This is a genomic window from Streptomyces sp. NPDC102462 (assembly GCF_044765425.1).
Classification (GTDB): Bacteria; Actinomycetota; Actinomycetes; order Streptomycetales; family Streptomycetaceae; genus Streptomyces.
On record NZ_JBIWKB010000055.1, the window covers coordinates 14,445 to 60,092 of the forward strand.

General features: G+C 71.7%; 35 protein-coding genes, 1 tRNA gene and 1 pseudogene. 22 read left to right on the forward strand and 15 right to left on the reverse strand.

The window, feature by feature from the left end:
- Positions 1–521 (reverse strand): hypothetical protein (locus ACIRFL_RS34090; RefSeq protein ID WP_404036387.1); only part of this gene is annotated, 521 nt, incomplete at its 3' end.
- A 477-nt stretch (positions 522–998) separates the two neighbouring features.
- Here ACIRFL_RS34090 and ACIRFL_RS34095 point away from each other — a divergent pair.
- From ACIRFL_RS34095 to ACIRFL_RS34145, 11 genes are all read left to right on the forward strand, one after another.
- The gene (locus ACIRFL_RS34095; RefSeq protein ID WP_404036390.1) at positions 999–1,511 is read left to right on the forward strand and encodes a hypothetical protein; all 513 of its coding nucleotides are present in this window, start codon (positions 999–1,001) and stop codon (positions 1,509–1,511) included.
- A 131-nt stretch (positions 1,512–1,642) separates the two neighbouring features.
- Positions 1,643–2,077: a roadblock/LC7 domain-containing protein gene (locus ACIRFL_RS34100; RefSeq protein ID WP_404036393.1), complete on the forward strand. Its 435-nt coding sequence runs from the start codon at positions 1,643–1,645 to the stop codon at positions 2,075–2,077.
- A gap of 2 nt (positions 2,078–2,079) precedes the next feature.
- A complete protein-coding gene (locus ACIRFL_RS34105; protein WP_404036478.1) occupies positions 2,080–2,451 on the forward strand; it encodes a DUF742 domain-containing protein in 372 nt (123 codons plus the stop codon).
- The gene (locus ACIRFL_RS34110) at positions 2,429–3,028 is read left to right on the forward strand and encodes a GTP-binding protein (protein WP_404036396.1); all 600 of its coding nucleotides are present in this window, start codon (positions 2,429–2,431) and stop codon (positions 3,026–3,028) included. The genes ACIRFL_RS34105 and ACIRFL_RS34110 overlap by 23 nt, the downstream gene beginning before the upstream one ends.
- Positions 3,029–3,209: 181 nt before the next feature.
- On the forward strand, positions 3,210–4,238 hold the full coding sequence (tdh, locus tag ACIRFL_RS34115) for an L-threonine 3-dehydrogenase (protein WP_404036399.1): 1,029 nt from the start codon (positions 3,210–3,212) through the stop codon (positions 4,236–4,238).
- A gap of 61 nt (positions 4,239–4,299) precedes the next feature.
- Complete coding sequence (locus ACIRFL_RS34120) at positions 4,300–5,493, forward strand: glycine C-acetyltransferase (RefSeq protein WP_404036402.1); 1,194 nt, start codon at positions 4,300–4,302, stop codon at positions 5,491–5,493.
- A gap of 31 nt (positions 5,494–5,524) precedes the next feature.
- Positions 5,525–6,427: a LysR family transcriptional regulator gene (locus tag ACIRFL_RS34125; RefSeq protein ID WP_404036405.1), complete on the forward strand. Its 903-nt coding sequence runs from the start codon at positions 5,525–5,527 to the stop codon at positions 6,425–6,427.
- 46 nt (positions 6,428–6,473) lie between these two features.
- On the forward strand, positions 6,474–7,067 hold the full coding sequence (locus tag ACIRFL_RS34130; protein WP_404036408.1) for a helix-turn-helix domain-containing protein: 594 nt from the start codon (positions 6,474–6,476) through the stop codon (positions 7,065–7,067).
- On the forward strand, positions 7,064–7,600 hold the full coding sequence (locus ACIRFL_RS34135; protein ID WP_404036411.1) for a GNAT family N-acetyltransferase: 537 nt from the start codon (positions 7,064–7,066) through the stop codon (positions 7,598–7,600). The genes ACIRFL_RS34130 and ACIRFL_RS34135 overlap by 4 nt, the downstream gene beginning before the upstream one ends.
- Before the next feature lie 38 nt (positions 7,601–7,638).
- A complete protein-coding gene (locus ACIRFL_RS34140) occupies positions 7,639–7,998 on the forward strand; it encodes an MmcQ/YjbR family DNA-binding protein (RefSeq protein WP_404036413.1) in 360 nt (119 codons plus the stop codon).
- 77 nt (positions 7,999–8,075) lie between these two features.
- A complete protein-coding gene (locus ACIRFL_RS34145) occupies positions 8,076–9,371 on the forward strand; it encodes an MFS transporter (RefSeq protein ID WP_404036416.1) in 1,296 nt (431 codons plus the stop codon).
- Positions 9,372–9,451: 80 nt separating this feature from the next.
- On the opposite strand, the gene ACIRFL_RS34150 is transcribed toward ACIRFL_RS34145, so the two are convergent.
- Both ACIRFL_RS34150 and ACIRFL_RS34155 read right to left on the reverse strand, forming a co-directional pair.
- Positions 9,452–10,363, reverse strand: a complete 912-nt coding sequence (locus ACIRFL_RS34150) for a transketolase family protein (protein WP_404036418.1) — start codon at positions 10,361–10,363, stop codon at positions 9,452–9,454.
- Between the two features lie 34 nt (positions 10,364–10,397).
- On the reverse strand, positions 10,398–11,105 hold the full coding sequence (locus tag ACIRFL_RS34155) for a transketolase (protein ID WP_404036420.1): 708 nt from the start codon (positions 11,103–11,105) through the stop codon (positions 10,398–10,400).
- A 146-nt stretch (positions 11,106–11,251) separates the two neighbouring features.
- Here ACIRFL_RS34155 and ACIRFL_RS34160 point away from each other — a divergent pair.
- Positions 11,252–11,325: transfer RNA gene (locus ACIRFL_RS34160), tRNA-Pro, on the forward strand.
- A gap of 192 nt (positions 11,326–11,517) precedes the next feature.
- Here ACIRFL_RS34160 and ACIRFL_RS34165 read toward each other — a convergent pair.
- The gene (locus ACIRFL_RS34165; protein WP_404036423.1) at positions 11,518–15,039 is read right to left on the reverse strand and encodes an FG-GAP-like repeat-containing protein; all 3,522 of its coding nucleotides are present in this window, start codon (positions 15,037–15,039) and stop codon (positions 11,518–11,520) included.
- Between the two features lie 388 nt (positions 15,040–15,427).
- On the opposite strand from ACIRFL_RS34165, the gene ACIRFL_RS34170 reads away from it, so the two are divergent.
- Positions 15,428–23,653 (forward strand): ricin-type beta-trefoil lectin domain protein, encoded by an 8,226-nt coding sequence (locus tag ACIRFL_RS34170; protein WP_404036425.1) that lies wholly within the window; start codon positions 15,428–15,430, stop codon positions 23,651–23,653.
- A 2-nt stretch (positions 23,654–23,655) separates the two neighbouring features.
- Positions 23,656–23,955, forward strand: coding sequence for a hypothetical protein (locus ACIRFL_RS34175; protein ID WP_404036427.1), 300 nt, complete (start codon positions 23,656–23,658; stop codon positions 23,953–23,955).
- Positions 23,956–24,262: 307 nt separating this feature from the next.
- Here the strand turns inward: ACIRFL_RS34175 and pabB are convergent, their stop codons facing one another.
- Positions 24,263–26,359 (reverse strand): aminodeoxychorismate synthase component I, encoded by a 2,097-nt coding sequence (gene pabB / locus ACIRFL_RS34180; RefSeq protein ID WP_404036429.1) that lies wholly within the window; start codon positions 26,357–26,359, stop codon positions 24,263–24,265.
- A 32-nt stretch (positions 26,360–26,391) separates the two neighbouring features.
- Complete coding sequence (locus ACIRFL_RS34185) at positions 26,392–27,102, reverse strand: methyltransferase domain-containing protein (protein ID WP_404036431.1); 711 nt, start codon at positions 27,100–27,102, stop codon at positions 26,392–26,394.
- Between the two features lie 186 nt (positions 27,103–27,288).
- Here ACIRFL_RS34185 and ACIRFL_RS34190 point away from each other — a divergent pair, with 186 nt between their 5' ends.
- Complete coding sequence (locus tag ACIRFL_RS34190; protein WP_404036433.1) at positions 27,289–29,256, forward strand: helix-turn-helix domain-containing protein; 1,968 nt, start codon at positions 27,289–27,291, stop codon at positions 29,254–29,256.
- Here ACIRFL_RS34190 and ACIRFL_RS34195 read toward each other — a convergent pair.
- Positions 29,232–30,371, reverse strand: a complete 1,140-nt coding sequence (locus tag ACIRFL_RS34195; protein ID WP_404036435.1) for an IS701 family transposase — start codon at positions 30,369–30,371, stop codon at positions 29,232–29,234. The genes ACIRFL_RS34190 and ACIRFL_RS34195 overlap by 25 nt on opposite strands.
- Before the next feature lie 235 nt (positions 30,372–30,606).
- Here ACIRFL_RS34195 and soxR point away from each other — a divergent pair, with 235 nt between their 5' ends.
- Complete coding sequence (gene soxR / locus ACIRFL_RS34200) at positions 30,607–31,062, forward strand: redox-sensitive transcriptional activator SoxR (protein WP_404036438.1); 456 nt, start codon at positions 30,607–30,609, stop codon at positions 31,060–31,062.
- On the opposite strand, the gene ACIRFL_RS34205 is transcribed toward soxR, so the two are convergent.
- Entirely contained in the window at positions 31,025–32,041 is a 1,017-nt protein-coding gene (locus ACIRFL_RS34205; protein WP_404036441.1) for a Gfo/Idh/MocA family protein, read from the reverse strand. The two genes, soxR and ACIRFL_RS34205, sit on opposite strands and share 38 nt — an antisense overlap.
- The gene (locus ACIRFL_RS34210; protein WP_404036444.1) at positions 32,038–33,345 is read right to left on the reverse strand and encodes an NDP-hexose 2,3-dehydratase family protein; all 1,308 of its coding nucleotides are present in this window, start codon (positions 33,343–33,345) and stop codon (positions 32,038–32,040) included. The genes ACIRFL_RS34205 and ACIRFL_RS34210 overlap by 4 nt, the downstream gene beginning before the upstream one ends.
- Positions 33,346–33,602: 257 nt before the next feature.
- On the opposite strand from ACIRFL_RS34210, the gene ACIRFL_RS34215 reads away from it, so the two are divergent.
- From ACIRFL_RS34215 to ACIRFL_RS34230, 4 genes are all read left to right on the forward strand, one after another.
- Complete coding sequence (locus ACIRFL_RS34215) at positions 33,603–35,075, forward strand: MFS transporter (protein WP_404036447.1); 1,473 nt, start codon at positions 33,603–33,605, stop codon at positions 35,073–35,075.
- 103 nt (positions 35,076–35,178) lie between these two features.
- Positions 35,179–35,484: an antibiotic biosynthesis monooxygenase family protein gene (locus ACIRFL_RS34220; RefSeq protein ID WP_404036450.1), complete on the forward strand. Its 306-nt coding sequence runs from the start codon at positions 35,179–35,181 to the stop codon at positions 35,482–35,484.
- A gap of 32 nt (positions 35,485–35,516) precedes the next feature.
- Entirely contained in the window at positions 35,517–36,416 is a 900-nt protein-coding gene (locus ACIRFL_RS34225) for an LLM class flavin-dependent oxidoreductase (protein ID WP_404036453.1), read from the forward strand.
- 153 nt (positions 36,417–36,569) lie between these two features.
- The gene (locus tag ACIRFL_RS34230; RefSeq protein ID WP_404036456.1) at positions 36,570–37,415 is read left to right on the forward strand and encodes a BTAD domain-containing putative transcriptional regulator; all 846 of its coding nucleotides are present in this window, start codon (positions 36,570–36,572) and stop codon (positions 37,413–37,415) included.
- Between the two features lie 91 nt (positions 37,416–37,506).
- On the opposite strand, the gene ACIRFL_RS34235 is transcribed toward ACIRFL_RS34230, so the two are convergent.
- On the reverse strand, positions 37,507–38,637 hold the full coding sequence (locus ACIRFL_RS34235) for a nucleotide disphospho-sugar-binding domain-containing protein (protein ID WP_404036460.1): 1,131 nt from the start codon (positions 38,635–38,637) through the stop codon (positions 37,507–37,509).
- A gap of 162 nt (positions 38,638–38,799) precedes the next feature.
- Between ACIRFL_RS34235 and ACIRFL_RS34240 the strand changes: the two genes are divergently transcribed.
- A complete protein-coding gene (locus ACIRFL_RS34240) occupies positions 38,800–39,861 on the forward strand; it encodes a glucose-1-phosphate thymidylyltransferase (protein ID WP_404036463.1) in 1,062 nt (353 codons plus the stop codon).
- Entirely contained in the window at positions 39,858–40,847 is a 990-nt protein-coding gene (gene rfbB, locus ACIRFL_RS34245) for a dTDP-glucose 4,6-dehydratase (RefSeq protein ID WP_404036466.1), read from the forward strand. Before ACIRFL_RS34240 ends, rfbB begins: the two co-directional genes overlap by 4 nt.
- Before the next feature lie 65 nt (positions 40,848–40,912).
- Here rfbB and ACIRFL_RS34250 read toward each other — a convergent pair whose 3' ends face one another.
- From ACIRFL_RS34250 to ACIRFL_RS34270, 5 genes and pseudogenes are all read right to left on the reverse strand, one after another.
- A complete protein-coding gene (locus ACIRFL_RS34250; protein WP_404036481.1) occupies positions 40,913–42,100 on the reverse strand; it encodes a 3-hydroxybenzoate 6-monooxygenase in 1,188 nt (395 codons plus the stop codon).
- Positions 42,100–42,447, reverse strand: coding sequence for a hypothetical protein (locus tag ACIRFL_RS34255; RefSeq protein WP_404036469.1), 348 nt, complete (start codon positions 42,445–42,447; stop codon positions 42,100–42,102). The genes ACIRFL_RS34250 and ACIRFL_RS34255 overlap by 1 nt, the downstream gene beginning before the upstream one ends.
- Positions 42,444–44,318: an anthranilate synthase family protein gene (locus ACIRFL_RS34260; protein WP_404036472.1), complete on the reverse strand. Its 1,875-nt coding sequence runs from the start codon at positions 44,316–44,318 to the stop codon at positions 42,444–42,446. The genes ACIRFL_RS34255 and ACIRFL_RS34260 overlap by 4 nt, the downstream gene beginning before the upstream one ends.
- Positions 44,315–44,992 (reverse strand): isochorismatase family protein, encoded by a 678-nt coding sequence (locus tag ACIRFL_RS34265; protein ID WP_404036475.1) that lies wholly within the window; start codon positions 44,990–44,992, stop codon positions 44,315–44,317. Before ACIRFL_RS34265 ends, ACIRFL_RS34260 begins: the two co-directional genes overlap by 4 nt.
- A pseudogene (locus ACIRFL_RS34270) lies at positions 44,989–45,537 on the reverse strand (SDR family oxidoreductase); the annotation flags it as partial. The pseudogene ACIRFL_RS34270 and the gene ACIRFL_RS34265, both read right to left, overlap by 4 nt.
- Positions 45,538–45,648 lie beyond the last annotated feature (111 nt).

Consider the following 45,648-nt stretch of genomic DNA (forward strand, 5'->3'; position numbering starts at 1 on the left):
TCGGGGCCGGGGGAGTCGCTGAGGGCGTTGGAGTTGCGGAGGTTGCGGGAGTTCCGGGAGCCGTCGGAGCCCCGGGGGCCGCTGGGGTTGCGGGAGTCACGGGAGGCGCCGGGGCTGGGGGAGTTGCGGAGGCCGCGGGGGTCGCGAGCGCCGTGGGAGTGCCGGAGGTTGCGGGAGCGTTCGGGGCCGGGGGAGTCGCTGAGGGCGTTGGAGTTGCGGAGGTTGCGGGAGTTCCGGGAGCCGTCGGAGCCCCGGGGGCCGCTGGGGTTGCGGGAGTTGCGGAGGCCATGGGGGTCGTCGGGGCAGCGGGAGTTGGGGAGGCCGCGGGGATCGGCGGGGCAGGAGGAGTCGCTGGAGCCGTCGGGGTCGGGGGAGCTGCGGAGGTTGCGGGAGCCGCCGAGGCCGCAGAGGACGTGGGAAGCGCCGGGAGTGTGGGGTTTGCGGAGGTCAGGGGAGTCGCCGGGGTCATGAGGGCGGCTGTAGGTGACGGGCCCGCGCCGTTGCCGGTACGTGGGGTTCATGAGGAGCGGCCCAATCCCGCGGAGGCCGTCCCCGGCATCCGGTCCGGCGACCGATGGGCCGTCGAGCGGCAGGCGGGCCTGACACCCACCCCTCGCGTGGGCATCGTGCGCGGCACCATGGACCGGCCCCGGCTGCCACGCCGCCGAGCCCAGGAACACATCGCGCCCCAATTGCGCGGCGGCCCCGCGCCCCGCCCGGAGCGGGAGACTCCCGCCGGACACGACCCCGGCCTCATGGCGGCCTTCCAACGGGGCATCGGACTCGCCGAGGCACAGCAGTACACGGAGTCGACACAGCCCCAGCCACAGCCGCCGACCCCCACACATACGGAGCCACGACACACAGAGCCGCCCCACATGGACGGGGCCCATATGGAGGGGCCGCCCGTAGAGGCGAGGCACATGGAGGCGACGCACACGGCGGCAGCGCCCGTCGCGGCTCCCCACACGGACGTGCCGCACACAGACGCATGGCACATGGCTGCGCCCCGCGACGTCACGGCCGACGCCCACATGACGCACACCTATGTGACGCACACCCACACCCTCCCCATGGATACGGCCCACATGGAGAGAACCCACAGAGACGGAGGGCACACAAACACGCCCTACGCAGACGAGCCCCACACGGACGAACTCCACGCGTACGAGTCCCCTGCGGGCGACCCCCACGCGAACGAGCCCTACGCGGGCAACCCCCATGCGGGCAACCCCCACGCGGAGCCGGCCCCCAGGAGCGCGGCCCCCAGGAGCGCGGCCCACACGGAGGCGGCCCACACGGAGGCGGCCCACACGGAGCCGGCCCCCAGGAGCGCGGCCCACATGGAGTCGGCCCACATGGAGACGGCGGCCCACGCGGAGCCGGACCATATGGAGGCGGCCCACACGGAGGCGTACCACACCGACGCCACCCCCACGGCCGAGCCGCACCCCCACGCGCTCGTCTCCGATCCGGCCGTCCGCCCCGACGGGAGCGCACCCACCGGATGACGCCACCCACCCCGACGTCCCCCACAACACCCGCGCTCACGACGGCCGGTGTGTCCGCCAGGACCCCCACGCCACCCACCGTCCCCACGCCCACCCCCACACCCAGCGTGAACCCAAGGAGTCGATCCACCATGGCGAGCGATGCGCCGACCGCCCGGGTATCCGACCTCGACTGGCTGATGAGCGGCCTGGTACAGCGCGTACCGCACACCACCAGCGCCGTGCTGCTGTCCTGCGACGGGCTGGTGAAGTCCGTCCACGGCCTCGAACCCGACAGCGCCGACCACATGGCGGCCCTCGCCTCCGGCCTGTACTCCCTCGGCCGCAGCGCGGGCGCCCGGTTCGGCGACGGCGGGGACGTCCGCCAGGTGGTCGTCGAACTCGACTCGACCCTGCTGTTCGTGACCACCGCCGGCTCCGGCACCTGCCTCGCCGTGCTGGCCGGCCGCGAGGCCGACGCCGCGGTGCTCGGCTACGAGATGGCGATGCTGGTCAAGAGCGTCCGCCCCTACCTGGTGACCGCGGCACGGCAGCACGCCGGTGAGCCCCCGGCGATGACGCCTTGAGCGTGACGGCGGCCGGTGACGGGCCGTGGCTCGACGACGCGGCCGGACGGCTCGTACGCCCGTTCACCGTCAGCAACGGCCGCACCCGGCCCACCATCGCACTCGATCTGATGTCCCAGGTGATGGCCACCGGCGCCGGCCCCCTCGGCTATCTCGGCCCCGAGCACGCCCAGGCGCTCGACCTGTGCCGCGCACCCGTCTCGGTCGCCGAGATCGCCGCGTATCTGCGGCTGCCGGCCGCGGTCGCCAAGGTGCTCCTCGCGGACCTCGTCGACTGCGGGGCGCTGACCGCCAAGCCCCCCGCCTTCCACCACAACCCCACTGACCGGTCTCTGCTGGAGGCAGTGCTCGATGGACTACGACGACAGCTCTGACCCGTTTCCCACCGCGCTGAAGATCCTGGTGGCGGGCGGGTTCGGCGTGGGCAAGACCACCTTCGTGGGCGCGGTGAGCGAGATCGCGCCGCTCAGCACGGAGGAACTGCTCACCACGGTCAGCGCCGGGACCGACGACCTCGACGGCATCGAGAACAAGGTCGTCACGACCGTCGCGATGGACTTCGGCCGCATCACGCTCGGCCCGGAGCATGTGCTGTACCTGTTCGGCACGCCCGGCCAGGAACGTTTCTGGTTCATGTGGGACGAGCTGTCCGAGGGCGCGCTCGGCGCGGTGGTCCTCGCCGACACCCGCCGCCTGGAGGACTGCTTCGCGGCCGTCGACTTCTTCGAGGAGCGCGGCCTCGGCTTCGTCGTCGCCGTCAACGAGTTCGACGGCGCCCACCGTTACGAGCCCGAGGAGGTGCGCGCCGCCATCGACCTCGATCCGGCGATCCCCGTGGTCCGCTGCGACGCGCGCATCTCCAGCTCCGGCATCCAGACGCTGCTCACCCTCGTACGCCATCTGATCGCGCACGCACCGGCCCGCGCGCCGAGCCATGGCGCCCACATGTGAGACCCGCACACCGCCCACGGAACCGGCGGCGTGTGAAGGAAAGCTGTGGCGGCGGTTAAGAAATCCTCGATGGACCGCGCCTCACGCATGCGGCACATTGCTACGGGAATCCACCCTCGTCCCCCGCTGCGGGCTCTTTCGGCCTGCGCGCGGCCGGGATCTCACCACGGGAGCCGTAGCGTTGAAGGCGCTGGTCAAGGAGAAGGCGGAGCCGGGTCTGTGGCTCGCGGACGTTCCGGAGCCGGAGATCGGCCCTGGTGACGTGCTGATCGAGGTGCAGCGGACCGGGATCTGCGGTACCGATCTGCACATCCGGTCCTGGGACGGCTGGGCACGCCAGGCGATCCGTACGCCGCTGGTCATCGGGCACGAGTTCGTCGGGCGGGTCGTGGAGACCGGCCGGGACGTCACCGACATCCACCGGGGGGACCTGGTGAGCGGCGAGGGCCACCTGGTGTGCGGCAGATGCCGCAACTGCCTGGCCGGCCGCCGTCATCTGTGCCGGGCCACGGTGGGTCTCGGGGTGGGCCGTGACGGGGCGTTCGCCGAGTATGTGGCCCTGCCCGCGTCCAATGTGTGGGTGCACCGGGTGCCCGTCGACCTCGATGTGGCGGCGATCTTCGACCCGTTCGGCAACGCGGTGCACACCGCGTTGTCGTTCCCGCTGGTCGGCGAGGACGTGCTGATCACCGGTGCCGGGCCGATCGGTCTGATGGCCGCCGCGGTGGCCCGGCACGCGGGCGCGCGCCATGTGGTCGTCACCGATGTGAGCGAGGAGCGTCTGGAGCTGGCCCGCAAGATCGGGGTGAGCCTGGCGCTGAATGTCTCTGGTGCGTCGATCGCCGACGGCCAGCGGGAGTTGGGGCTGCGTGAGGGCTTCGACATCGGTCTGGAGATGTCCGGGCGGCCGGAGGCCGTGCGGGACATGATCGCCAACATGACGCACGGCGGCCGGATCGCGATGCTCGGGCTGCCCGCCCAGGAGTTCCCGGTGGACTGGGCCCGGATCGTCACCTCGATGATCACGATCAAGGGGATCTACGGCCGGGAGATGTTCGAGACCTGGTACGCGATGTCGGTGCTGCTGGAGGGCGGCCTGGACCTCGCCCCGGTGATCACCGGCCGGTACGGCTACCGCGACTTCGAGGCCGCGTTCGCGGACGCGGCCGGCGGCAAGGGCGGCAAGGTCATCCTCGACTGGACCGCCTGATGCCCCGCCCGGTCCGCGCACCCCTTCGCCCCACTCACCCCCGCACGTGATGGAGACCCCCGTGTTCGACTCTGTACGCGACGACCTGCGCGCCACCCTCGACGAGATCCGCGCCGCCGGCCTGCACAAGCCCGAGCGGGTCATCGGCACCCCGCAGTCCGCGACCGTCACCGTCACCGCGGGCGGCCGCCCCGGCGAAGTCCTCAACTTCTGCGCGAACAACTACCTCGGCCTCGCCGACCACCCGGAGGTCGTCGCCGCGGCCCACGCCGCCCTGGACCGCTGGGGCTACGGCATGGCGTCGGTGCGCTTCATCTGCGGGACGCAGGAGGTCCACAAGGAGTTGGAGGCGCGGCTGTCCGCGTTCGTCGGCCAGGAGGACACCATCTTGTACTCCTCCTGCTTCGACGCCAACGGCGGCGTCTTCGAGACGCTGCTCGGCCCCGAGGACGCCGTCATCTCCGACGCGCTCAACCACGCCTCGATCATCGACGGCATCCGGCTGTCCAAGGCCCGCCGGCTGCGCTACGCCAACCGCGACCTCGCCGACCTGGAGGCCCGCCTCAAGGAGGCCGCCGACGCGCGCAGGCGACTGATCGTCACCGACGGCGTCTTCTCCATGGACGGATACGTCGCCCCGCTCCGCGAGATCTGCGACCTCGCCGACCGCTACGACGCCATGGTCATGGTCGACGACTCGCACGCCGTGGGCTTCGTCGGCCCGACCGGGCGCGGCACCCCCGAACTGCACGGCGTCAGGGACCGCGTCGACATCGTCACCGGCACCCTCGGCAAGGCACTCGGCGGCGCCTCCGGCGGCTATGTCGCCGCCCGCGCCGAGATCGTCGCCCTGCTGCGCCAGCGTTCCCGGCCGTACCTGTTCTCGAACACCCTCGCCCCGGTGATCGCCGCGGCCTCCCTGAAGGTCCTCGACCTGCTGGAGTCGGCGGACGACCTGCGGGTGCGGCTCGCCGAGAACACCGCGCTGTTCCGGCGCCGGATGACCGAGGAGGGCTTCGACATCCTGCCCGGCGACCACGCCATCGCGCCGGTGATGATCGGCGACGCCGCGCAGGCGGCCCGGATGGCCGACCTGCTGCTGGAGCGGGGCGTGTACGTGATCGGCTTCTCCTACCCGGTGGTGCCGCAGGGCCAGGCCCGCATCCGGGTGCAGCTGTCCGCCGCGCACTCCGCCGACGACGTCGACCGCGCGGTCGACGCCTTCGTCGCGGCGCGGGCCGAACTGGCGGCATGACCAGCCCGGACATATTGCGATAATCATCGGCATGATCGAAGCGCGGCGGCTCCACATCCTGAGAGCGGTGGCAGACCACCGTACGGTGACGGCGGCGGCCGCCGCGCTGTACCTCACCCCGTCCGCGGTCTCCCAGCAGCTCGCGGCCCTGGAGCAGGAGACCGGTCACCGCCTGGTCGAGCGGAGCGCGAAGGGAGTACGGCTCACCGCGGCCGGGGAGATCCTGCTCAGCCACACCAACGCCGTCCTCGCCCAGCTGGAACGGGCCGAGGCGGAGCTGGCCGCGTATGGCTCCGGCGAGGCCGGCACGGTCACGGTGGCCGCCTTCGCGACGGGGATCGCCCAGGTCGTGGCCCCCGCGGTGGCCCGACTCGCCCGGTCGGCGCCCGGCATCCGCATCCGGGTCCGGGACGCCGAGGGTGACGCCAGCCTGCCGATGGTCCTGGACCGGCAGGTGGATGTGGCGGTCGCCGTCGAGTACCGCGGCGCCCCGCCCGCCGACGACCCGCGCCTGACCCATGTCCCGCTGTACGCCGAGCCGTTCGACGCGGTCGTGCCGCCCGGCCACCGGCTGGCCGGCGCCGCCGTCGTCCCGCTCGCCGAACTGGCCAAGGACCCGTGGATCGGCCCGTACCCGGGCAACCCCTGCCACGACGTGGTCGTCCTCGCCTGTGAGAGCGCCGGTTTCCAGCCGCGCCTGGAGCACTCCTCGGACGACTTCCGCGCGGTCGTGTCGCTGGCCTCGGCCGACGCCGGTGTGGCGCTCGTTCCCCGCTCGGCGCTGCGCGGCATGGACCTGTCGGGTGTGGTCGTACGGCCCGTGGACGGGGTGGCCCCGACCCGCCGGGTCTTCGCGGCGGTGCGGCGCGGGGCCGAGGGGCACCCCCTGATCAGGCCGGTGCTGGACGCACTGGACGAGGCCGCCCGGGCGTGAGCGCTCCGTAACCCGCCCGTCTCATATACGGGATAGCGTCCCGGATATGAGAAACGAACAGCAGGCGCAGGCCACGCCCGCCCCGGACCCGGTGGACGCCCGCATCGGCGCCAGGCTGGCCGAACTGAGGGCCGAACACGGCTGGTCGCTGGGCGAGTTGGCGCAGCGCAGCGCAGTGAGCAGATCGACCCTGTCCCGGGTGGAGCGGGGGGAGGTCAGCCCGACGGCCGCCCTCCTGAACCGACTCTGCCATGTCTACGGACGGACCATGTCCCGGCTGCTCAGCGAGGTGGAGTCGGGGCCCGCCCCGCTGGTGCGCGCCGCCGAGCAGACGGTGTGGCAGGACCGGGCCGGCGGGTTCGTACGGCGCTCGGTGTCGCCCCCGCACGCCTCGCTGCGCGGTGAACTCGTCGAGGGACGGCTCGCCGCCGGCGCCGACATCGCCTACGACCGCCCGCCGGTGCCGGGCCTGGAACAGCACATCTGGGTCCTCGACGGGACGCTTGAGGTGACCGCGGGCGACGTCGTGCACCGCGTCGGCACCGGGGACTGCCTGCGGCTGCGGGTGTGGGGGCCGACCCGGTTCCGCTGCCCCGGAGCCGAGGACGCGCGCTACGTCCTGGCGGTGGTGCTGCCATGACCGTGACCCGTCTGACCGCGGCCCGCCTGGACGCGGCGGCGCCGGAGCTTGCCGATCTGCTGACCGAGGTGGTGGCCGACGGGGCGTCCGTCGGCTTCCTCGCACCGCTCGACCGCGTCACGGCGCTGGCCTGGTGGCGGGAGCGGGAGCGGGAGCGGGCGCGGGCCGTGGCCGCCGGACGGCTCGCCGTCTGGCTGGCGCGGGACGCCGCGGGCCGGCCGGCCGGCACCGTCTCGCTGGTCTTCGCCGACAAGCCCAACAGCCGGCACCGCGCCGAGGTCGTCAAGCTGATGGTCCACCCCGACCGCCGCGGCCGTGGCCTCGGCCGCCGCCTGCTCGGCACCGCGGAGGAGGCCGCCGCCGCTGCCGGGATCACCCTGCTCCACCTGGACACCGAGAGCGGCAGCGGCGCCGAACTGCTCTACCGCTCGGCCGGCTGGGTGCGGGCCGGGGCCATCCCGGACTACGCGGCGAGCCCGGACGGGGTGCTGCGGGCGACGACGCTCTACTACAAGCGGGTGGGCACCGGGTGACGGGGGCGTTGTCAGTGGCAGCGGCTAGCGTGCCTGTCATGCCGGACGCCGAAGACGTACGCCGTATCGCCCTGTCCCTGCCCGAGACGACCGAGAAGACCGCCTGGAGCATGCCCACGTTCCGGGTGGCCGGGAAGATGTTCGCCACGCTGCCCGAGGACGAGACGTCCATCGCCGTGCGCTGCCCCAAGGAGGAGCGCGACGAACTGGTGCGGGCCGAGCCGGGGAAGTTCTGGATCGCCACGCACGAGGCCCAGTTCGCCTGGGTCCGGGCCCGGCTCGCCGCGCTGGAGGACGAGGCCGAACTGCGCGACATCCTCGCCGACTCCTGGCGTCAGGCGGCCCCGCCCCGGCTGCTGGAGGCCCACCCGGGAGTCGGTGTGCCGGGCGGCCGGTAAACCCCTGGGCCGGTGTCCGCGCACCGTGGCATGATCCGACGGCGACAGCGGCGGACGGCGGGGGGAGCGGGCAGCGGATGACCGGGGCGTCGGCACGGCAGGACACCGTTTCCCGGGCCGGACCAGGCGGAGCGCGCGGCCCCCGGGAGCGGGCCGTGTGGTCCCGGGACTTCGCCCTGTTCTTCGTGGCCCGGGCCGTCGCGCGGCTGGGCGACACCATGCTGCCGGTGGCGCTCGCCGCGGGCCTGCTGCAACACGGCTACGGCGCGGGCGCGGTCGGCCTCGCCATGGCCTCGACGGCCGCCGCCTTCGCCGGCCTCGTCGTCTTCGGCGGGGTCATCGCCGACCGGTTCAGCACCCGCCGGCTGATGATCGGTGCCGACCTGGTCCGGCTCGGTACACAGGCCCTGGCCGCCGCGCTGTTCTTCGCGGGCCATGTGGTCCTGTGGGAGATCTGCGCGATCGGGGTCGTGGGCGGTGTGGCGAGCGCGGTCTTCCAGCCCGGCGTGGCGAGCACCGTCCCCCGGCTGGCCTCCGACATCCAGGGTGCGAACGGCGCCATCCGGATCGCCGAGTCCGCTGCCCAGCTGGCGGGCCCCGCCCTCGCCGGTCTGCTGGTCGGTCTCGCCTCGCCCGGCGGCGTGTTCGCGGCCCACGCCGCCACCTACGCGGTCAGCGCCCTGTGCCTGCTGCTGCTCCGTCTGCCCCCGCTGCCCGAGACCCCGCACGGCACCGGCGGGGGCATGCGCGCCTTCCGGGCCGATCTGGTCGTGGGCTGGCGCGAGTTCAGGTCACGGACCTGGCTGTGGGGCGTGATCGCCGTCTGGTGCCTCTACATGATCGCGGTATGGGGTCCGACGGTCCCGCTGGTCGCGGCGGAAGTGGTGCAGCGGCACGGCCCGCGCGCCTACGGCCTGATCAACTCCGCGCTCGGGGCGGGCACCGTCGTCGGCGGGCTGCTCGCGCTGCGGCTGCGCCCCCGCCGCATGCTGCGGGCCGGTGCCGTCGCCCTGTTCGCCTTCGCCGGCTTCCCCGCGACCGTCGGCGCGGGCCTCGGCGTGCCGGCGATGGCGGCCGGGGCGGCCGTCGCCGGCGCCGGGATGTCCTTCTGGGGCGTGATGTGGGCGACCACCGTGCAGACGCAGGTACCCGCCGACGTGCTCAACCGCATCCACGCGTACGACGTCGCGGGTTCCCTCGCGATGATGCCCGTCGGCCAGGCCCTCGCCGGTCCGGCGGCCGGTGCCCTCGGCGCCGGCCAGGTGCTGCTGGTCGCCGGGGCGATGAGCCTGGTGGTCGCCGCCACCCTGCTCGCGGTCCCCGCGATCCGCGGCCTGGTCCGTGCCGACGCGGTGACCGGGCCGGCCGGCTGACCCCCCTCGGGCCACCGGAAGACGGCCGGCCGCACACCGCTCAACCCGGCCGCACGCCGGTCATCCCGGCCGCACACCGCTCATCCCCGGGCCGGTACGGCGGCGAACGCCTCGATCCGCCCGCGCAGGCCCGCCGCGTCAAGACCGTGCGCGGCGGCGTGCTCCTCGGCGGTCCCGTACCGCCGCAGCTCGCGCCGCCCCACCCCGAGGCCGAGCACCCGGTGCGGCAGGTCGGACAGCGCCTCGTTCACCGCCGCCGTCGAGGTCCCGGCCAGATACGGCTCGACGAGGACCACGTCCGTGCCCGCCGTCTCGGTGGCACGGCGCAGCCCCGCCGCGTCGAAGGGCCGCACGGTCGTCGCGTACAGGACGGTGACGTCCAGCCCCTCGGTGGCGGCGAGCACAGCGTCCAGCAACGGGCCGACGGCGACGACCACCGCGGCACGCCCCTCACGGACGGTGCGCAGACCCCGACCGTCGACCTCGTACGCCCGCCGGTTGGCGAGCATGGACAGCCGGACGTACACCTTGTCGTCGCCGGCCGCGACCGCGTGCCGCAGCAGGGTCTCGGCCTCGTCCGGATGCCCCGGCACATGTACGGTCCACCCGTCCAGGGTGTCGAGCAGCGCCACGTCGCCGGGCGCCATGTGGGTGTGGCCGGCCGGGGGCCAGTCGTACGAGGCGTGGGCGCTGACCAGCACCGCCCCGGCGTTCTGGTGCCCGAGGTCCAGTTTGACCTGCTCGAAGGGGCGCTCCACGAGGAAGCTGGCGAAGGTGTGCACCACCGGCCGCATCCCGGTCAGCGCAAGACCGGCCCCCGCCCCGATGAGCAGCTGCTCGCGAATGCCGACGTTGATCACCCGGTCCGGATGCCGGCGCCGGGCATCGGCGAAGGCGTCCTTGCCGACCTCCGCGAGGACGACGGCGACCCGCGGATCCTCGTCGAGCAGCCGGGTGACGACGGGGGCGAACCGGTCACGCATGGTGTCCATGGGGCAAGTTCCTTCTTGCTGAAGTGGGGGGAGTTCAGGCGGACTTGGGCTCGACGCGGGCCACCGTCACCTGCGGGCGGCCCGGGTGCGCGGCGGTGAAGGCGGCGTACAGCGCCTCGTGGTCCCGGCCGTCGACGGTGACGGCCGACCAGCCGGCCGCCTCGAAGCGGGCCGCGATCCCGCCGGGCCGGGCGTGGCTGGCGGAGGCGTTGTCCACGACGACGGTGTGCAGCCGGTCAAGGCCGGCCGGCCCGGCGAAGGCGATCGCCTCGTGGTTGCTGCCCTCGTCCAGTTCGGCGTCCCCGGTCAGCACCCACACCCCTGGGCCGGTCCGCCCCTGGGCCCGCAGCCCGAGCGCCGTGCCGACGGCGATGGGCAGCCCGTGGCCGAGCGACCCGCTGCTGATCTCGACGCCCGGCACCAGCACGCGGTCCGGGTGGTGCCCGAGCGGCGAGGCGTACGTCCCGAACGCGGGCAGCCACTCCACCGGGACAAAGCCCTTCGCGGCGAGCACCGCGTAGTAGGCCATCGGACCGTGCCCCTTGCTCAGCAGGAACCGGTCCCGGTCCGGGTCGTCCGTCCGGTCGGGTCCGACCCGCAGCACCCGGTCGTAGAGCACCCACAGCACGTCCAGCGTGGACGTGGCCGCCGGTCCGTGCTTCTCGTCGCCCGTCATCAGCCCCATCAGCCGGGGCAGCTCGGCATAGGCGTATGCGGTGCGCCGTTCCTCGATCGTCGTCATGGCGACGAGCCTGCAACCTCAATCGAGGTTCAGGTCAAGCGAAGCCACCCTGTGTCGTCCCGGGAAACGGATGCGTGACCACCGGCCCGAGTGCGGTATGGTTTCCCTGCGCGTTCGGACGGGGGAAACCCCAGGTCAAACGGCACCGGGACGTGGCGCAGCTTGGTAGCGCACTTGACTGGGGGTCAAGGGGTCGCAGGTTCAAATCCTGTCGTCCCGACTTTTTGAAGTCGTGGATCAGGGGCGGTTTCGGAGGAATCCGAAACCGCCCCTGATCGTTTTTCGGGGACCGGTGGAGCCGGAGTGACCGGCGCAGGGGAGCGGGCGGGAAACCCGTGGTGCGACCCGACGGTGCACGGAGGGCCGGACGCTGCCGTCCGGCCCTCCGCCACGTCGTCAACGACCCTGTGGATCAGCCAAGTTGCTGCACCACCGTCGCTCCCCAGCCGCTGCTGCGCACCGTGATCGACGAACCCAGGCCCGCCGCACCGCCCTTGTAGAGGAGCAGGGCGCCGGCCGTGTTGGTGGTCCACAGGTCGGGGATGCCGTCGCCGGTGACGTCGGGGGTGCCGTAGACCAGCGGGAAGGCGGCCCGGGTGAAGGAGGACGCGGCGTAGACCTTGTCCCCGTCCAGGCTCCAGCCGGACTGCCCGAGGCTCTTGAGGACCGTGCCCTTGCCACCGCTGTCGAGGATGCCCTTGCGCAGGATGATGTTGCCGGCCGCGGTGCGGAAGGTCAGATCGGCCGCGCCGTCGCCGTTGTAGTCGCCGACGGCGACGAAGTCCCGTTCGGCGTCACCCCACGCGCTCGTCGTCATCTGGACCGCCTCGGCGAACGTACCGCCGCTGTATCCGCTGAACACCCACAGCTCGGCCCCGCCCGCGCCACCGGCCACGAACAGCTCCGGCTGACCGTCGCCGGTGATGTCGCCCGCCGCCTTGATCTCCGAGAACGTCGACGGGGCGGGGGCGTTGGCGGGCAGCCGCACCTCGATGCGCTTGCTCACGTCGATCGAGCCGTAGCCGTCGCCGGGGTAGACGAACAGGCGGCCCTCGGGGGTGCGGACCACCCAGTCCGTGACGCCGTCTCCCGGCGCGAAGTCGCCGTTGTGGGTGACGAGGGAATAGGTGCCGTCGCCGTCCCAGCTGTGCGGGGCGGTGGCGCCGCCCTTGAGCGAGGTGCCCTTTTCGTGCATGCCGTAGGTGTTGACCTGGTAGGCGCCGTTCTGCGAGACCGCGCCGATCCAGAGGTTGCCCGCGAGGGTGACATGGCCGAGGTCGGCGGTCCCGTCGCCGTTCAGGTCGCCCGGACCGTCCGGCTTGGAGCGGGGTTTGACGTTGAAGACGTGCTTGGTGGGGCTGGGCGAGATGTTGCCGGCCGCGTCGACGGCCTTGACGTACAGGGTGTTCGGTCCGGCGGCCGGTGGCTGGACGCCGGTGACGGTGGCCGTCTTGATGGGGGTCGTGCAGGACTTGGTGAGGCCGCCCGTGGTGCCCTGGGCGCCGTTCGCGCAGGCCCACCCGGCGTAGGTGGTGTTGTTGATGGAATAGACGAACTTGACGATGTCCTTGTTCGGGTCCTTCGCCGGGTCGATCGGCTTCGGGACCTCGAAGGTGAAACTTCCGGGTTTGCCGAAGGGCTCCTTCGACCAGACGTCGGGAACGTCGTCATCGTCGTTCGTGTCGATCCCGTCGTCCTTGTCGCTCGGGAAGTCCGTCGAGATCACCGGCGCGGGGGAGTCGGGCAGGGTGGTGTCGTACGTGAACCGGCAGACGCCGGCGCCTCCGGTGGGCGCCCAACTGCCGCTCACCTTGGCGTCCCAGCCGCGTACCCGCCACGAGTAGTCCTTACCGTTGGTCAGGTACGACTTGATCGCAACGGCGCCGGTCTCCCCGTCGTCCACGCTCTTGGTGAGCTTGCGCGTGGTGGTGTCCTGCTTGCCCGTCTCCCAGAGTTCGTACTCCAGCTTGGCGAGGTCGCCGTCCGGGTCGGTCGCCTTGGCGCTGATCGCGAGGGTCTCGGACTTGCCGACCTTGACGTACGGGGAGGTGCTGGTGTCGCAGGTGCCAGGGCTCATCGTCACCGACGTCGGGGTGTTGGGTTTGCGGTTGTAGTTGATGGTCACGGAGGGCGAGCCGCTGCCCTCCGCCTGGAACTTCTTCCAGGAGTACGTGTCCGTCTCCAAGCTGCTCGCCGAACCCGTCGGCGCGGACGAGGAGGTCGACGCCACCATGCCCACGTTGAAGTCCGTCCAGCCGTTGTCGGCGGCTTCCTGGGCCAGCGTCGTGACGGTGAAGTTGACGTTCGTGTCCGGGCAGGCGCTCTTGGACTTCCAGCCGTAGGCGAACGACTTCGAGGTGATCTTCCGTTTCCAGGCGGGCTGGCGGTTCCACGTGGTCTTGGTGTTGAAGGCGTCGGTGCGCCACAGCTGGACGGTGCGTTTGCTGCACGACCAGGAGTGCGTCTCCAGGACCTTCAAGGTGGCGCTGGAGACGTCCGCGCCCTTGATGGATTTCTTCAGCTTCAGCTTGAAGAACGACCGGGCCGTGCCCCAGGTCTGCCGCTCGAACCCGACCCGGGCCTCCTTGGTGTCCTCGTTGTAGTTCGCCCCGTCGTAGAAGCTGGAGCCGGGGTATTTCTTGTACACCGTCGTCCAGTTGGAGCGGGTACCGATGGTGGAGGGGTCGAGGAACAGCGGGTAGGTCAGCCCCTCGGTCTCGGAGAGGTAATCCTTCGGCGGAGTGATCGTCAGGACGTCACCGTCGAAGGCCGCGCCTGCCGTGGAGGCGTGGGCGCCCTCACCGGGACCGCCCGCCGCGGGCAGGGCGAGCGCGTTGCCCGCGGTGAACGCGACAGGGTCGGCCTGCGCGTCCGGGTCGTTCTCCACGGCGTGCTCGTCGGGGTCCTCGTCCCGGCTCCCTTCGGTCTCGGGAGCCTCAGGCGTACGGGAAGGACCTTCCTCCACCCGCTCGGGGTTCTCGTTGGTGCCGGTCGCGGCGTCCGGGTCGGCGGCGGGCTCGTCCGCGTCGTGAGCGCCCGCCGAGTCCCACAGGAACGGCGTTGGGGAGACCACGATCTCCTGGCCTGCTTCGTTCTTCGCCGTGAGCACGTCGGTGGCCGGATCGAGTGTGAAGGCGAGAGTCGGCGAGGTGACCCGGTAGCGCGGCGGTTCGGCGGCCAACGCGGCGGCGGCCTCGGCCGAGTGGACCACCAGGACGTGGGTGAACCCGGTGTCGCGCGCCGACAGCATCAGGTCCACGCCCGGCAACACGCCTTCGTACAGTGCCCTGTTGTCCTCGACGACCGGCTCGGGCAGTGGGCCCGGCCACGCGAACGCGACCTCGTGGCCCTCGGCGGCCATCGTCAGCAGCGGAGACCAGGTGTCCCCGTCGGCCGCCTCGACGGCGTCGGCGCGGAACACGGCGGACCGGACCGACGTACCGGACGTGCGCGCGCCCGCCCGGTTCGCCCCGGTGCCGTCACCGGACGAAAAAGTCACCGGGTACGGGGAGTTGACGGCGCGCCAGCCGCCCTTTCCGTCCTGCTCCAGCCTGGTGTCGACCGGGGCCCATGCGCCCTCTTCGGTGCGCGCGCGGAGCGGAGCGACCGACGCCCGGTACGTGAACGTCCCGTCCGGGTTGGCGTAGGTCGTGGAGAACTCATCGGTCAGTGCCGTGACTTCGACCTTCCGGTCGATCTCGCGCGCCCGGCGTTGCGCCTCGTCCTCGGCCACCAGCCGTACGGCGCGCGGTGACTTCGTGGGTGAGCCGGTCTCGTCCTGGCCCCGAAGGGCCAGCAAGACGCCGCCACCGGCCAGTACGGCGAGCGCGACAGTGGCCGCCAGGGCACGCCGAACGCGCCGTCGGCCAGGGGGAGTCGGCTCGGTCGACGGCGCCGGGGCGCTCGTTTTGATGGCGCTGTCGAGGTCGCTCAAGGGCCCTTCTCCAACAGGCTGGGACGCGACACGGCGGTCACCGCGGCGGCGTGCTCTTCTCAGGTGCCCTGGGGCGTGGTGACTGCTCGTGACGGTCGCACGACATGCCGGAGTGGGCGATTGGAGTATGAACAGCTCTTCCGGGAGAGATCAACACCCCTCGTTCGGCGACGACTTGGCAACGCCTGGGCAAAGGGCGGGGGGAGTCTTTCTTTGCAGTTCTTTGTCTGTTTTTGGAACGTGACATAGCTAACACAGAATCAGCACAGCTTGACGAAGATCTTCACGACCTCCGTATCTTCATGCTCAATCTGTAAGCCATTGCTCACCATGTGCCATCGGAGCGACCGCATTCGATCGTGGTGACGGGGGAAAGGTCGGCCTGGCCGTGCGTACGGTGCTGTCCTGGTGCGGTCGGGGTTCGCTGGCGAGATCGCCGCGCGAACGCCTGATCCGACGCAGAGCACGAATCGGTGTCGTCGCCGGTCTGTTCCTCGCCCTCAACGTCACCCTCCTGCCCGGCGCCGCGGCCGTCGGCCCCGCCGACTCCCGCACCGCCGTCGACCTCGCCGAGGAACAGCGAACGGATCCCGTCGAGATCGACGAGAAGAAGAGCGGCGACCTGGAGGAGCTCGCCGGCACGACCACCGAGGACGTGCGGGCGTACGACCCGGATGCCGTGGCCGAGGTGCCCGCCGCATCCGGCACCAAGACCCTCGACCACCCGGCCGTGGGCGCCACCACCGAGGTCGCCAAGTCGGCCGACGGCACCATGACCATCGGTGTCGGCGCGCCCGAGGGCGCCTCCGCCGCCGACGCCGAGGCACTCAAGGGGGCCTGGAGCGTGGCCGCCGCGTCGGAGGGCGACGCGGTGGCGGGCGGTGCCCAGGGCTTCCTGCTCGCCGTCGACGCCCCCGCCACCGCCACCGGTGACGCCGTCGTCTCCATCGACGCCAGCAAGCTCGCCGAGGCCTACAGCGCCCAGTGGCTCGACCGGCTCTCCTTCAGCCTGATGCCGGCCTGCTACACCACGACGCCCGAGCTGGAGGAGTGCTCCGCCGGTATTCCGGTGACCACTGCCGTCGAGCGCACCGGTTCGACCGTCACCGTGCCGCTCGACCCGGGGGACTCCTCCGGCTCCGAACCGGACCCGGGCGAGGACGGCGCGGGCGACGAGACGGAGGAGCCCGGCGCCACCACCGCCGAGGTCCCCGAGACCTTCGTCAACGTCACCCTGGACACCGCCGATCTGAAGACCGTCGCGGCGGGTACGTCCACCGCGAACACGGCGGCGGACACCGGCGACAAGGCGGCCGTCGACTCCGCCGTGTGGCGCGGCGGCAGGGCGGCCGACGCCGTACGGCGGATCGCCGACTCCGCGAGCGGCGGACTGCTGGTGGGCGGCTCCTACGGCTCCGGCGCCGGCGGCGACTTCGGCGCGAGCCCGATCGTCTCGGCCGGGTCCTGGACGGCCGGCGGTTCCTCCGGCGCGTTCACCTACTCCTACACGATGGCCGCCCCGGAGGTCCCGTCGGGGCCGTCGCCGAACGTCACCCTCAGCTACAACTCGCAGACCTCAGACGGCCGTACGTCCGCCACCAACAACCAGGTCTCCTGGGCCGGTGAGGGCTGGGACTACAACCCCGGTTCCATCACCCGCACGTTCGTGGGCTGCGCCGCCGACACCGCGAACGCCAACAACAAGGGCCACTTCACCGGCGACCAGTGCTGGGGCTCGTACAACGCGGTCCTCTCCCTCAACGGCACCACCACCGAACTGGTCCGCGACGACACCACCAAGCAGTGGAAGAGCGCCCGCGGGGACAACCTGCGCGTGGAACTGCTCGACGCCGCCGACTACAAGACCCTGACGGGCATCAACGGCTCCGGCAACGGGGATGACAACGGGGAGTTCTGGCGGGTCACCACCAGCGACGGCACCCAGTACTACTTCGGCATGAACCGGCTGCCGGGCTGGAGTCCGGGCAAGCCCGAGACCGACTCCGTGCTCAGTGTCCCCGTCGCCGGCAACCACACCGAGGACCCCTGCCACAAGCCGGCGTTCAAGGACTCCTTCTGCGACCAGGGCTGGCGCTTCCAGCTCGACTACGTCCTCGACACCAGCGGCAACGCGATGACCCTGTGGTGGGAGAAGGAGAAGAACGCCTACGCGCAGGACATGAAGGAGGCCAAGGCCGTCGCGTACGACCGGGCCGGCTACCTCTCCCACATCGACTACGGGCAGCGCGAAGGCACCCTCTACAGCGCCGAGCCGCTCGGCCGGATGCTGTTCACCGCCAAGGAACGATGCTTCGAGGACAACTCCCTCAAGGTGGAGTGCTCCGAGGCCAACTTCGCCTCCAAGCGCTCCGACCGCACCCGCCCCTGGTTCGACACACCCGCCGACCTCGCCTGCACGAGCGGCAAGAAGTGCACGACCTACGCTCCCACCTACTGGTCGCGCAAGCGCCTCGCCTCCGTCGACGCGTGCGCCCAGCGCCAGCAGGGCGTCCGGCTGACCGAGTACAGCGTCGACGCCGACGGCAACGAGACCGGCAGCCGCAACGCCTGTGGCCTGTCAGGCGACTCGGCCACCACGACGTTGCTGTCCAAGGTCGACTCCTGGGGGCTGAAGCAGTCGTTCCCGTGGAACCTGACCGGCGAGTACACCGCGCTGTGGCTGGAGTCCGTCTCCCGCACCGGTTACGCGGTCGACGGCTCCACCCAGCGCCTCAACCCGGTCACCTTCGGCCACAACGGCCCCCCGCTGCCCAACCGGGTCAAGAACGGCTCATCCGACACCGACCCGCTCTTCGACCGGCTGCGCATCCAGGACATCGTCTCCGAGTACGGCGGCCGCACCGAGGTCCTGTACAAGGCGCCCACCGACAAGTGCCTCACCGGCTCCGGCCGTCCGGCCAAGGACAGGAACGATCAGCTCTGCTATCCCGTGTACTGGCACGCCGACGGCGAGCTGGAGGACAAGCGGATCTCCTGGTTCCACAAGTACGTCGTGGAGAAGATCACCGAGCACCCGCGTCTGGCGGGGGCCGAGGAATCCAAGGACATCACCACGACGTACACGTACGCCACCGTCGGCGACGCCGTCGACAGCGCGCTGTGGGCCAAGAACCAGGGCGAGTTCACCCGGCCCAAGAAGCGCACCTGGGACGACTGGCGCGGCTATCCGCTCGTCACCACCGTCACCTCGGCCACGGACCAGGCCGAAGGCACCGCCGGTTCCAAGTCGGTCACCCGCTACTTCCGGGGCATGGCCGACGACGTCCTCGCCGACGACACTCCCGAGAAGTCGTCCGACGACGTCAAGCGCGGCTCCAGGACGACCGACGTCACCGGCGCGGTCCTCGCCACCGACCGCAAGGCGTACGCCGGCATGGTGGCCGAGTCGCTGACCTACCCCGACGACCGGGCGGCCACCGCGTCCGGATGGATATCCCGATCCGTCAACGTCCCCGACGCCCCCGTCCGACTCGCCACCCGTAACCGCACGGACGGCCCCGACGTCACCGCCGAGCGCGTCACCCTCGGCGAGACAAGGACGATCACCAAGGCCTCAGGCAAGGGCGCGGACGGCTCCACCCTGCGCACGGTCACCACCAGGACCGAGTACGACGACACGTACGGACTGCCCACGATGGTCCGGGAGCTGGGCGACGAGGCCGATCCCAAGGACAACTCCTGCACGGCGACCTCGTACGTGCACAACACCTCGGGGACCAACTACCTCGTCGGCCTGGTCGCCCAGACCGTCACCACCACCGGCACCAGCACGTGCTCCACCGACCTCTCCAGCGCCACCGCCAAGACCGTGGTCGGCGGTTCGCGCATGTTCTACGACGGTGCGAGTTCGCACACCGCCACCCCCACCAAGGGCCTGGTCACCAAGACCGTCGCCCCGACCGGCGCGGGCACCGGCTGGCAGACCGCGAACCCCGAGTCGCGCACCGAGTACGACACCACCGGCCGGGTCGTGAAGGCCACCGATCCGACCGGCGTCGAGAGCACCACGACGTACACACCGTCCGACGGCCAGGTCTACAAGATAGAGACGGTCACGGGCCACAAGATCGTCGACGGCACAGAGACCGGCTTCCGGGAAACCACCCTCGTCGAACCCGGTCGCGGCGCCACCCTGAAGTCCACCGACGCCAACGACCGCGTCACGTCCTACGAGTACGACCCGCTCGGCCGCACCGTCGCCGCCTGGGACGCCACCCAGTCCGCCACCGACGACCCCACGGTCCGCTACGCCTACCACACCGACCCGGGCAAGCCGGTCTCCGTGGTCACCGAGTCCCTCAAGGACAACCCCACCCGCGCCGCGGGTGACGGCACCTATCAGGCGTCCACCGCGATCTACGACGGCCTCGGCCGCGAGCGGCAGACCCAGACCCCGGCGGTCGGCGGCGGCCGGCTGGTCACCGACACCCTGCACAACAACGTGGGTCAGGTGCGCTACACGCGCAACGCCTACTACATGGAGGGCGAACCCGGCACCGAACTCGTCGTCCCCAGATCCGAGTCCGAGATCCCCAACGCCACCAGCTACACCTACGACGGCCTCGGTCGGGTCCTCACCGTGACCCCGGTGCACCACTCGTACCCGCAGACCGGCGCGACCGCCATGAACGGCGACAAGCCGGTGCCGACCACGGACCGCCGCACCCGCTACGAGTACGGCCTGGACTACACGGTGATCCGCCAGCCCCAGGGCACGCCCGCCTCCCGGGTGTGGACGGACGCGCTGGGCCGCACGGTCCGCCAGGACACCTTCACCGACGCCGCCCTGACCGAGGCCGGCGCCGTCACCACGACGTACGACTACGACGTCCGCGGTGACCTGGTCACCACCACCGACGACGTCGGCAACACCCGCACCTGGACCTACGACGCGCTCGGCCGGGTCACCGACACCACCGACCCTGACACCGGCGCCACCCACACCGAGTACGACGCCTACGGGCGGGTGGACTTGGCGCGCGACGCCCGCGGCCAGACCGTCACGTACACCTACGAGCGTCTCAACCGCGTCGAAGAGGTCAGGGCGACCCCGCCGAACTCCGCCACCGCCACGCTCGTCCAGACCTACGCCTACGACACCGCGACCGGCGGCAAGGGGCAGCTCGCCTCGGCCACCCGGTACACCGACGGCAAGCCGTACACCACCGCCATCACCGGCTACACGGCCGACTACCAGCCCACCGAGATGACGCTGGCCCTGCCGCCGGGCTCCACCGCGGGCCGGACCGCCGACGGCTTCGCGACCCAGTACCGCTACCAGTACGCCTACAACGACGACGGCCAACTGGAGAAGTACACCGCCCCGGCGGCCGGCGGCCTCAGCGCCGAGGACGTCATCACCCGGTACAACGAGGCCGGCCTGCCGACCTCCGTCTCCGGCCAGGACTGGTACGCGGCCGAGACCTCCTACTCGCCCTACGGCCAGGTGCTCACCGCCACCGTCGGCGAGGCGGGCCACCGGCTGTGGCAGGAGAACACCTTCGACGAGTCCACCGGCGAACTCGCCACCAGCAGACTCGTCCGGGAGGCCGAGGACCCCGACACGACGGTGGTCCCCGACAGCGAGGTCAGCAAGCGCTCCTACGCGTACGACCCCTCGGGCAACGTCCTGTCCGTCGCCGACCGCATGGGCACGACCACCGACCGGCAGTGCTTCACCTACGACTTCATCGGTCAGCTCAAGGAGGCGTGGACCACACCGGGCGGCGGCGCCTGCACCGCCAGCGGCAAGACCACAGCCGCACCCGTCTACTCCGACGGACGGGTCAACGTCTCCTCGAACAACTCCGGCTACTGGCAGTCCTACGAGTACGACGTCCTCGGCAACCGCACGGCGAAGACCGACCACCGGGCCGACCCGACCTTCACCGACGGAAAGGTCGACACCAAGAACGACGTGGTCACCGAGTACGCCTTCGGCACCAGCGACACGGCGAAGAACGACCAGCCGCACACGTTGACCTCGTACACCACGACCTCCACGACCGCGGCCGGCGCGACCGTGAAGACCCGCTCGACGCAGACGTACGACGCGGCCGGCAGCATGAAGACGCGCTCCACCGGCGGCGACACCGCCCAGGCCATCTCCTGGACCTGGGACGGCAAGACCGAGTCCGTCAGCGGCTTCGGCGCCGACGGCTCCGGGGCCTGGGTGGGCGCCGGCGCCATGTGCCTCGACCTGGCCGGCGGCACCCCCGCCACGGGCACCGCGCTCCAGCTCTACGTCTGCAACGGCAGCAGGGCACAGAACTTCCGCGTCCAGGCCACCGACGGGGACGACAACGGCACAGTCGACAACACAGCGATCGGCTCGCTCGTCGTCGCCGGACAGTGCGCCCAGCCGAAGAGCACCGCCATCGGGTCCGCGGTCCTGATCCAGCCCTGCGACAAGAGAAGTGAGTCCCAGCGCTGGGAGACGCTGAGCACCGGCCAGATCAAGCACGGCGACTCGAAGCTGTGCCTGTCCGCGCCCGCCGCCACGTCGGGCGCCGACCTGACCCTCGCGACCTGCGACACGACGGCGGCGACCCAGCTGTGGACTCCCGCCTCGAAGACCAGCTACGTCTACGACGCCATGGGCAACCGGCTGCTGGAGCGCACCAGCGCGGGCGCGGTGCTCAGCCTGCCGGACACGAAGGTCTCCCTGACCACCACGGGCAGGGTCCGCTACGTGGAGCGCACCTACGCGGGCATCGGCGGCCCGTCCGTGACGCGCTACCTGGAGGGCACCACCGCCGCATCCGGTGTCACGGAACAGGTCTTCGCCCAGGCGACCGACCTCAACGGCACCCCGCTGGCGGAGGTCCGCCTCGACGGCGGCATGAGTGTGCGGGTGGCCAAGAAGGACCCGTGGGGCGAGGATCGCGCGGCGAACCTCGCGCCCCGCTCGCACACCGGATTCCACAGCGGCGACGACGACACCGGCACCGGCCTGACCCACCTGGGCGCCCGCGAGTACGACCCCGGCACGGGCCGTTTCATCTCGGCGGACCCGGTCCTGGACGACAGCGACCCCCTCCAGGCGAACGGCTACTCCTACGCCAACAACAACCCGGTGACACATGCCGACCCGTCCGGTCTGACGTCGTCGGCGTCCAGCTTCGACGCGTCGATCGCCGCGCTGGACGCGAAGATCGCCGACTACCAGAAGACGCTGAACCGTTCGATCGGCGACGTCATCCTGGCGACCGGCTGGGCCGTCTTCAAGGAGTTCGTCGGCTGGAACGACGTCGTCGGCTGCTTCTCCCAGGGCGACCTGTGGGCCTGCGGCAGCCTGCTGATGGACGCCATTCCGTGGACCAGCATCTTCTCCAAGGGCAAGAAGATGTGGCGTGCCTTCGAGGCGACGATGGGCGCGGTGAAGGCGTTCCGCGCGGCGAAGCGGGCCGCGGAGGTCGGCATCAAGGCGGCCCGCGCGGCGAAGGCGGCGCTGATCAAGGCGAAGAAGGCGGCGGAAGCGGCCGCGGCGGAGGCGAAGCGTAAGGCACGTGAAGCGGCCAAGGCCGCCGCGGCGGCGGCCCGGAAGAAGGCCCACACCGGCTCCACGGGGGCCCGGGGCAACCCGGTCCAGGTGAAGGCCCGGACCCAGGCCCAGCACAAGGGCTCCACGGGCGGCGGCAAGGCGGAGAACAAGTCCGGGGGATCGAGAAGCCGTTCGGGCAAGGAGGACTCGGGCGGCGGGGGCGACGGTGGTGGAGGTGGCGGCGGTGGAGGTGGCGCCGATGCCTGCACGGCGAACAGTTTCGTTCCGCAGACCCTGGTCCTGATGGCCGACGGCTCCACCAAGCCGATCAAGGACGTCAAGGCCGGCGACCGGGTCCTGGCGACGGACCCGGAAACGGGCGAGACCCGGGCGGAGACCGTCACCGCGGAGATCAAGGGCCAGGGAGTGAAGCACCTGGTCGAGGTCACCGTCGACATCGACGGCAAGAAGGATAAGAAGGGCAAGAAGACAGCCGAGGTCACTGCGACGGCCGGGCACCCGTTCTGGGTCCCCGAACTCGGCGAGTGGATCGACGCGACGGACCTGAAGGCGGGGCAGTGGCTGCGGACGGGGTCGGGAACCCTGGTCCAGATCACAGCGATCCAGCGCTGGACGGCGCTGTCTGCGACGGTCCACAACCTGACCGTCAGCAGCGCGCACACGTACTATGTGCTGGCGGGGGCTACGTCGGTCCTGGTTCACAACTGTGGTAGCAGGCCCGATGGACCGGATCCCGACGGAAATATCGTCTACCGTGCGCTGGCTGAGAATGATGACCCTGCAATGGGATTGACGGCTCGAGATCCCGGTAATGCAGGGGTCAGTCCTCTGTCGCATGTTGCCGGAAAGAAGCTGACGCCATGGATCTCGACAACCAAGAATCCCAGCATTGCATTCGATAAGTACAACCAAGGTCATGGGGTGGTTGCGATCGACCTGAGGCGCATTCCATATAGCTACGTGGATATCTCTTCTGGTCCGTTCCCGTCGAGCAGGAGGCATAGCGCCTACGCCAGGAAGGACTCAGAAGTCTTGGTCTGGCAGAATATCCCGGCGGAAGCGATCGTCGGACACTGGCCTGGAGGGTAAATATGGATGACCTGCTGGAACTCCTAGACGAAGCATGGGATGACGAGTCTGGATTTCTCGGAAAGCTCCGGTCTGGGAAATTTGATCCCGATGCTGGTGAAGCATACGTAACGCTACTTTCTCGGATCCCTCCGATCGGCGAGACTGTGGAAGCGAGACTCGTACAACTCATCTGGTTCGCACCCATGTTCATCGAGTGGCAACTGGAGCGAGCCGCCAAGAGCGAGGATGAGCTTAAGCAGCTAACTCGCGTTGCGACTCAGGTGCACGAAGCAGTGTCCAACGTTCTCGGGATTCCGTAAGCTAATTCACTTCTTCTGGCCTGCAATTAAGTACCAGGCGGTGAAGGGGAAGTGCTGCGGAAAATGTCAAACAGAGAGCCCTGCCGGACGCAGTACGGCAGGGCTCTCTGGGCGTTTGCCGGCAATGCTGACGGCAACGTCAGCGGACGGCTGCTCCGTCGGATGGCTCGTCAGGGGCGTCGTTGGCCAGGCCGAGGGCGGTGCCCAAGGTTTCGATGGCTTGGCGTTGGAGGCGGAGTCGGACGTGGGCATAGACGCCGACGGTGACGCCGATGTGGGTGTGATCGTGGCACGGCGTGGGGGTGGTTCAGCGGGCCGGCTGGGGGGTGCGGCCGGGGAAGCCCTCCTGGGAGAGGGTGAGCAGGGGACGCGCCTTGACCGCGGTCTCCTCGAACTCGTCCTCCGGGTCCGACAGGGCGACGATCGCGCCGCCGACGCCGTAGCGGACCTGCCCCGGTGTGACGACGAGCGTGCGGATGACGATGCTCAGGTCGACCGCTCCGGACAGCGAGAGGTAACCGAGTGCGCCCGAGTAGATGCCGCGCGGTCCGCCTTCGAGCCGGTCGATGATCTGCATCGTGCGCAGTTTCGGGGCGCCCGTCATCGAACCGCCGGGGAAGGCGGCCCGTACGCAGTCCACGACGCTCGCGTCGTCGCGCAGCCGCGCCCGGATGGTGCTCACCAGCTGATGGACCGTGGCGTAGCTTTCGACGTGGAACAGTTCGTCGACCGTGACCGAGCCGGTGCGGGCGGTACGGCCCAGGTCGTTGCGGACCAGATCGACGATCATGAGGTTTTCCGACCGGTCCTTCTCGCTGCCGCGCAGGTCCGCGACGAGTGCCGCGTCCTCGGCGGCGGTGGCGCCGCGCGGCCGGGTCCCCTTGATGGGCTTCGACTCGGCGACGCCCTGCGCGGACACGCGCAGGAACCGTTCCGGTGATGTGCTCAGCACGGACAGGCCGGGGCCGAAGGTGAGCAGGGCGGCGAACGGGGCGGGGCTGGTGCGGCGCAGTCGCCGGTACGCCTGCCAGGGGTCGAGGTCGCCGCTGGCCGTGATCATGTTCGTCAGGCAGACCTCGTAGGTCTCGCCCGCCCTGATCTCCTCCTGGCAGCGGTCGATCAGCCCGAGGTAGGTCTCCCGGTCGTGCCTGAGGCGGATGCCGGTCAGAGGGGCGGTGTCCGGGGCCTCGCCGGGCGGGGGCGGCTCCTCGGCGGCGAGGCGTCCGAGGCGGGCGGCCGTGGCGTCCAGCCAGGCCAGGGCCGGCGCCTCGTCGTCCTCGGCGAGGGCCAGCAGATGGGTCGTGCCCAGCAGGTGGTCGAAGACGATCGCCCGGTCGGCGAAGATCATCGCCGCGTCGGGCTCCGGGGAGCGATGAGCGCGCGCGCCGCCGCACTCGGCCTTGAGTTCGTAGCCGAGCACACCGACCCAGCCGAGTGCGAAGTCACAGGGCAGCGCGGGTACTTGGGTGTCCATCGAGCGCAGGTCGGCGTCGAGCCAGTCCAGGAAGGCGCCGCCTTCGGTGCGGGTGCCCGCGGCTGTGGTGACCGTGACGGTGCCGTGCCACACGTCGGCGGTCGCGACGCGGGCCAGCGGACCGGCCGCGTCGCCCATCATCGTGAACCGGCCGGTGACGGAGTCCCTGCGGCTGCTGTCGAGCCAGAACGCGTGGCCGCTGCCGCGGTAGAGGTGCGCGTAGACGGTCTCGCTGTCCCAGCGGGTCGGCAGTTGCCGGGTGAGAACCCTGAGCCGGCGCCGCGGCGCCGCCGGGCGGCCCGGCCGGGCCCGGCGCGCGGCGGCCGGACGGACGGGCAGGCCGCGGCGGGCCCGGTGTTCGCGGGTCAGCCGGGTGAAGTTGGCGAGTATCTCGTGCCCGTACTCGGTGGATATGGACTCCGGATGGAATTGCACGCCCCACAGCGGGCGTCGGCGGTGCCGCAGTGCCATGAGCACACCGTCCGGGGTGCGGGCGGTGGCCTCCAGTTCCTCGGGCAGGTCCGTGGCGGCGAGCGAGTGGTAGCGCACCGCCTGGAACCCGTCGGGAAGGCCGGCGAACAGATCCGTGCCGTCGTGCAGGACGGGCGAGAGCCGGCCGTGCCACGGTTCCGCGGCCCGGCCGACGGTGGCCCCGTGCCACAGGGCCAGGGCCTGGTGGCCGAGGCAGACGCCCAGCACCGGCAGGGTGCCGTGCTCGACGACCTCGCGGCAGATGCCGACGTCGCCGGCGCGCACGGGGGTGCCCGGGCCGGGGGAGAGGATGACGTTGTCGTACGTGTCGAGCACCCCGGGGTGCCAGGTGGGGTCGTCGTTGCGGATCACGGTCGGTTCGACACCCGTCACCTGGGCGACGTAATGGGCGAGGTTGAAGGTGAAGGAGTCGTAGTTGTCGACGATCAGCGTGCGCACGTCTGCTCCGGTGGTCAGTGGGCCGCGGCCGGTCAGCCTGCCGCGGTGATCAGTTCAAGCAGCGTGTACTCGATGTCCTCCGTGCCCTCCCGCACGGTCGCCGAGGCGATCGGGCGCAGGTCCCTGCCGTCGTCGGCGACGCTGTGGCGCAGCGTCGCGAGGTCGCCGCGGCTGGAGAAGTGCAGGAGCACCCGGCCCCCTTCGGTCAGACGCCGCGGGGCCTCGCGCAGATAGCGCAGGTGCGCTTCGTAGCCCGGGTCCACATAGGCCCGCTCGTGGATGTCGCGGTGCCGGTAACCGGGCGGGGCCAGCACGAAGTTGGAGTGCCAGTACACGGTGTCGAAGCGGTCCGCTTCGGGAAGGTGTGCGAACAGGTCGCTGCGCAGGGCCCGCACCCGTCCGGCGACGCCGTGGCGCGCCGCGTTCAGCTCGGTGTTGCGGACCGCGTGCGGGTTGATGTCGGCGGCGACGACACGGTCGCAGCCGGCGAGGGCCGCCGAGACGGCGATGACGCCGGTGCCGCAGCCGATCTCCAGGAAGGAACCGGAGGGCGGCCGGCCGGACCCGGTGAGGCCGAGGAGGTCCATGGCCACACCGGTCGACGGGGAAAAGGGCGGGGCGAACACCTCGTCCAGCAGGTCCCACTGCCGGCCGTGCAGCGTGAAGACCTCCGGGCGGTCCTCGCGGCTGCGTGCGGCCCTGCTGCGGGCGAGCGAGCGTTCGTAACTGCGGACGCCCTTCATGGGTCCCCTCCCTGGGTTCGCGGGCGCGTAGCCCCCGCCTCCTGCGCACCGCGATCCATCGCGCCTGCCATTGTGTGCAAGGTAATGACCACGCAAAAGGTGGTCTCATGACAAGGTTGACGGTCCCTTGTAGTGCTCGCGTCACCACTGGGCGTCACGGCCCACCGCCCTTGGAGAGGAAGGACCATGTCCCCAGCGTCCCGCCGGCTTCCCACGGTGATGGATGTCCTGACCGCACTCGCCGAGCAAGGAGCCGCACACCGACTGGACGAACTGCTCCTGGACGCAAGGACGCTCGGCGCGAGCACGCAGCAGATGCGGGAACTGGAGCAGGCGGTCGCGCTCGGCTCGTCCGTCCTGGACCGGTTCGCGCAGGCCCAGGACAGGGAGGCGACGCTGGTCTCGCTCGTGGACACCTCCCGTGATCTGGCCGAGGCGATGGCCGAGAGCGTGCAGGGCACCCTGCGCACCGCGGCGCAGCGGGCCCGCCGACTGCTCCGGGTCGATCTGGCCTATCTGGGTCTGCACGAGCAGGCCGACGGGTCGATCACGGTCGTGGCGTCGGAGGGCGACGTGACGGCGCTGAACATAGGGCTGCGGGTCACCGCCCCGTTCGGGATCGGGCGCGCCGCCCTGGACAAGGGGGCACCGTTCTCCACCTCCGACTATCTGGCCGACCCCTCCATCGAGCACTCGGAGGAGATCGACGAGGTGGTGCGCGCGGAGGGCCTGCGCGGGATGGTGGCCGTGCCGTTCCGGGCCTCCGGCGGGGTGTCGGGAGCCCTGTACGCCGCGCATCGCGAGGTGCGCTGGTTCACCGCCCAGGAGATCAGCTCGCTGTCCACGCTCGCCTCCCTGACCGCGACCACGATCGGCACGGCCCGGCTGATCGAGTCGCTCGGTGCGCAGAAGGCGGAACTGGAGAGCGACGGCGCCCAGGCGTGGTCCATCGTCGGCGCGCACCGCCGGATGGAGGCGGCGTACGACCATCTGCTCACCCTGGTGGACGACGGCAGCGCGCTGGAGACGATCACCGAGGTGGCGGCGACCGCGCTGGGCGGGGCGCTGGCGGTGCGCGAGCTGGGCGGCGAACTGCTCGCCGCGCACGGCCGGCTGCCCGAGTACGAGGACGAGATCCTGACCCAGCGCAGTCTCGACGCGATGGCGGCGGGCGAACCGGTGCCGATGGACGACGGGGCGTGGGTGGCCCCGGTCACCGGCGGCGGCGATCCGCTGGGCACGGTGCTGTTCCTGCCGGACACGCCGTTCACCGGGCAGCGGGGTCCGCGCGCGCTGCGGATGGTGGTGAGGACGATCGCGCTGTCCCTGCTGCGCGACCGGAACCGGGCGACGGCCGAGGGGCGGTCCCGTGACGCCCTGTTCGAGGCGCTGCTGGCACCGGACTCCACGGGACTTGCGTGGCGGCAGCTGGGGGAGCAGGCGAGCCGGCTCGGGATCGCGCCCGAGACGCCGTACGTCGTGGTCGTGGCGCGTCCGGAGGGCGGTTCGCTGCGGCGGGCGACCGCGTGGGCGACGTCGTACGCGCATCGCAAGCAGGGACTGAAGAGCGTACGGGGCGACTGTCTGTCGTTGCTGCTGCCCGGCGGTGACGCGGCGGCCGCCGCGCAGGCCGCGCACAAGGAGCTGTCGCCGCTGGTGGGCGTGCCGGTGACGGTGGGGGCCGCGGGACCGCGGACGGGCCTGCTGGAGGTGGCGGGGCTGCACGCCGACGCCCAGCGCTGTCTGACCGCGCTGACCGAACTCGGCAGCCAGGGGAGTGTCGCCACTCCGGAACAACTGGGCTTTCTGGGCGTGCTGTTGACGGATGTGCTGAGTGTTCCGTCGTATGTGGAGTCGGTGCTCGGACCGGTGCTGGCCCACGACGAACAGCGCTACACGGAGTTCGCCCGCACCCTGGAGGTGTACTTCGCGGCCGGGGCGAGCCCGCGGCGGGCGGCGCGCGTGCTGCACATCCACCCGAACACGGTCGCCCGCCGCCTCGACCGCATCACCGAACTGCTCGGGGAGAACTGGCAGGAGCCGGGGCGCACCCTGGAGATCCAGCTGGCGCTGCGGCTGCACCGGACGCGCAACACGCTGCTCGGCCGGCTGCCGCGCACGGCACGGCGTCAGGCGGACAGCGGCAACGCGTAGGAGGTGTCCGCGACGGAGGCCGCCAACACCGTGTGGGCCACCGAGGCGAGGGTCATGTGCCGGTGCCAGCCCGGGAAGGAGCGGCCCTCGAAGTCGCGCAGGCCGGCGCGGTCGCCCAGCGGCTCGCCGTCGACGCGGACCCGGGCCGCGTACTTGGTCAGGCGCAGCAGCGTGCCCGCGGAGGCGCCGCGCACCCAGGTCAGCCACAGGGCCGCGGGCGGGCGCCGCGGATCGGTCCACTCGCCGAGCAGCAGCAACCGGTGCCCGGCGGCGGCACGGCCCACGCGGACCGGGACGGCGGCCACCAGGGAGCTGCGGCGCACCGGGGTGCGGCCGGGGTCGGGCCAGGTCACCGGGCGGCGCAGCCCGCGCAGCGCCTGGAGGATCTGCCCGGCGGGCAGCGGTCCCGCCCCGGCGCCCGGCAGCGCGGGGTCCGCGACGGCGAGCGGGGTGCGTGCGGTGATCCGGGCGAGGAAGGGCACACCGGCCCGGGTGAACGCGTCGGCGACGGCGCCGGGCCTGGCCGGTATGTGATCGAGCGCCACCGGTCGTCCCGTGGTGCGGCCCGCGCCGCCGATCGCCAGGGAGACGGCGCACTCGTCCAGGTCCTCCGGTGCGGCGGACGCGGGTATCTCGGCGCGGGCGCGTCGCGGGGCCTCGCTCAGCCAGCTGTCCGGCAGGTGCAGCCGCCAGTCGACGGGCGCGGCCAGTTGCTCGTCGGCGCACCACAGGCCGAACGCCAACTGGCCGTGCAGGGACTGGCCGAGCCCGGGCACATAGAGCCGGTCCACGCCGACCGAGTGGGTGCCCGCCTTGGGTATCGGCAGGGCCCGCACCGTCCACACGTGCCGCGGGGCGCGTTCGGCCAGCGTCTCGGCGAGCGCCGTGCGTACCGGGGCCCAGTCCCAGGTCGAACTGGTGATGAAGTGGTGCAGGCTCTGTTCCGTGGCGCCGTCGCCCGCGCCGCTGAGCGAAGCGGAGATGTTGCGCACCGATTTGCGGCCCTCGGTGGCGAGCAGCCCCGTGAGGTAGAGCTCCGCCTTGGTGCGCTGGTCACGACGGCGCAGGGACGCGAAGAGCCTGGAGGACAGTCCGGGTCCGGCGGATGCGATCACGATGCTTCTTCTCCCGCTGTCACAGGGGTACGGTCACCACGCGATGTGTGTCTCCACCGTCGGTGCCGCAGCCCGCTCGGCGGGAGGGCCGCCGACCACACACTTCGGTGCCCCGCTCGTTGTCCAGGTCACCAGGGAGCGCCGCTGACCTGGGAAAACGTCCGGTGCTCCGGTGACATGACACAGTCGGTGCGAGTCGATCGGGAGGACGCCCCAAGGCTCATAGCGTGGGCGGATGGACCGAGAACCGTCCCGTCCGCCGGCCCGGGAACTCACCGTGGGGGAGCTGGCGGCACGCAGCGGCGTGCGCCCCTCGGCACTGCGTTTCTACGAGCGCGAGGGGCTGATCCACAGCCGTCGTACGGGCGGCAACCAGCGGCGCTACCGTCGGGACACGCTGCGCCGGGTCGCCGTCATCAGGACCGCGCAGGCGGTGGGTATCTCGCTGGCCGCGATCCGGGAGGCGTTCGCCGAACTGCCGGAGGGCCGCACGCCCACCCGGGAGGACTGGGCCAGACTGGCCCGGTCCTGGCAGCCGGAACTGGACGCCCGTATCCGCCAGTTGCGGGCGTTGCAGCAGCGGTTGACGGAGTGCATCGGCTGCGGCTGCCTGTCGCTGGAACACTGCGCGCTGTCCAATCCGCACGATGTGCTCAGCCGGCAGGGCCCGGGGGCGCGACGGCTGCCGTGATGTGCCCGGCGGCACGGGCGGCGGCACGGACGTCGTCGGTCAGACGGGCGAGGTCCGCGGAGCGCCCGGCCGCCGCACGGCAGGACTCCGGGTCGCGCACGGCCGCGGCGAACGCGGCGACGGCCGCCGCGCACTGGTCGGCCGCGGGCAGCGCGATGCCGCGGACGGCGCCGTCCCGCTCCACCGTCACATCGGGCCGGTGGTCCGCGGGCGGGGTGAACGCCCGGTCGACGGTGATACGTCCCCGGGTGCCCCACAGTTCGTAGCGGGACGTGTAGGCGTGCTCCATCCCGAAGGACAGCTGGGCGCACACCCCGTCCGCGCGGCGCAGCAGCACCGAGCCCTCGACGTCGACACCGGTGGGGCCCTGACGCAGGGCGGCTCCGACGACGGCGAGGCCGGTGCCGAGGAAGTGCTGCGCGGCCTTGAGCGGATAGACGCCGACGTCCAGCAGGGCGCCGCCGCCGAGGTCCGGCCGGTGGCGGATGTCGTCGGCGGGGCGCGGCGGGATCGCGAACGCGGCGGACATCTGCCGGAGTTCACCGATCTCGTCCCGGAGCAGGCGGCGCACCCGGGCGTGCTGCGGATGGTGCACGAACAGGAAGTTCTCCACGAGGGCGAGCCCGCGCCCCTCGGCCCGCCGCACGGCCTCCCGGGTGAGGCCGGCGCCGGTGGTGAGGGGCTTCTCCGCCAGCACATGGCGCCCCGCGTCCAGGGCGCGCAGCACCCACTCGGCGTGCAGCGCGTTCGGCAGCGGGATGTACACGGCATCCAGGCCCGGGAAGTCCAGCAGCCGTTCATAGCCGCCTACGGGGCTGCCGCCGAAGCGCGCGGCGACCTCGCGGGCCGCCGCCGGGCGGCGGCTGGCGACGGCGGCCAGTTCGATGTCCGGGCTGCCGGCCATGGCGGGCAGCATGCGGCGCAGCGCGAACTCGGCGCAGCCCATGACCCCCACGCGTACGGGCCGCTGCGGTCTCATGCGATGAACCCCATGCAGGTCAGCAGGTTGCGTGTCTCCACGTTGAGCAGTCCCCCGTACTGGTTGATCCGGGCCAGCTGGCCGCAGGTCGCCCAGTGGAAGCCGTCGGGGACGTCGACGGGGAAGTCGTCGGGGACCTCGACGGCCCGGTAGCGGTTGCGGGCGTGGTAGAAGCGGCCGCCCTCCTCGGAGTGCACCACGTCGAACAGGACCCGCTCGGGGTGTGCGGACAGGACGGTGTCGAGGTAGCGGGGGCGCACCCCGTCGGCGAGGTGCGCGTAGTTGCCCGGGCTGCACTGCACGGTCGGGGCGATCTCGACGCCGTCCGGGGTGCCGGCCTCGGCCCTGGCCTGGACGAGGACGTGCGGGACACCGTCGATCCGGCGGACGACGAAGGCGACGACGCCCTCGCCACAGGGCGCGAGCATCGGCTGGGACCAGTGCGCGACCTCGCGGTTCTCGGCCCGTACGTCGACGCCGACGACACGGAAGTAGCGGTCGTGCTCGTGCCGCAGTTCCTCGTCGGTCAGCCGCCAGCCCTCGGTCTTGGCGAGCGGCACGGTGCGGCGCGTCGTGCGGTCCATGGTCTTGTGGTGGGTCAGCCAGTTGAGCAGGTCCGCCAGGGTGTGGGCGGGGGCGCCGCGGAAACGCCCGCCCGCGGGCAGCAGCGCGTCCGGCAGGTGCGACAGAACGGTACGGGTGTCCATGTTGACCAGGTCGTGCACCTTCAGCAGGTCGCCGATCTGGTCGAGGGAGAGCCAGCAGAAGTCGTCGAGGACCGGGATGTCGTCGTCGATCAGCAGGACGATGTTGCGGTTGCGTTTGGCCAGGAACCACGAGCCCTGTTCGCTCTGCAGCGCGTCGGCCAGCGGGCGGCCGTGCCCGCGCGCGATGAACAGCTCCAGGTAGGGCACCGCGCGCCCGCGGTGCACGCGGGTGTAGTTGCTCCGGGTCGCCTGCACCGTCGGGGAGAGCTGGAGGGTGTTGATGTTGCCCGGCTCCATCTTGGCCTGGAGCAGGCAGTGCGGCACACCGTCGAACTCCTTGACCAGGATGCCGAGGACACCGTGTTCCGGCTGGTTGATGATCGGCTGCTGCCAGTGCCCGACCTCGCGTCCCGAGCCGGTCACGTCCAGGCCGTGCACCGTGAAGAAGCGGCCGCTGGTGTGGTGGAGATCGCCGGTGACCGGGTCCGCGGCCCAGCCGTCCAGCCGGTTCAGCGGCGCGGGGATCACCCGATACTCGTTCGCTTCGTGACGTTTCGCAAGCCAGTGGTGGAAGTCCGCCAGGTCCGTGAACACCATCGCACTCTCCTCGGGAGACCGTCGTGGGCCGGCCGGCCAGGGCAGGCCCCGGCCGTCGGGACCCAGGCTCGCCCACGGCCCTAGAGACTTCCTGACGGGAATCTGGGCCCCCGACCGACCTGACGAAGTGCGCGAGCCGCGCTGGACCTCAACCGAACTTGACCTTCTACGTTCGGTGCTGTCCGCGTCACATCCGGGAAGGGAAAGCGATGAGCACAGCCGGAACGAAGTCATCTCCACCACAGTCGAGTCCGGCCATGACGCTCGTCGTTGTGCTGCTCGGCGTCCTCGTCGTCCCCATGTCCATCTCCGGGGCGGCCGTGGCGCTGCCGGACATCGGCAAGGACCTGGACACCTCGGGCGCCCCCCTGATGTGGGTGGTGAACGTCTACAACCTGCTCTTCGCGGCGATCACGCTCGTCGCGGGCTCGCTGTCCGACCTGTTCGGGCGGCGCCGGATCTTCGTGCTGGGCGGCGGGCTGTTCGCCGTGGGCTCGCTGATCAGCGCGCTCGCACCGCACATCGCGGTGCTCGACCTGGCCCGCGCCGTCGCGGGTGTCGGCGCCGCCGGCGTCCTGGCCAGTTCCGGTGCGATCCTGGCGACCACGTTCGACGGGGCGGCGCGCACCCGTGCCTTCGCCGCCATGGGCACCGTGGTCGGCATCGGCATCGCCTTCGGGCCGACGCTGTCCGGCTGGCTGGTGGGCAGCCTCGGCTGGCGCGCCAGCTTCCTGTTCTACGTGGTGGTGCTGGTCTTCGTACTGCTGGGCACCGTCAAGGTCGGCGAGTCGCGGGCCGGGGAACGACCGCGCGTCGACGTACCCGGCGTGATCACCTTCGTGCTCGGTCTTGCCCTGGTGATGATCGGTCTGGTGCAGGGGCCGGAGAGCGGCTGGGCGGACCCGCTGATCGTGGTCAGCCTCGTCCTCGGCGTGGTGCTGCTCATCGTGTTCTCGATCGTCGAGCGCCGCAGCGCCCACCCGGTCCTCGACCTGACCCTGATCAAGAACCGCCGCTACACCGGCTGGTGCGTCGGCACGCTGATCACGTCGATCGGATTCGTCGGCACGCTGACCTATCTGCCGACCTACTTCCAGGGCGCGAGCGACGCCTCGGCGACCAGCGCCGGTGTGACCATGCTCCTGATGACGGTGCCGGTGCTGGTCGCCCCGCAGATCGGCGGCTGGCTGATCACCCACGGCTTCCCGCCGCGCATCCTGATGATGCTCGCCCTGCTGTTCATCGCGGCGGGCAGCGCATGGCTGACCATCCTGGAGCCCGGGATCGGCGCGGGCCGGCTCGCCGGGCCGCTGGTCGTGATCGGCATCGGCATGGGCATCTCGTTCGGCATCACGGACGGCCAGGCCATGAGCCAGGTCGAGCCGGAGCGGGCGGGCATGGCGGCCGGGTTCCTCAACACGATCCGCGGCGGCGCCGAGGCCCTGGTCCTGGCGATCTTCGGGTCCCTGCTGGTCAGCCTGATCCAGAGCCGGGTCGGTTCGGCGCACCTGGCCAAGGAGATCTCCGCGGGCAATCTGCCCGAGGGGCCCGAACACGCCGTGCTCGCCGACCACTTCAGCAGCGCCTGGCACATCGCCCTGTGGTGGGTGGCGGGCGTCTGCGCCGTCGGCGCGGTCCTCGTGCCGGCCATGCTCTCCGGCTCCGCCGCGCCCCGCCCCGCGGGCCCGGCCCCGAAGCATACGTCCGAGTCCGAGAACCAGCCCGCCTGAGACCGGCGGCCGGAGCCGGAGCCATTCCCCCGTCGCCGGCTCCGGCCGTCCTTTCGTGCACCGTCAGGCCCGACGCGCCACCCCCTCACCCCTGGGAGCCCGCATGTACGTCATAGCCAACCGGATCACCGTCACCGGTTCGACCGAGCTGTACGAGGAGATCTACGCCCAGGGCGGCGCCTTCATGGAGCGGCAGCCGGGGCTGATCCGCCATCAGCTGGTGCGGTCGCTGCACGAGCCCGACGTCTACTTCTCGCTCGCGCTGTGGGACGACCAGGAGTCCTTCGAACGGTGCGCGGCGCTGACGGAGTTCCAGCAGATCTTCGGCCGGACCAAGGGGCTCGTCGACATCGATCACCACCGCTGCGCCGTCGTCAGCATGGGGGAGCCGGCCCCGGCCGCGCAGTGACCGCCGCCCGCTCATCCGCCGGAGGAGAACTCATGGTCAAGACAGGCATCTCGTACTCGTCCCTCAGCGCGCCCGACGGCTCGCTGCCCGCCCCGCAGGAGGTGGCACAGCGCGCCGAAGCAGCCGGCCTCGACTCGCTGTGGGCCAGCGACCACCTGGCCACCGGTGCCCCGTTCCTGGAGAGCACCGTGGCGCTGGCCGCCGCTGCCGCCGCCACCAGCAGGCTCGAAGTGGGCTTCGGTGTCCTGCAGTTGGCTTTGCGCAGGCTGTCCTGGGCGGCCAAGCAGATCGGTTCACTGCACGCACTGGCACCGGGCCGGCTGCACCTGGGCGTGGGCCTCGGCGGCGTACCGGCCGAGGAATGGCAGGCCGCCGGGGTGCCGGTCGCCGAGCGGGCCCGGCGCACCGACGCGGCGCTGCGCGTGCTGCCCTCGCTGCTGGCCGGCCGGCCGACACTGCTTCCCGACCTGCCGCACACGACGGTGGCCCTGGCCCCCGCGGTGCCCGTGCCACCGGTGTGGATCGGCGGCGGCTCACCGGCCGCCCTGCGCCGTGCCGCGGCACTCGGCGACGGCTGGCTGCCGGCGGCGATCACCCCCGAGGGCGTCGCCGAAGGGCGGGAGCAGTTACGGGAGTTGAGTGCCGCGGCCGGGCGGTCGGTGTCGCGTGTCACGGTCACCGTGTTCGCCGCGCTCGACGGGCACATGGGCGGACTCTCGCACGACGCGCTGGTGGACGTCCTGCACGGACAGTTCGGGTTCCCGCGGGAACTCGCCGACGCGGTCGCGGTGTCCGGGCCGCCCGAACTGATCGCCGAGCGCATCACGGCGTACGCGTCCGCGGGCGCCGAACACGTCGTGGTCTGCCCCGTCGGCGGGTCCTGGGAGCAGCAGATCGAACTGCTCGGGAAGGCACGGCAGTTGATCTCCTGATTGCACGCCGGTGCGGACAACGCTTTGTGCCCGGCGTCCTCGGCCACCTGACAGAATATCCCCGGTTCCGTTGCACCCCGATCGATCCGTGCCAGAAAGTGGGGGCCTCACGCGGCAGGATCCGAACTGCCCCCATATTGTTCAGGGGAATCAATGGAATTTCGTGTCCTGGGGCCGATCTCCGCCATGGACGATGGGATCGAGTATCTTCCGACGGCGCCCAAGCAGCGGCATCTGCTGGCACTTTTACTGCTTCACGCAAATCTTCCGGTGTCCACCGAGATATGCAGTCAGGAACTGTGGGAGAACAATCCACCGCCGAGCGCCTTACCGACCCTGCAGACCTACATCCTGCAGATCCGGCGCTCCCTCGCCCGTTCGCCCTCGATCTGCTCGTTGACGTCGGCCCGGAAGAAGCTGGTCACGGGCTCGCGCAGCTATCGCATCGTCACCGAACCCGATGCCCTCGACCTCACCCGCTTCAGCCGGCTGCTGCAGGAGGGCCGGGTGGCACAGCGGGGCGGTGACGACCGGGCCGTGTCGCGGATCTTCCGCGCCGCGCTGTCCCTGTGGCGGGGTGAGGTCCTGGCCGACGTGACGCCGGGGCCTCATCTGCGCGAGCGGGTCAACAGCCTCACCGAGCTGCGGCTCGGCATGATGGAACAGTGCTTCGAGGCCGAGTTGCGACTCGGCCTGCACCACCAACTCCTCAGCGAACTGGGCGCGTTGTCCGCACGGCATCCGCTGAACGAGAACCTGACCGCCCAGTACATGCTGGCCCTCTACCGGTCCAGCCGGCAGGTGGAGGCACTGGAGGCGTTCCACCGGCTGCGGCGGACCCTCGCCGAAGAACTCGGCATCGAACCGTGCCTGCGGGTCCGGCTGCTGCACGAGGCCATCCTCACGGGCGACCCCCGGCTCGACACCGACCTCGTGGACGGGCTCACCCCGGGCCGGGAGAGGGCGGCCGCCGGTTCCTCGGCCCGCCCGTCGTGGTGAGGGGCCCTGCGCAGGGTCCCGCGCATGCGAGGCCGCGGAGTGGCACCGGTAACCCGGTGCCACTCCGCGGCCGTGTCCGTGGCCGGCGGGATCAGCCGGCCAGGTCCTCCAGGGCGCCCACGACCTGAGCGGGCAGCGGCATGCCGGCGATCTCCGCGGCGAGCGCCTGCGAGCGCTCCCGGTAGGAGGGGTCGCCGAGGATCTTCTCGCAGGCGGCGACCACGGCGTCCTGGGAGTCCTCGCCGTCCGGCACCATCAGCGCGGCCCCGAAGTCGACGAGACGGCGCGAGGGCGGCACCAGCTTGGGCATGTTGGGGATGAGCAGCTGCGGAACGCCCGCGTTCATCGCCGTCAGGGCCGTGCCGCCGCCCGCGTGGTGGACGACCAGGTCGCAGGTGGGCGCGACCACGTCCAGCGGCATCCAGCCGGCCCGCACATGGTGCAGCCCCTCGGTCAGCTCGCCCGCGACCTCGTCGGGCACGGCGATGAGCAGTTCGGTGGCCAACGCGCTGACCTTGCGCGCCAGTTCACGCACATACTCGAAGTACTGATGGCGGCTGACCCGGCTGCCCGCGGTCACCAGGATCCGCCGGCGGTCACCGGGGACGTACATCCACGGCTCCAGGGCGCGCTGTCCGTTGCCGGGCACGTACCGCATCGGCAGCGCGTCGAAGGCGTCCTCGGGGCGCAGGCTGGGCGGGCAGATGTCGATGTACAGGTCGTGCTCCGGCAGCCGGTCCAGGCCCAGCGCGGTCAGCTCGGGCTCCATGACGCTCGCCGCGGCGCCGTCCACCTCGGCCGGCTCGCCGGTGTCCCAGGCCTGCCGTACATAGGGGACGCCGAGGGCCTTCGCGGCCAGCGGCGCGGCGAAGCAGAGCATGCCGCCGACCACCAGGTCGGCCTTCCAGGCGCGGCCCACCTCGATCAGCGCGGGCAGGCTGGCGGCGGCCATGCGGCCGAAGCCGCGGCCGATGAAACGGATGTGCTCCTGCGGGTCCTCCGGCCACTGAAGGGCCTCGCCCGAGCGGCCGGTCGTCATGAAGTCACGGATCGAACGGGTGGTGACGGGGACGCCCGGCAGCCCGGCGCCGGCCGCCACCGGCATCATCTCCTCGGTGGAGGCGAGGAACACCTGGTGTCCCGCGTTCCGCGCGGCCGTGGCGAGCGGCGCCAGGCCGAAAATCGTCGCCGGGCTTCCCCCGGCCAGAAAGAGAATATGCATGGCCGTCACCCTAGGAATGCGTCCTAGGGAACTCACAGGAGATTTCTTGAGAGCGCTCGCCGGCCTGCCTTGGCGGACCGCTAAGACTTCTCAAGGGCACCGCAAGATGGTTGCGGCATTGTCATACCCGGCGCTTCCCCACCTATTGAGTGAGAGGTTGCAATGAAAGCACTCGTCCTGTCGGGTGGAATGGGAACCCGGCTCCGCCCGCTGACCCACTCGATGGCCAAGCAGTTGGTCCCGGTGGCCAACAAACCGGTCCTGGTGCACTGCCTGGAGAACATCCGCGCCATCGGCGTGAGTGAGGTCGGCATCATCGTCGGGGACCACGCGGCGGAGATCACCGCCGCGGTCGGCGACGGCGCCCGGCTCGGCCTGCGGATCACCTACATACGGCAGCAGGCGCCGCTGGGCCTCGCGCACTGCGTGGCCATCGCCGAGGACTTCCTGGGCGACGACGACTTCGTGATGTACCTCGGGGACAACGTGCTCGTCGAGGGCATCGGCGAGGCCGCCGAGTCCTTCGTGGCGCGCCGCCCGGCCGCCCAGATCATGGTCACCAAGGTGCTGGACCCGCGGCAGTACGGTGTCGCCGAGGTCGGCCCGGACCGCGTCGTGCGGGCCCTGGTGGAGAAGCCGCGGCACCCGCGCAGCGATCTCGCCGTCATCGGTGTGTACTTCTTCACCCCGCTCATCCACGAAGCGGTGCGCGCCGTCCCGCCCGGCGCGCGGGGCGAACTGGAGATCACCGACGCCATCCAGCACCTGGTCACGCGGGGCCGTACGGTCACCGCCGTGGAGTACGCCGGATACTGGCAGGACACCGGGAAGATCGACGGCCTGCTGGAGTGCAACCGCGTGCTGCTGGACCGGATCGTGTCCGACGTGCGCGGCCGGGTCGACGAGGAGAGCGTGCTGGGCGGCGCGGTGATCGTCGAGCCCGGCGCCACCGTGGTGCGCTCCCGGCTCACCGGACCGCTCGTCGTGGGCGCCGACACCGTCGTCCAGGACAGCCGGATCGGCCCGCACACCGCGCTCGGCGCCGGCTGCACCGTGCACGGCGCCGACATCGAGGACTCCATCCTGCTGGACGGCGCCGTGCTGGACGGGGTCCGGCCGGTGCGCGCCTCGCTGATCGGCCGCGGCGCCAAGGTCACCTCGCCGCCCGGCACCCGGGCGCACCAGCTCGTGGTCGGCGACGACTGCCGGGCGGTGGTCGCGTGACACACCGCGTCCTGGTCACCGGCGGCGCCGGGTTCATCGGCTCGCACTTCGTGCGCAGCCTCCTTCAGGGCCGTTACGAAGGCTACGAGAGAGCCGAGGTGACCGTCCTCGATCTGCTCACCTACGCCGGCAACACCGCCAATCTGCCGCTGGACCACCCGCGGTTGACGCTGGTCAAGGGCGACATCTGCGACGAGGAACTGGTGCGGGCGCTGCTGCCCGGCCACCGCGAGGTCGTGCACTTCGCGGCCGAGTCGCACGTGGACCGCTCGCTGCTCGGGCCGCGCGCCTTCGTGCGGACCAATGTGCTCGGCACACAGACGCTTCTGGAGGCCGCCCTGCACTGCGGTGTCCAGACGTTCGTGCACATCTCCACCGACGAGGTGTACGGCTCCATCGAGACGGGAACCTGGGACGAGGCCGAGCCGCTGCTGCCCAACTCGCCCTACGCGGCGTCCAAGGCGTCCGCGGACCTGCTGGCCCGCGCCTACTGGCGCACGCACGGCCTGGACGTGCGGATCAGCCGCTGCTCCAACAACTACGGTCCGCGCCAGCACCCCGAGAAGCTGATCCCGCTGTTCACCACCAACCTGATCAGCGGCCTGAGCGTGCCGCTGTACGGAACGGGCCGCCAGATGCGCGAGTGGCTGCACGTGGACGACCACTGCCGGGCCGTGCATCTGGTGCTCGCCCGGGGCCGGGCCGGCGAGATCTACAACGTGGGCGGCGGCACGGGCCTGACGAACCGTGAGATCACCGAACGGCTCCTGGACCTGTGCGGCGCGGACGCCTCCCGGATCCGGCTCGTCACCGACCGCAAGGGCCACGATCTGCGGTACGCGATCGACGACTCCAAGATCCGCGAGGAGCTGGGCTACCGGCCGCTGAAGCCCTTCGACGCGGGACTGCGCGAGACGGTCGAGTGGTACCGCGGCCACGAGGACTGGTGGCGCCCGCTCAAGCAGGGCGGGGCCGGCTCGGCGTGACGCCCGGGCCCCTGTGACGCGAAGGCCGCCCCGTGCACCGGGGCGGCCTTCGCGCGCGGCACCTCTCAGCCGGCACCGGGGGCGGCGAAGGCACGCTCGCCGTGCAGCCACTGCACGGCGTCGTACAGATCGGTCACCGACAACGCCCCGAGCATCGCGTTGCGTTCGGCCGCGGCCCGGCCCGCGGGGTGGTAAAGGCGCTCGCCCATCTGACGCGCGACCCGCTGCGCCCTGGCCGTCCGCTCGCGGCGCGCGGCGGCGTACTTCTCCAGCCGCTGCGGTACGTCGTCGAGGGCGGCCCCGTCGAGCAGCCCGCCCAGCACCACCGCGTCCTCCAGCGCCTGGCAGGCACCCTGGGCGGCGTACTGGAGCATGGGATGCGCGGCGTCGCCGAGCAGGGCGACGCGGCCCTCGGTCCAGGTTGCGACGGGATCACGGTCGCACAGCACCCAGGTACGCCAGTCACGGCCCAGCTCCAGCAGCCGGCGGGCGAAGGCGCCGAGGCCGGGGAACTCCCCGAGGACCCGCTGCCTGGGCACCGGCACCCCGGCCACCGCCTCGCGCGCGCCGTCGTCCCGGGTGACCGCGAGATTCAGGAACTCGCCGGAGGCTATCGGGTAGTGGACGAAGTGCCACTTCGGTCCCGCCCACAGCGTGACGGCGTTCCAGCGCAGCTCCCGTGGCACCGTGTCCATCGGCACGACGGACCGGTAGATCGTGTGCCCCGACACGCGCGGTTCGCCGTCGCCGACGAGCTGGGCGCGCACGGTGGAGCGGATGCCGTCGGCACCGATCAGGGCGTGGCCCCGGACCCGCCGGCCGTCGGCCAGGACGGCGGTGACGCCCGCCGCGTTCTGTTCGTAGCGCACCAGGCCGCTCGCCACCCGCAGGCCGACCCCGGCCTCGCGGCAGGCGTCAAGCAGCGGCCGGTGCAGGTCGGCGCGGTGCACGACGGCGTACGGGTTGCCGAAGCGGGTCACATACGCGCCGGTCAGCGGCATGGCGGCGATCGTCTCGTCCGTGGTGCCGTCCATCAGGCGCAGGGCGTCGATGCGCACGGCGCGGTCACGGACGGCGTCGCCGACACCGAGCCGGTCCAGGGCGTGGAAGGCGTTCGGGCCGAGCTGGATGCCGGCCCCCAACTCGCCGAATTCCTCCTGCCGTTCGAGTACGGTGACCCGGCATCCGGCCCGGGCGGCGGCCAGGGCGGCGGCGAGCCCTCCGATGCCGCCGCCCACGACGATGAGGTCCATCACGCGGCCGGGTTCCTCTCCGCGTAGGCGAGGCCGAGCCCCGCGAGCTCCGGCGTGCCGTGCCGGCCCTCGGTCACCGCCTCCACGTCGAAGACATGCACCTCCGTGGGCGGATAGCCGATGATCTCGGCGGCGCGCGCCGGCAGTTGCTGAGCGGCGGCCTCGGCGGACTCCCACAGGAAGATCGCGCCCCAGCGGCCGGTCGGCGCGTCGGACATCCACACCTTCAGCCGCAGGCCCGCCACCCGAGCGAACCGGGCGACGGCCTCCTCGCGCAGGAACGCCCGCAGCGACGCGGCGTCGCGTCCGGACGGCGCGAGATCCCACCAGGCAACGACGGCCTTCACGACCTGAGCACCTCCTTGATCAGCGAGCCCACGATGCGCGGGCCGTTCTGGGTGAGCAGTGACTCGGGGTGGAACTGGAGCGACGCGAAGCCCGGTCCGCGCAGGGCGTGCACCTCGCCGCTGTCCGGGTCCCGGCAGACCTCCACCGCGCCGACGCCGCCCACGTACACCTTGTCGTCGCTGCCGTGCGCGGCGAAGGTGTTGTAGAAGCCGGCCCTGACCGGCTCGCCGAACAGCTCGATGCACCGCTGCTCGCCCTGGCTCGGGCGGGGCCTGCGGCGCACGTCGAGCCCGAGCAGCGAGGCCAGCACCTGGTGGCTGAGACAGACCCCGAGGAACGGCAGCCGGCGGTCCAGGAGTTCATGCAGGCTCGCCCGCAGATGTGCGATCTTCGGATGGCCGGTGTCGGTGGGATCGCCCGGTCCCGGGCCCATGACGACGAGGTCGTGCGCGCCGAGAGCGTGCGGCTCGTCGTAGCGGCGTACGGTGACCGCCATGCCGAGCGCGCGCAGCTGATGGGCGAGCATCGCGGTGAAGGTGTCCTCGGCGTCGACCACCAGCGCGGTCCGCCCGCCGAGACCGGCCGGTGTGTCGTCCGCGCCGGACGCCAGCCAGAAACCGGCGACGCGGGCGTTGCGGCGGGCGAGTTCGGCACGCACCTCGGGGTGGTCGGCGAGCCTGCCGCCGCGGCCGGCGAGTGCGTCGAGCAGCCCGGCCGCCTTCGCCCGGGTCTCGGCGACCTCGGCGGCGGGATCGGAGTGGCGGACCAGGGTGGCCCCGACCCCGATCTCGACCCTGCCGTCCCCGGTCACGTCCGCGGTGCGGATGAGGATGGCGGAGTCCAGGACCGGCCCGCCCCGCTCGTCACGTCCGATGAGCGCGGCGAGTCCCGCGTAGTAGCCGCGCCCGCCCGGCTCGTACCGCGCGATGACCCGTGCGGCGTTCTCCAGCGGGCTGCCGGTGACCGTCGGGGCGAACAGGGTCTCGTGCAGGATGTCGGGGATCGCGCGGGTACAGCGGCCCTCGATGAAGTACTCGGTGTGGGCGAGCCGCGCCATCTCCTTCAGCCGCGGACCCACGACCCGGCCGCCGCCCTCACAGATGCGGCCCATCATCTTCAGTTCCTCGTCGACGACCATGTACAGCTCGTCGGTCTCCTTGGTGTCCCGCAGGAACTCCATGACCTCGTCGAGGACCGGGCCGGTGGGCGGATAGCGGTAGGTGCCGCTGATCGGGTTCATCACCGCCCGCCCGGCGTCCAGGCTGAGGTGCCGCTCCGGGGAGGCACCGACGAGGGTGCGTTCCCCGGTGTGCACCAGGAACGTCCAGTACGCCCCGCTCTCCTGGCCGAGCAGCCGGCGGAAGAAGCGGACGGCGGTGTGCGCGTCGTGGCCGTCGACCTGGGCCACGAAGGAACGCTTCAGGACGAAGTTGGCGCCCTCGCCGGTGCCGATCTCGTCCTCGACGACACGCCGGACGGCCGCCGCGTAGGTCTCGTCGTCGGGTTCGAATCGGCCACCGCGCAGGACGGCGGGGGTGGCGGGGACGCGGGCGAGCACATCGGCGAGCGCCACGCGGGCCTGCTCGCGCACGACGAGCGCGGTGAGCGGAGTGCCGTCGTCGGGTGCCGCGTAGCCGCGTTCGGCGAGCTGCCGGTACGGCACGAGGACCAGGGCGTCATGGCGTGCCGCGGCGCCGTCCGGGCCGGACGCGGCGGCGGGCAGGGCGGAGAGGCCGGACAGGGTGTCCAGGGTCACGGTGTCGCCCGCCAGCACCTCCACGACGCCGGGCCCCGTGGCCTCGGGCCGGTACAGCAGCGCGTAGGCGGCCACGGCCCCGCCGAGCACACGCTCCACAAGGGCGTCGGTCATTCCCGCTCCCCGCGCCCGCCGGCCGCACGCACCGCGGCGTCGAAGTGCCCGGCCCCGATGACGACGGCGCACCGCCGGGCCGCGTACCGCAGGGCCATGCGGTGCTCGTCCGCGCCGAAGTCGGCGACCGCGTCGGCCACGACGAACGGCTGGATGTCGTGTGAGAACGCCTCGCACGCCGTCATCAGAACGCCCACATGGGCGTACACGCCGCAGATGACGAGCTGGTCGCGCCGCTTGCTGCGCATCCAGTCGAGCAGCCGGGTGTTGACGAAGGCGCTGTAGCGCCATTTGGTGAAGGTGTGGTCGGCCGGGGACGGCGCGAGGTCGCCGACGACCGCGCGGTCCTCGGCCGACGGGGTCATGCCCGGCCCCCAGAAGTCCTTGAGGAGACCGCGCTGACGCGGTGTCATACCACCCGGCTGGGCCGTGTAGGCGACGGGCATCCTGGTGTCGGCCGCGGCGCGCCGCACCAGCGCCGTGTTGGCGATCAGCGGTGTGCGCACCGACTCCGGGAAGGGACGCAGGAAGAAGCGCTGCATGTCGTGGACGAGAAGCGCGGCGCGCCGCGGGTCGGGCGTCCAGCGCGCCGTGTTGGCGGGCAGGTCGCCGGGGCCCGGCAGCGGATAGCCCTCGATCGCGGGGATGCCGGGGGCGGGCAGTGCCCGGGTCATGCGGACACCCCCAGAGCGGCGCCGCCGTCGACGGTGAGGGACTGCAGCGTGATGTGCCGGGCCTGGTCGGAGAGCAGATAGACGACGGCGTCGGCGACATCGCCGGGACGGGCGATCCGGCCGAGCGGGATGCCCACCCGGTACGCGTCGGGCACGCCCTCCAGGGTGCCGGTGCGCCCGGACGGATCGCGCCACAGCGAGGCGAGCATGGGGGTCTCGGTGGAGCCGGGCGCGACGACGTTGCAGCGGATGCCGTACCGGGCCACTTCCAGGCCGAGGCACTTGGTGAACATGGTCGCGGCCGCCTTCGATGCCGCGTATGCCGCCATGTCCGTGCGGGGCGTCGCCGCGGCGTTGGACGCGACCGTGACCACGGCCCCTGGGCGGCGCGCGTCGAGCATGCGGCGCACCACGGCGCGGGAGACCAGGAAGACTCCGGTCGCGTTGACGGCGAAGGTGTCGGCCCAGTCCTCGTGGCTGAGGGTGTGGGCGCGTCCGGGCCTGAGCACTCCGGCCGCGTTCACCAGGCTGCCGACGCCGCCGAGGGGGGGGGGGGCGGGGGGGGGGGGGGCGGCCCCCCCCCCCCCCCCGCCCGGCCCCGGCCGGCCCGCGAGGGGTGCAACGCCCCCCGGCGCGGCGGCCTCGACGAGGGCCCC

Bases quoted from the DNA above. Each gene is read 5' to 3' on its own strand.
- ACIRFL_RS34095 (WP_404036390.1), top strand. From the start codon at position 999: ATGGCTGCGCCCCGCGACGTCACGGCCGACGCCCACATGACGCACACC.
- ACIRFL_RS34100 (WP_404036393.1), top strand. From the start codon at position 1,643: ATGGCGAGCGATGCGCCGACCGCCCGGGTATCCGACCTCGACTGGCTG.
- ACIRFL_RS34110 (WP_404036396.1), top strand. From the start codon at position 2,429: ATGGACTACGACGACAGCTCTGACCCGTTTCCCACCGCGCTGAAGATC.
- ACIRFL_RS34125 (WP_404036405.1), top strand. From the start codon at position 5,525: ATGATCGAAGCGCGGCGGCTCCACATCCTGAGAGCGGTGGCAGACCAC.
- ACIRFL_RS34130 (WP_404036408.1), top strand. From the start codon at position 6,474: ATGAGAAACGAACAGCAGGCGCAGGCCACGCCCGCCCCGGACCCGGTG.
- ACIRFL_RS34135 (WP_404036411.1), top strand. From the start codon at position 7,064: ATGACCGTGACCCGTCTGACCGCGGCCCGCCTGGACGCGGCGGCGCCG.
- ACIRFL_RS34140 (WP_404036413.1), top strand. From the start codon at position 7,639: ATGCCGGACGCCGAAGACGTACGCCGTATCGCCCTGTCCCTGCCCGAG.
- ACIRFL_RS34145 (WP_404036416.1), top strand. From the start codon at position 8,076: ATGACCGGGGCGTCGGCACGGCAGGACACCGTTTCCCGGGCCGGACCA.
- ACIRFL_RS34150 (WP_404036418.1), bottom strand. From the start codon at position 10,363: ATGGACACCATGCGTGACCGGTTCGCCCCCGTCGTCACCCGGCTGCTC.
- ACIRFL_RS34155 (WP_404036420.1), bottom strand. From the start codon at position 11,105: ATGACGACGATCGAGGAACGGCGCACCGCATACGCCTATGCCGAGCTG.
- ACIRFL_RS34175 (WP_404036427.1), top strand. From the start codon at position 23,656: ATGGATGACCTGCTGGAACTCCTAGACGAAGCATGGGATGACGAGTCT.
- ACIRFL_RS34185 (WP_404036431.1), bottom strand. From the start codon at position 27,102: ATGAAGGGCGTCCGCAGTTACGAACGCTCGCTCGCCCGCAGCAGGGCC.
- ACIRFL_RS34190 (WP_404036433.1), top strand. From the start codon at position 27,289: ATGTCCCCAGCGTCCCGCCGGCTTCCCACGGTGATGGATGTCCTGACC.
- soxR (WP_404036438.1), top strand. From the start codon at position 30,607: ATGGACCGAGAACCGTCCCGTCCGCCGGCCCGGGAACTCACCGTGGGG.
- ACIRFL_RS34205 (WP_404036441.1), bottom strand. From the start codon at position 32,041: ATGAGACCGCAGCGGCCCGTACGCGTGGGGGTCATGGGCTGCGCCGAG.
- ACIRFL_RS34210 (WP_404036444.1), bottom strand. From the start codon at position 33,345: ATGGTGTTCACGGACCTGGCGGACTTCCACCACTGGCTTGCGAAACGT.
- ACIRFL_RS34215 (WP_404036447.1), top strand. From the start codon at position 33,603: ATGACGCTCGTCGTTGTGCTGCTCGGCGTCCTCGTCGTCCCCATGTCC.
- ACIRFL_RS34220 (WP_404036450.1), top strand. From the start codon at position 35,179: ATGTACGTCATAGCCAACCGGATCACCGTCACCGGTTCGACCGAGCTG.
- ACIRFL_RS34225 (WP_404036453.1), top strand. From the start codon at position 35,517: ATGGTCAAGACAGGCATCTCGTACTCGTCCCTCAGCGCGCCCGACGGC.
- ACIRFL_RS34230 (WP_404036456.1), top strand. From the start codon at position 36,570: ATGGAATTTCGTGTCCTGGGGCCGATCTCCGCCATGGACGATGGGATC.
- ACIRFL_RS34235 (WP_404036460.1), bottom strand. From the start codon at position 38,637: ATGCATATTCTCTTTCTGGCCGGGGGAAGCCCGGCGACGATTTTCGGC.
- ACIRFL_RS34240 (WP_404036463.1), top strand. From the start codon at position 38,800: ATGAAAGCACTCGTCCTGTCGGGTGGAATGGGAACCCGGCTCCGCCCG.
- ACIRFL_RS34250 (WP_404036481.1), bottom strand. From the start codon at position 42,100: ATGGACCTCATCGTCGTGGGCGGCGGCATCGGAGGGCTCGCCGCCGCC.
- ACIRFL_RS34260 (WP_404036472.1), bottom strand. From the start codon at position 44,318: ATGACCGACGCCCTTGTGGAGCGTGTGCTCGGCGGGGCCGTGGCCGCC.
- ACIRFL_RS34265 (WP_404036475.1), bottom strand. From the start codon at position 44,992: ATGACCCGGGCACTGCCCGCCCCCGGCATCCCCGCGATCGAGGGCTAT.